Below are 53,815 nucleotides of genomic sequence, written 5' to 3' on the forward strand. Positions count from 1 at the left end.
CAGTCCCTCACCACGATCGCCGAACGTGCCGGTCCACACATGAGGACCAGCACGCACCCTGGCGCGGGGTGGAGCAGCCCGGTAGCTCGTCAGGCTCATAACCTGAAGGTCACAGGTTCAAATCCTGTCCCCGCAACCAAATCAGCACGAAGCCCGCGCCGTCCGACACGACGGCGCGGGCTTCGTCGTGCGCGGTCAACGAGCTTCGTCAAGCCTCATGCGAACCCTGCGCGTCATCGGCATCGGGACCGGCGATCCGGAGCACCTCACCCTCCAGGCGGTGCGGGCCCTGGCCTACGTCGACGCGGTGTTCGTCCTCGACAAGGGCGCCGACACGGACGACCTCGTCGCCCTGCGCCGAACGATCTGCGCCCGGCACATCCGCAAGGCGTATCGCCTGGTCGTGGCGCAGGATCCCCCGCGGGAGCGCCGGCCGGCGGACTACGCCGCCACGGTCGAGGCCTGGCACGCCGCCCGGGCCGACCTCCTCGGCGGCCTGATCGCGACGAATCTCGGGGCAGGGGAGGTCGGCGCCTTCCTGGTCTGGGGCGATCCGGCGCTCTACGACAGCACCCTGCGCATCCTCGAGCGCATCCTCGCCCGCGATGCTCGAGCCTTCGCCTATACGGTGATCCCCGGCATCTCCAGCGTGCAGATGCTGGCGGCCGCCCACCGCATCCCGCTGAACCGGATCGGCGGGGCCGTCCACATCACCACGGGCCGCGCGATCGCCGATGGCCTGCCGCCGGGCGTCGGCAGCGTCGTGGTGATGCTCGACGCCGACCCGCGCTTCGACCATCTCGATCCCGAGCTGACGATCCACTGGGGTGCCTATCTCGGCTCGCCGGACGAACTCCTGATCGTCGGGCGGCTCGGCACCGTCGGGCCGGAGATCCGCCGGCAGCGCGCCGCGGCACGCGCCCGCCACGGCTGGATCATGGACGTCTACCTGCTGCAACCGCCCGAGACGCCCTGATCCCAGCCGGGCGCGGCGAACGGGCCACGGACGCGTGCGCCCGGCTGCGGTAGAGCGTGCGCCATGCTGACCTTGCGACCCTACCAGCGTGCCAGCCTCGACGCGCTTGCCGCCGCCTGGAGCGGGGCAGGGGGCCAGCCCCTGCGCGACGGCCTGATCGTGCTGCCGACCGGCGCGGGCAAGGCGCTGGTGATCGCGGCGCTCGCGCGGGAGACGCTGCAGGCGGATCTCCTCGCCCGCATCGTCGTCGTCACCCACAGCCGGGAGCTGATCGCCCAGAACTTCTCCGAGCTCACCGGCTACTGGCCGGAGGCGCCGGCCGGGATCTTCTCCGCCGGGCTCGGGCGGCGGGAGGCGGGGGCGCAGGTGCTGGTCTGCGGCATCCAATCCGTCGCCGACCGGCTCGACGCGATCGGCCCGCGCGACCTGGTCATCGTCGACGAGGCGCACCTGATCCCGCGCTCGGCCGAGACCCGCTACGGCCGCTTCCTCGCCGGCCTGCGGGCGCTGCGGCCGGAGCTTCGCGTCGTCGGCTTCACCGCGACGCCCTATCGGCTCGACAGCGGACGCCTCGACGAAGGCGCGGGCCGGATCTTCGAGGGCATCGTCTACGAGGTCGATGCCGGCGACCTGATCGGGCAGGGCTATCTGTGCCCGCTCCTGTCGAAGGCGACGCTGACCGCCCTCGACGTCGCCGGCGTGGGCAAGCGCGGCGGCGACTACATCCCGAGCCAGCTCGAAGCGGCGGTCAACCGCGACTGGATCACCCGCGCCGCGGTCGAGGAGATGGTCGGCTACGGCCGCGAGCGCCGGGCCTGGCTCGCCTTCTGTGCCGGGCTCAGCCACGCGGACGCGGTGCGCGACGCGATCCGCGCGGAGGGCCATTCCTGCGAGACGATCTCCGGCGAGACCCCGCGGCGCGAGCGCGACCGGATCGTGGCGGCCTTCCGCGCCGGGCGGATCCGCTGCCTGACCTCCGTCGGCGTGCTCGCCACCGGCTTCAACGTGCCGGAGGTCGACCTCATCGCCCTGCTCCGGCCGACCCAGAGCACCGGGCTCTACGTGCAGCAGGTCGGGCGCGCGCTGCGCAACGCGCCCGGCAAGCGCGACGCGCTGATCCTCGACTATGCCGGCCTGGTGCGGATGCACGGCCCGGTGGACGTGGTCACCGCCCGCACCGCCGCCGCGGTGAAGGGCAGGGAAGGGCTGGCGCGGGCCAAGCCCTGCCCCGGCTGCGGCGCGCTGATCGCGCTCAACGCCTCGACCTGCGAGCCTTGCTGGATCGAACCGGAGGACGACGCGGCGTCCGCCAAGCACGAGGCCGCGGCCGACGACGAATTGCCGATCCTGTCCGAGCGCGCGGACGGCTGGCGGCCGGTCTCGGATTGGCGCTTCGAGCGCGGGGCGGACGGCCTCGACATCGTGCTGCGCTGCTCCGACGGCGCCCATCGCATCCGGCTCGCGCTGGAGCGGACGGGCTTTGCCCGCGACAAGGCGGTGCAGTGGTGGCGCGGGCTCGGCGGCGGCCGCGCGGCGCCGATGGATGCCGCCGAAGCCCTGGACCGCCGCGACGAGCTGGTGTGTCCGGCGGCGATCCGCATCCGCCCGATCGGCCGGGCCTCGGAGGAGGTGGCCTGCCGCTTCCCCGACGGACGCATCGTCTCCGATGTCCGCCGCCTGGCCGATGCGCTGGCCGCCTGATGCCGAGGGCGTTCGTGACTCGGGGCAAGCGTAGAGGGCAGGGGGCTCGGAGCGCCCTCGCCTGGGACGACGCGAGCCTGGATCCGCCGGGCCCGGATCGCCGAGGCCGTGAAGGCGATCCTGCCGGATGCTGGCATGCCAGCTGGTTCGGGACCGGCCGAAGCCCCCTCGCCCCGGGACATCGGTCTATTAAGTTCCATAATATATCTTATGCGAATGACGGATGTGCCCTTTAGGGGCGTGTTTCCGCAGGCGATCCCGGGCGGTCGGCGGCCGGAATCGAGTGCGGTCAGCGCACCGTGACGCGCACGTCGGACTCGTAGCCGGTGCCGTCGGCGTTGATGACGAAGATGCGGAAGGTGTCGAGCCCCTCGAACCCCTCCTCCGAGGTGTAGTGACGCATGACCGGCCGCCCCGATGCAAATCTTCGTGCGGTCGCGCAGCGCCCTCCGGCGCCCACCGTGCCGGAACCGGTCTCACGCCTCCAGCGGGATCTCGATGTGGAAGCGGGCGCCCTGCCCGCGCGGCGTCGCGATCCGGGCGTCGAGCTGGCGGGCGAGGTTCGCGATCACGCGCATGCCCAGGCTGCCCGAGGCCCGGCCGATGTCGAAATCCGCCGGCAGGCCGACGCCGTCGTCCGACACGTCGAGGACGAGCGCCGCGCCGGTGCAGGCGGCGCCCACGCGCACCTCCCCGGTCCTGTCGGGATAGGCGTACTTGATCGCGTTGGTGACGAGCTCGTTGACCATCAATCCCATCGGGATCGCCCGGTCGGCCGAGACCCGCAGCGGCTCGGCGCTGCAGCGGATGCGGTGGTTCGGCGCGCTGCTCTGCAGGTTGGCCGTCAACGTCTCCAGGAACTGCGCGAGGTCGATCTCGCCCGGCGTGGTGTCGCCCTGGCGCCAGAGCTGGTCGTGGACCCCGGCGATGGCCTCGACCCGGGTGCGGGCGTCGATCAGGGCGTCGCGCACGGCCGGGTCGTCGGCGTTGCGCGCCTGCAGCGCGAGCAGGCTCGCGACGATGGCCAGGCTGTTCTTCACCCGGTGGCTCATCTCGCGGACGAGCAGGTCCTGCCGCGCCAGCGCCTGCTTGAGCAGCCCCTCCGTGCGCTGCCGCTCGATCGCGCCGCCGAGCAGGTTGGCGAAGCCCTGCATAAAGGCGATGTCGGCCTCGGTGAACATGCCCTCGCGGGTATCGTCGACCTCGAGCACCCCGAAGGCGCCTTCGCGGTTCTCGATCAGCACGTTGATCGCCCGGCGGATGCCGTGCTCGGCCATGATCTGCGGCGTGCGGAAGCGGTTCTCGTTCTCGAGGTGGTTGGAGATCACCGGCCGGCCGGTCTTGAGGGCGAAGCCCGCGGGCGAGGCGAGGTCGGCGCCGACGCGGGCGTGGCCGACGACGTTCGGTCCCCAGCCGACGCCGGCGCGCACCAGCAGCATGTCCTCGTCGTGCAGGTGCTCCAGCGCCTTGCAGAACTCGGCGCCCATGCCCTCGGCGCAGAGTTCGGTCGCCCGCTGCAGCAGCGCGTCGACGTCCTCGCCGCGCAGGGCCTCGACGCCGAACTCGGACAGGATCGCCTGCTGGCGGAGGCGGTAGCTCAGGTCCGGATGGTGATCGCTCATGACGCGGGGAGGGTAGCAGGGATGGGTGCGGGAGGCGACGCGCGTTGCGGACCGCCCTGCCCGCGCCGTCCCCGTTCGCGCCCCCTTCCCTGCCCCCGCCCTGCGCGCTGCCGCGCCCCCTGCCCTCGCCGCGCGAAGGTCCGTCCCCTGGCCTTCGCACCGCACGATCCTATCTGGTTTCATTCCAAGCTGCGCCATCCCAGCTGCGCCATGCCCGGAGATCGCATGATACCTCTCAGGCTCACCGTGAACGGCACGGTGCGCGAGGTCCTCTTGGAGGATCCCCGCGTGACCCTGCTCGACCTGCTGCGCGAGCGCCTCCATCTCACCGGATCGAAGAAGGGCTGCGACCGCGGCCAGTGCGGCGCCTGCACGGTGCTGGTCGACGGCCGGCGGATCAACGCCTGCCTCGCGCTCGCCGTCAGCCTCGACGGCGCCTCCGTCACCACCATCGAGGGGCTGGCGGACGGCGACGCTCTGCACCCGGTGCAGGCGGCGTTCATCGCGCATGACGGCTTCCAGTGCGGCTTCTGCACGCCGGGCCAGATCATGAGCGCGGTCGGGCTGATCACGGAGGGGCAGGCGGGGACCGATCCCGAGCGGATCCGTGAGGGCATGAGCGGCAACCTCTGCCGCTGCGGCGCCTATGCCGGCATCAGTGAGGCGGTGCTGGCCGCGCAGGGCGCCGGCGACGGCGCGGCGATGCGGGAGGACGCGGCGTGAACCTGTTCGACTACACCCGTCCCGCCAGCGTCGCCGAGGCGATCGCGGCGGCGCAGGCGCCCGGAGCGGCCTATCTTGGCGCCGGCACCAACCTGCTCGACCTGATGAAGGGCGGCGTCGTGACGCCGGCCCGCCTCGTCGACGTCACCCGCCTCCCCGGCCTCGACCGGATCGAGTTCCTGGACGACGGCGGCGTGCGCATCGGCGCGCTGGTGCGCAACAGCGACCTCGCCCACGATCCGCGCTTCGCCAGGACCTATCCCGCGGTGGCCGAGGCGCTTCTCGCGGGCGCCTCGGCGCAGCTGCGCAACGCCGCGACCGCCGCCGGCAACCTGATGCAGCGTACCCGCTGCCCGTACTTCGCGGATGCCACCTCCCCCTGCAACAAGCGCGCGCCGGGCTCGGGATGCGCCGCGATCGGCGGGGCGACGCGGCTGCACGCGGTGCTCGGCTGGAGCGAGCACTGCATCGCCACCAACCCATCGGATTTCTGCGTGCCGCTGGCGGCCTTCGACGCCGTCGTCGAGATCGAGGGCGCGGGCGGCCGGCGTGCGGTGGCGCTGGTCGACTTCCATCGCCTGCCCGGCGATGCGCCGGAGCGCGAGACCGACCTGGCGCCGGGCGAGCTGATCGTCGCGGTGCGCCTGCCGCCGGAGGCGGCCGGGTTTTCGGCCCATGCCCGCTACCTCAAGGTCCGCGACCGCACCTCCTACGCCTTCGCGGTGGTCTCCGCCGCGGCCGGCCTGCGCCTCGACGGCGACCGGATCGGCGAGGCCCGCCTCGCGCTCGGCGGGGTGGCGCTGAAGCCGTGGCGGGCGCGGGAGGCGGAACGCCTGCTCGCCGGCCAGGCGCCGGACCCGGATGTGTTCCGAAAGGCTGCCGACGCGGCGCTCGCCGAGGCCAAGCCGTCGGGCGAAGCCAACGCCTTCAAGATCGAGCTCGCCCGCCGCATCCTCGTGCGGGCCCTGACGCTGGCGGCCGCCGGCACGCCGGAGCGCCTGCCGGCGCTGCCGGCCTCGCCGTTCGCCGCCCCTTTCGCCGTCCCCTCCCCTTCGCCGGCAGGAGCCGCCCATGGCTGAGATCGCATTGACGTCCGCGCCGCAGCGGGCCCGCCACGGATCGAGCATGGGCCAGCCCCTGACCCGGCGCGACGGGCCGCTGAAGGTCACCGGCCGGGCGACCTTCGCGGCCGACAACGTCGCGGACGGCACCCTCCATGCGACGCTCTGCGTTGCCCGGATCGCCCGCGGGCGCGTCACCCATCTCGACGTGGCGGCGGCCGAGGCCCATCCGGGCGTCGTCGCGGTGATGACGCCGGACAACGCCCCGGCGCTCGCCCAGCACCCGGACGACAAGCCCCACGGCTTCATCTTCCGCCTCGACCTGCTGCAGGATTCGGCCGTCCGCTACGCCAACCAGCCGATCGCGGTGGTGATCGCCGAGACGCTGGAGGCGGCCACCGAGGGCGCGCGCCTGCTGAGCCCGCGCTACGAGGCCGAGACGCCGCGCATCGGCCTCGACGCCGAGCCGCCGTTCACGCCCCCCGGCATCGGCGTCGGCCAGCCCCCGGAGGAGACCCACGGCGACGTCGAGGCCGGCCTCGCCGCCGCGAGCCGGCGGATCGCGGCGACCTACGAGACCCCGGCCCAGTACCACAACGCCATGGAGCCGCACGCGGCGGTGGCCTCCTGGGACGGCGACCGGCTCACGCTGCACACGCCGAGCCAGGGCATGTCGATGGCCCAGGGGCGCCTCGCCGGGCTGTTCGGGATCGCGCCGGAGAACATCCGGATCGAGAGCCCGTTCCTCGGCGGCGGCTTCGGCTCGAAGGGCCTGATCTCGGGCCCGCAGATCCTGGCCTGCATGGCCGCGCGCCTCGTCGGCCGGCCGGTCAAGCTGGTGCTCGCGCGCGCGCAGATGTACGGCCCGGTCGGCCACCGCGCCGAGACCCGGCAGAGCTTCCGCCTCGGCGCCGACGACGCCGGCAAGCTGACGGCGCTGGAGCACGAGACGCTGACGGCCTCGAGCCGGTTCGACGACTTCTTCGAGCCGGCCGGCGGCGTCTCGCACACCCTCTACGCCAGCCCGGCCATCGCGGTCCGGCACCAGGCGGTGCGGGTCGACACCGGCACGCCGCTGTTCATGCGCGCGCCCGGCGAGGCCTCGGGCAGCGTCGCGCTGGAGAGCGCGATCGACGAGATGGCGCTGGCCTGCGGCATGGACCCGTTGGAATTCCGCCTGGCGAACTATGCCGAGGTCGAGCCGATCTCCGGGAAGCCGTTCTCCTCCAAGGCCCTGCGCGAGTGCTACACCCGCGGCGCCGAGCGCTTCGGCTGGTCGGCGCGGCCGAGAGCGCCGCGGCAGACCCGCGACGCGAACGGTCTCCTCGTCGGCTGGGGCATGGGCACCGCGACCTTCCCGGCGCTGATGTTCGAGGCGCAGGCGAAGGCCGAGCTGCGGGCCGACGGCACCGGCCTGATCGAGACCGGCGCGCACGACATGGGGCAGGGCGCCTGGACCGCGCTCGGCCAGATCGCCGCCGACGGGCTCGGGATCGGCCTCGACAGGCTGACCTTCCGGATGGGCTCCTCCGACCTGCCGAACGCCGGCATCGCCGGCGGCTCGGCCCACACCGCCACCGCGGGCGGGGCGATCCACGCGGCGGGCCAGGCGGTGATCGCGCAGCTCGCCGACCTCGCCACCAACGATTCCGCCTCCCCGCTCTACGGCGCGGGCAATGCCGGATTCGTCGCCCGCGACGGACGACTCTTCCGGCGCGACGACGAGAGCCGCAGCGAGGCGTATTCCGACATCCTGGCACGCGCCGGACGGGCGAGCCTCACCGCGACCGGGAAGGCCTCGACCGATCCGGCGGCGGCCAAGACTTACGCCATGCACGCCCACGGCGCGGTCTTCGCCGAGGTGAAGGTCGACCCCGATCTCGGCCAGATCCGCGTCACCCGCCTCGTCGGCGCGTTCGCAGCCGGCCGCATCGTCAACCCGCGCCTGGTCACAAGCCAGTATTACGGCGGGATGATCTGGGGGATGTCGTTCGCGCTGCACGAGCACGCAGCGATGGACGCCCGCACCGGCCGCTTCCTCAACGACAACCTCGGCGAATACCACGTGCCGGTGAACGCGGACACGCCGGCCATGGAGGCGATCCTGGTGCACGAGGACGACGCTCACGTGAACGCGCTCGGCATCAAGGGCGTCGGCGAGATCGGCATCACCGGCTCGGCCGGCGCCATCGCCAACGCGGTCTGGCACGCCACCGGCATCCGGGTGCGCGAGATCCCGATCACGCTGGACAAGCTGCTCGGGTAGCGCCCGCCGTCGCGATCCGGCAGCCCACGCCGGCGCGAACCCGGTCCCGACCGCCCTGCCCTCCCGGAGGCCCGTCGCTCAGCGGCGCGGCCTCCGTCGTCGTTCGGCCCGACCCGCGATCCGCAGGTCGCCTGCGCTCCCGAAGGGCTGCGGCGGTGCCGGCCAGCGTCTAATCCCGCTCCGTTCGTCGCAGCGGACGGTCCGCGTGCGCCGCCGCACCCAAGTCGAAAGAGAAACGGATTAAATATAGTTTTCTATACTTGTGCATTCGCACACATATTCGTCGAACGACATTGGTTATGTTCTTCTCGTTGGCGCAGGGCGGCATGTCCTGCAGAAGAAAACTTCGAGAGGAAGGATTATCTCATGACGCGCATCGTTGCCTCGGCGCTCTTCGCCGCCGTTCTCGCCCTCCCCGTCGCGGCTCGGGCCGGCGAGGGCGGTGGCGGCGACCGCCAGCCGGCCGGCGGCGGCCACATGAGCTCCTACGTGAACGACCCCTACCACGACCCCCGCTCCGCCCATTCGCAGCGCAACCGCACCGGGCAGCTTCTGGGCGCACCGATGTATTCCGACATGCCCGGCGCCACCGTCGCGCGCCGTGACGTGGTCTCGCCGCACTGGGCGTCCGGAAGCGCGGCCCCCCGCGGCCGCCGCTGATCCGATCCGCCGACCGGCGCCGGCATCCGGCGCCGCCCCGCCCGACATCCGAGCCCGCACGGCCGCCACCGCGCGGGCTCGCTCGCGTCCGCGCCGCGCAGGGCCGACGGGATCGCCGTCGCCGCGCCGCTCGACGGGACGCGCCCCCGCCGTGCCGGCATCGCAGCGATCGCCGCGAGCCGGCGCCCACATCGTTTCAGCGCAAGAGGATCCTTCGTGGACAACATCATCCAAGGCATCTCGGAGTTTCAGGACAAGGTCTTCCCGGGGCAGCAGGCGATGTACCAGCGGCTGGTCAGGGACGGGCAGCAGCCCAAGGCCCTGATCATCGCCTGCGCCGATTCCCGAGTCTCGCCCGAGCACATCACCCAGGCCGGCCCGGGCGAGCTGTTCGTCTGCCGCAACGCCGGCAACATCGTGCCGCCGTTCTCGACCGCCACCGGCGGCGTCTCCTCGGCGATCGAGTACGCCGTCGTGGCGCTCGGCGTCCGCGACGTGGTGGTCTGCGGCCATTCCGATTGCGGCGCGATGAAGGGGCTGATGAGCCCCGAGGCCCTGGCGAGGATGCCCAACGTCGCCGCCTGGCTCCGGCACAGCCATGCGGCCGAGCGGATCGTCTGCGAGGCCTATCCCGCCGACATGGACCCGAAGGAGCGCCACCGGGCGCTCGCCCTGGAGAACGTGATCGTCCAGCTCGCGAACCTGCGCACCCACCCGAGCGTGGCCGCGGGCCTCGCCAAGGGCCAGCTGCGGCTGCACGGCTGGTTCTTCGAGATCGAGACCGGCATTCTGCTGGCCTATGACGGCGAGGCCGGCCGCTTCCTGCCGCTCGACGCCCTCGATTCCGCCGGCGACTTCCCCGTCGCCCAGGGCTCGGCCGTGCGCATGGCGGCGCCGGAATACGCGCCGCCGCAGGCGGCCGCGTAGGGGCCGGGCCGATGCGACCCACCCAAACGCCCCCCGCGCGCATCCTCCCGGCCTCCCTCGCGCGGGACCTGCCGGCCTCCTTCGTCGTGTTCCTCGTGGCGCTGCCGCTGTGCATGGGCATCGCCCTGGCCTCGGGTGTGCCGCCCGAGCGCGGGCTGATCACCGGGATCGTCGGCGTCATCGTCGTCGGACTGCTCGCGGGCTCGCCGCTGCAGGTCAGCGGGCCGGCGGCGGGGCTTGCCGTCATCGTGTTCGAGTTCGTGCGCCAGCACGGGCTCGGGATGCTCGGCCCGGTGCTCGTGCTCGCCGGCGCGGTCCAGGTCGCCTCCGGCGCGCTCCGGGTCGGAGGCTGGTTCCGCGCGATCTCGCCGGCGGTGGTGCACGGGATGCTCGCCGGCATCGGCCTGCTGATCGTGCTCGGCCAGGTCCACGTGCTCACCGACGCCCTGCCGCTGGCCTCGGGCCTCGACAACCTCGTGGCGATCCCGGCCGCGTTCTTCGACTTCGTCACGGGCGAGGGCAACCGCGTCGGCGCCGTCACGGTGGGCCTCGCCACCCTCGCGGCGATGATCGCCTGGGAACGCCTGCGGCCGGCGCGGATGAGGATGGTGCCCGGCGCGCTGATCGGAGTCCTCGCCGGCACCGCGGTCGCCGGGCTCGGCGGCCTCGCGGTCAAGCGGATCGAGGTCCCGGACGCGATCCTGTCCACCCTGTCGATGCCGGGGGCGGCGGAGTGGGGCCGGCTGCTCGAGCCGACGATGATCGTGATGGCGTTGACCATCGCCGCCGTCGCCAGCGCCGAGAGCCTGCTGTCGGCGGCCGCCGTCGACCGGATGCACGACGGGCCGCGCACGCAGTACAACCGCGAGCTCGGCGCGCAGGGCGTCGGCAACCTGATCTGCGGCCTGATCGGCGGCCTGCCGATGACCGGGGTGATCGTGCGCTCCTCGGCCAACGTCCAGGCCGGCGCGGCGACGCGGGCCTCGACGGTGATGCACGGGACGTGGATCCTCGCCTTCCTGCTCGCCCTCCCCTGGGTGCTGAAGCTGGTGCCGACGGCCGCGCTCGCCGGCATCCTGGTGGTCACCGGCTGGCGCCTGATCGGGCCCCACCACGCCGTCCACCTGCACGCGCGCTACGGCTGGCTCACTGCCGCGATCTGGCTCGCGACGATGGTGATGGTGGTGGCCACCGACCTGCTCACCGGCGTGCTGGTCGGGCTCGGGCTCAGCCTGCTCCAGGTTATTCCTACGCTGCGCAAGGGCCGCCTGCGGATCGAGCACGCGGCGGCGACGGAGGTGGCGGGGGTGCCGGAACTGCGCCTCTCGGGCTCGGCCACCTTCCTGCAGCTCCCGCACCTCACCGAGGCGCTGGAGCGGACCCCCGAGGGCGGCGAGGTCCGCCTCGGGACGAAGGACCTCGCCCACATCGACCACACCTGCCTGGAGATGATCGGGGACTGGGCGGGACGGCGCGCCGCCTCGGGCACGCGGGTGTCGGTCGTCGGCGGGTTCGGCCGGCCGCACGAGAAGCTCGTCGCGGCCGTGGCGGCACCGTCCAAGGACTGAGCGGCGGACACGCGGGAACGAGGGGACGGAACGACGGGGCCGGCATCGCGCGAGCGGTGCCGGCTCATCGCGTGCCCGAGCCCGCGCGTTCCGGCCTTACGCGTCCGCCGGGACGGCGGCATCCGCGATCGCGAAGAGGGGTGGCTGCAGGGCCCCCGCCTCCGCCACCGGCACCGCCCGCGCGCCGTCCGGGAGGGCGGGCCCCAGAAGGCGCAGGAAATCCTCGGAGGCGGCGATGTCGAGATCGGCCGCCTTGGCGCGGGTCTCGAGGCGGGCGAGGGTGTTCATCGCCGGGCCGAGCACGGTGTACTCGGCGCGCAGCCCATCGTCGAAGACGCCGACGAGGAGGTCGCCGGCATGGAGCGCGACGACGACGCGGAGCGGGAAGTCGCCGGCCTCGGCGCGGGTGCGGTTCAGGGCGGACAGCCGGGTGCGGATCGCGCGGGCGCAGGCCAGCGCGCCGCGGGCCTGCGCCACCGGGCCGCCGACCACGAACTGCGCCAGCACGGCGTCGCCGACATACTTGTCGACGATGCCGTCGTGCTCGGTCACGGCCGCATGCGCCAGGGCGCGGATGGCGAGCAGCGCGCGCACCATCGCCTCGGGCGGGTGCTCGCGGCTCAGGCGCGAGAACCCGCGGACGTCGAGGGCCAGCAGGCAGGCATGGCGCCGGCGTGCCGTTCCGAGGTCGCCGTCGCGGGCGAGCTCGGTCGCGACGCCGTCGGGAACGAAGCGGGCGAGCTGCGTGCGCTCGTGCTCGAGGCGCACGGCCTCGCCGGCGGCGTGGCGCAGGCGCGCGACCCCGTCGACCACCACGACGCTCGCGGCCAGGAAGGTCAGCAGCCCCGGCACCTGATCGCCGAGATCGACATGCGGGCCGAGGAAGCCGGCCGGGTTGACGAGGCCGACGAGGATCGCGGCGCCCCAGGCGAAGACGACCGTGCCGGAGAACAGGGCCGCGTGCCACACGCGCATGCTGAGCGCGGTCTGCAGCAGCAGCAGGAAGGCCGGCAGCCGGCTCACCGCGTCGGCGGCCCCGCCATCGTCGGCGGCGCCCGCCAGCATGTGCTCGACGAGGACGTAGATCGCCAGCCCGGCGTTCAGCCCGGTGCCGGCCCAGGCGAAGCCTTCCGCGTGGCGCCCCTCCCCGCGCTCGGCCCGGCCGAACCAGACCGAGCCCGCCGCATAGAGGCCGAGGATGAACCAGTGGCTCAGCGCGTGCAGCGAGCCGTCGTAGACCTGCGCCGCCATCAGCAGCACGAGCACGATCACCACGCGCAGGACCAGCAGGCGACCGCCGGTGGCGCGCTGCATCAGCCGCAGGACGGTGTTCTCGTCCTGCGCGCGCTGTGCGGCCCTGTCGTCGAGCATGAGGCGGGTGCCCGCGCGGGTCGGGACTACCCGGCCCGGCTGAGCCGGCGGGCGCCGCCGAAGCGGTTGAGGAAGCGCGGCTCCTTCTCCGGCGCGATCCGGATGGCGAGGTGCAGCGTGCCGCCCTCCTCCATGCGCCGGTCGAGCACCTCGGCGTTCTCGTAGAGCCAGTGCAGGGCCGCGCCCTCCTCGGGGCCGAGGATGACCGCGAAGGTCGAGCGCGCGCGGGCGATGCGCGCCTCGATCCGCGCGGTCAGCGCCGACAGCCCCTCCCCCGTCAGCGACGAGACCAGCACCGGTGCGGCGCCGTCGCGGTCGTTGCGGTCGTGGGCCGAGAGGTTGGCGAGGCGCGTGCGCTCGCCCTCGTCGAGCAGGTCCGCCTTGTTCCAGACCTCGATGATCCGGTCGGCCGACATCTCGATTCCGAGCTCGCCCAGCACCGTGCCGACATCCTCGGCCTGCGCCTCGGAATCGACGTGGGCGACGTCGCGCACGTGGAGCAGGATGTCGGCCTCGATCACGTCTTCCAGCGTGGCGCGGAAGGCGGCGATCAGGGCGGTCGGCAGGTCGGAGATGAAGCCGACGGTGTCGGACAGGATCACGGTCTCGCCGTGCGGCAGCTTGGTGGCGCGGGCGGTGGGGTCGAGGGTGGCGAACAGCATGTCCTGCGCCACCACCTGCGCCTTGGTCAGGGCGTTGAACAGCGTCGACTTGCCGGCATTGGTGTAGCCGACCAGCGCCACGATCGGGTAGGGCACGCGCGCCCGGCTTTGCCGGTGCAGGCCGCGGGTGCGGGTGACGGCGTCGAGGTCGCGCTCGATCCGCGTCATGCGCTCTTGGATCATGCGCCGGTCGGCCTCGATCTGGGTCTCGCCCGGGCCGCCGAGGAAGCCGAAGCCGCCGCGCTGGCGCTCCAGGTGGGTCCAGGACCGCACCAGCCGCGACTTCTGGTAGGCCAGGTGGGCGTGCTCGACCTGGAGCGTGCCCTCGCGCGTCGAGGCGCGGCGGCCGAAGATCTCGAGGATCAGGCCGGTACGGTCGATGACCTTGGCGCCGAATTCCTTCTCGAGGTTGCGCTGCTGCACCGGCGACAGGGCGCAATCCATCACCACGAGGCCGATCTCGCTCGCCTTGATCAGGCCGGCGATCTCCTCGACGCGGCCCTTGCCGAGATAGGTCGAGGGCCGGATGCGGGCGAGGCTGAGCGGGATCGCCTCGACCACGTCGAGCTCGATCGCGGCGGCCAGCCCCACCGCCTCCTCCAGCCGCGCCTGCGTCGAGCGCGAGACCGGCGCCGGCCCGTGCGGCGACGCGGCCGCGGTGCGGCTGAGGTAGGGACCGATGACGAGGGTGTGGGTCGCGGCGGCGATCTCGCCTTCCGGCGCGGCCATCGCCTGCAGTCGGGCCTCGCCGGAGGTCAGCGTCTCGGTCATGGAATCCTTGAGCCGCCGCCCGTCGGGGCGGCGGCGTGATGCGTTTCGGAACCCCTCAGATGGGGCTGAGCAGCCGGCGAACCAAGATGGCGCGGAGCACGCTCGTGCGGACCGGGGGCCGGCCGCGCGTCAGGAGCGCCCGGTCACGCCTTCTCGGGGGCGGTCTCGTCCGGCTCGAACAGCTGCACGGGATGGCCCGGCATGATCGTCGAGATCGCGTGCTTGTAGACGAGCTGGGAATGGCCGTCGCGGCGAAGCAGCACGCAGAAGTTGTCGAACCAGGTCACCACGCCCTGCAGCTTGACGCCGTTGACGAGGAAGATCGTCAACGGAATCTTGTTCTTGCGGACATGGTTGAGGAAGGTGTCTTGCAGGTTCTGTGCGCGTTCGGCCGCCATCTTCTTGTCCTTTGTTGTCTTGGCGCCCGCCTTCGGGAGCGGGTTTTCGTTCTATCCGCGGCATCGATCCTGCCGCCGCAGCGCTGGTCTTGAGGAGCCCGCCGCGGAGCGGAATCGTGCATTACAGGTTCAATTCCGGCGCCGATGCAAGACCCGAACCGGCTCCGCACGCGACGAACGGGGGTTGCTTCTCACCGCTTCCGTCATCCGCCCGCAAGGCGCTCAGGGGCCGATCCCCAGGGACTTCAGCTTGCGGTGCAGGGCCGAGCGCTCCATGCCGATGAATTCGGCGGTCCGGGAAATGTTTCCCGAGAAGCGGGCGATCTGCGCCACGAGGTATTCGCGCTCGAAGATCTCGCGCGCCTCGCGCAGCGCCAGGCTCATCAGCTTCTCGCCGCCGGCGCCGTTCGGGGTCGTCGGCACCAGGGCGCCGATCTCGGAGGGCAGCATCTCCGAGGTGATCTCCTGGTCCGGGTCGGCCTGCGTCAGGATCATCAGCCGCTCGACGTTGTTCTTGAGCTGGCGCACGTTGCCCGGCCAGTTGTGCGACTGCAGCACCGCCATCGCGTCCTGCCCGATGACCCGGCGCGGCAGCCCGGTCTGGGCCGAGATGTTGTCCATGAAGAACTGGATCAGCTCCGGCACGTCCTCGCGGCGCTCCGAGAGCGAGGGCACGCGGATCGGCACCACCGAGAGCCGGTGGAACAGGTCCTCGCGGAAGCGCCCGGCGGCGATCTCCTCGGCGAGGTCGCGGGAGGAGGATGAGATGATGCGGACGTCGACGTGGACGCGGGTGGTGCCGCCGACGCGCTGGAAGTTCTGGTCGACGAGGACGCGCAGGATCCGGCCTTGCGTCTCCCGCGGCATGTCGGCGACCTCGTCGAGGTAGAGGGTGCCGCCATGCGCCTCCTCCAGCGCGCCGACCCGCCTCCCCTGCTCGCCGCCGGCCTCGACCCCGAACAGCTCCGATTCCATCGTCTCCGGCAGGATCGCGGCCGCGTTGAGCAGCACGAACGGCCCGCTCGCCCGGGCCGAGGCCTTGTGCAGGCCGCGCGCGGCGAGCTCCTTGCCGGAGCCCAGCGCCCCGGTGATCATCACCCGGGCGTTGGTCGGGGCGACGCGGTCCAGCGTTTGGCGCAGCTGGTTGATCGCCACCGAGCCGCCGACGATGCGGTTGGCGGTGCCGGAGCGCGCGGTGAGGTCGCGGACCTCGCGCCGCAGGCGCGAGGCCTCGAGCGCGCGCTCGGCCACCAGGATCAGCCGGTCGGCCTTGAACGGCTTCTCGATGAAGTCGTAGGCGCCCGCCTTGATCGCCGAGACCGCGGTCTCGATGTTGCCGTGGCCCGAGATCATCACCACCGGCAGGTCCGGGTGGGACGCCTTGATCAGGTCGAGCACCTGCAGGCCGTCGAGGCGCGAGCCCTGCAGCCAGATGTCGAGGAAGACGAGGTGGGGGCGGCGCGCCTCGATCGCGGCGAGCGCCTCGTCGGAGCTGCCCGCGGTGCGCGAGCGGTGGCCTTCGTCGTCGAGGATGCCGGCGACCAGGTCGCGGATGTCGGCCTCGTCGTCGACCACCAGGATATCGGCGCTCATGGCTGCATCTCCGCAATCTCTCGGGGGGCCGTCGTCGCGGCGCCCTTCTCGTCAGGGTTGGGGCGGGCCGGGCCCGCGACCGCGTCGTCCGCGGGCGACAGCGCGCGGGGCACGCGCATGCGCACCTGGCCGCCGCGGCCGGCGGGGTTGTCGTTCAGCTCGATCCCGCCGCCGTGCTCTTCCAGCACCTTGCTCACGATCGCCAGCCCGAGGCCGGTGCCGCCCTCGCGGGTCGTCATGTAGGGCTCCAGCAGGCGCTGGCGCCCCTCGACGGGAAATCCCTTGCCGTTGTCGGTCACCGCGATCGTGGCGAAGCCCTCCTCGACGGTGAGGCTCAAGCCGATCTTGCCCTTGCCGAGCTCGGCCTCCGGCACCTCGGCCACCGCCTCGACGGCGTTCTTGAGGATGTTGGTGATCACCTGGCTCAGCAGGCGGATGTCGAAGGCCGCGGTGATCTTCTCGGCCTCCGCCGTGCCGGTGCCGCCGAGGCCGTGCGCGGTGAAGGCGAAGTCGATGTCGGGGTGCGCCACCCGCATCATGAACAGGTTCTGCTTGGCGATCTCGGTGAGGTCGTTCTCGGCGATCGCGGGCTTGGGCATCCGGGCGAAGGAGGAGAACTCGTCGACCATGCGCTTGATCTCGTCGACCTGGCGGATGATCGTCGCGGTGCACTGGTCGAACACCTCCTTGTCGGCGGTGATGACCTTGCCGTACTTGCGCCGGATGCGCTCGGCCGAGAGCTGGATCGGGGTCAGCGGGTTCTTGATCTCGTGGGCGATGCGGCGCGCGACGTCCGCCCAGGCGGAGGTGCGCTGGGCCGAGACGAGGTCGGTGATGTCGTCGGCCGTCACCACGAAGCCGCGTGCGCCGCCCTGCGCCTGCTCGCTGGTGACCCGCACCGCGATGGTGCGCTCGCGCCCGCCCCGCGTGAGCTGGATCTGGTGCGCCTGCGCGCGCTGGCGCCCCTCGGCGCCGGGCAGGAGCGGGGCGAGCTCCGGCACCGCATTGGACAGGCGCTGGCCGACGAGCGCGCCGTCGGCGAGATCGAGCATCCGCTCGGCGGCCGGGTTCGCGATGGTGACGAAGCCAGCGGCATCGACGCCGACGACGCCGGGCGAGACCCCCGACAGCACGGCCTCGGTGAAGCGCCGGCGGCGGTCGATCAGGTCGCTCGCCGCGGTCAGCCCGGCATGCTGACGGCGCAACTCCTGCGTCATCTTGTTGAAGCTCTCGCCGAGATGGGCGAGGTCGCCGTCGGTCTTCCGCGCCGGAACTTGAGCGTAGAAGTTGCCCGAGGCGACCTGGTCGGCGGCGTTGATCAGGCGGCGGATCGGGGCGACGAAGCGGTTGGCGAAGTTCATCCCGAACCACACCGCCGAGAGCAGCGCGATCAGCGCGATCAGCACGAAGATCGAGGCGAAGGTCACCTGGATCGAGGTGCGCAGCGAATCGTAGGTGAGGTACTCGGCCGCCGCCGCGCGCGACACGCCGGGGAAGTCGATGGCGAGCTGGTTGACCTCGCGCTGCACCAGCAGCACCGCGTCGTCGTAGGCCGGCATCCGGAACATCGCCGCGAAGACGCGGCCCTCGGTCGGCAGCAGGCAGATCGGGTCGCTGGACTTGGCCGCGTCCTCGAAGGCGGCGGCCGAGGGCAGGCGCGTCGTCTTGAGCACGTCGATCTTGGCGCGCGCCACCACCTCGTTCGGCCCGCGCATGATCTGGGCGACCGGCAGGCCGAGATTGGTCGCGCGGGTGGTGAGGAAGCCCTCGAACCAATCGCGGTTGACGTCGAAGTTCGGCCGCGCCCGGGTCAGGTCGTCGTTGAGGATGCGGATCTCGCGCGCCAGCGACTGGCACTGGTTCTCCTGGTAGGCGTCGGCCACCTCGACGGATTTCAGCACCACGTCGCGGACCCGGTCGGTGAAGCCGAGGGAGAGGCCGCGGTCGATCGTCACCGAGGCGACGACGGCCAGCAGGCAGGTCGGCAGGATCGCGATCAGCGAGAACAGGCCGACGATGCGGGTGTGGAGCCGGGCCACCGCCGCGTTGGCGCGCCGCGCATGCAGGAAGACCCGCGCCTCCCAGGCGATGATCACCGCGAGCCCGAGCACCAGGGCGACGTTGATGGCGAGCAGGGTGACGCCGATCGTCGGCGTCGGCGTCACGCGGATGACGCCGGCCAGCACCAGGAAGGTGGCGATCGCCGAGATCAGGGCGGTGACGACCACCCCGGCGCCGATCCAGCCGGGCCCGCGCGGCCCCGCCCGCAGCGCGTCGGGGACGGAGGCACCGCCCTCGTCGGGCCTCGCCGACGGGGCCTCCGAAGTCCTGGATCGCAGAAACGGCATGGCTGATGCAGAGCCACCACAGTGTGGCGAAATTATTACGAATCGGGCATTCGCCCGGTCGCGCCGCGGGCCCGGCGCTCCGGCCGCGACGCTTCGGCCTCCGCGCGCGCTTGGACCCCGGGCCGGACGATGCTATCCCGGTCGGCGGAGGCGAACGGGGTCTGGTGGCCCTCCTGGTCTTCAAAACCAGTGGTACGCCCAAAGCGTACGGTGGGTTCGATTCCCATCCGCTTCCGCCAACGACCCATCCGTAGCCGTTCGCTAATGGCCGCTAAGCCCCTGAGAAGCTAGCATTTGCCCGTTAGGGCAGTTCGCAAGCAGCCGCTGGCGTTCTTCCAAATTCTCGCCTACGATGTGGATAGCGTCGTGGATGCGAATAGTATGCAAGGTAAGCTCACTGCCCTCGCTGTTGCCCGCCTGAAGACCCCCGGTCTCTATGGAGACGGCGGTGGGCTGTGGCTTCAGGTGTCTGGTAAGAGCGGGAAAAGCTGGGTCTTTCGATACACCCTGTGCGGCAAATCGCGCGAGATGGGTCTCGGATCGGCGAACACATTTTCTCTCGTCGAGGCGCGTCACAAAGCCCTCATTTGCCGGAAGCTCTGCTTCGACAACGTCGACCCAATCGAAGCCAGGCAGCAGCAGCGTCGCGACGCCGTTGTCGAGGCAGCCCGCGCTATGACTTTCCGGCAGTGCGGGGAGGCGTACATCGAGGCGCACAAGGCTGGGTGGCGCAACGCCAAGCACGGCGCGCAATGGGCTGCCACGCTCGAAGCCTACGTCTATCCGGTATTTGGCGACCGGTCAGTTCAGGCGATCGATACTGCGCTTGTGACGAAGGCGATCGAACCGATCTGGACCACGAAGCCGGAAACCGCCGTGCGGGTCCGCGGTCGAATCGAATCCATTCTCGATTGGGCGAAGGCTCGAGGATTTCGAGTAGGCGAAAACCCGGCCCGTTGGCGCGGGCACCTTCAAAACCTTCTCCCACGGCGTGCCAAGATCCAGCGTGTCTCGCACCACGCCGCCCTCCCCTTCGTCGAGGTCTCGGCATTTATGCGCCTGCTTGAAAGCCAGCCGGGCCTTGCTTCCAAACTAATGCTTTTCACTATCTTGACCGCAGCCCGCACGGGTGAGGCACTCGGCGCCCGCTGGTCCGAGATCGACATGGAGACTGGGATTTGGGTTGTGCCTCCGGAGCGGATGAAAAGCGGTGCGGAGCACAGGGTGCCGCTCTCCAAAGCCACTCTGACCCTTTTGGCTCAGATGCGCGGTCTCGACGAAATATTCGTGTTCCCTGGCGGACGGCGCGGCAAACCGCTGTCCAACATGGCGATGCTCGTGCTGCTTCGACGAATGGAGCGCACCGATCTCACGGTTCACGGCTTCCGGTCGTCGTTCCGCGATTGGGCTTCCGAGACGACCCACTTCCCGTCCGAGGTGGTTGAGATGGCTCTGGCTCACACCGTCGAGTCCAAGGTCGAACGTGCATATCGGCGCGGCGATCTTTTCGAGAAGCGGCGCGAGTTGATGGATGCTTGGGCAAAATACGCTATAGTAGATTGAAATGACCATGGCCGAAAATGCGCAATGGCTATCTTTGAAAGAAGCCGTCGAGTTTGGTGCTACTCAGGAGGTGCTGCCGAGTCATGCCTTGGTTAAACTTTTTGAGGCCTTGAAGGCCGAGAAAATAAGATCGCGTGCTGAGAAAATAACACGAACGAGAAATGACGTCGTCCGAGTAGCCAATACTTTTTTCTTGCAGGGTTCGGACTGGATTAACGCTCTGAAAAAGGAGTCCGGGTACTTCTTGGAATATGACCACAAAAATACTCACATTACAGCAACTATCGATTCATCAGTGCCAGGAACTAAAGAAACCTGGCGCGCAGAAGGTCTCCAAGTTTTTAGAAAGCATGTAGAACTTTTATGGCCTGTTGCCGGCGCAAGCAAGGTCATGGTCACCAATCCAAAAGCTCGGGCTGGTCGACCGATGAAATACGAATGGTCTAGATTAGCTGGGTTTATCGCGCATTATATAGTTCAAAATGATTATCCAAAAAAAAGATCTATTCTAAATCAGGTGGCGTGTCTCTGGTTTGAGGAAAACGGAGGGTATCCAGATAAGCGTGAGATAGAGCGGTTCGTAGAGGAATTGTACCGCTATAAGGCGAGCAGAGAATAAGAGCGCGGGACAAAACCGCGTTGAGCGGGTTAGGCGGGCATGGGCACTCTTGTACCTGACGACCTCTGGGCGGTGATCGAGCCGCTTCTTCCATGCGAGCCGGAGAAGCCGAAGGGTGGTCGGCCGCGCGCTTCGGATTGGGCGGCACTGGCGGGCATCATTCTGGTTCTGCGCACGGGCATGCAGTGGAAGCATGTGCCGCGCTCCGATGTCGGCTGCAGCGGCAAGACGAGTTGAGGGCGGCTGGGCGTGTGGCAGGCAGCTGGCGTCTGGGCCGCACTGCATCGCGTGATGCTGGAGCAGCTTCAAGATGCAGACGCGCTTGATTGGTCACGGGCCGCCCTCGACAGTGCGAGCCTGCCGGCGAAAAAAAGGCTCGCGACGGGGCCGAACCCGACGGATCGGGGCAAGCCGGGGACGAAGCGCCACCTCGTCGTGTACGCCAACGGCACGCCCCTCATGGTGAGCCTGTCGAACCATCGGCCTGACGCTCACCGGAGCCAACTGCCACGACAGCCGCATGCTGGCCGCCACCCTCGACGCGGTGCCGGGCGTGCGCACAGGGCGTCGGGGTCGCCCTCGGCGCAGACCGGACAAGTTGCACGCTGACAAGGGCTACGATCATCGCCGGTGTCGAGGTGAGTGCCGGGCGCGCAGCATCACACCGCGCATCGCCCGGCGCGGCATCGAGAGCAGCCAACACCTCGGCCGCTACCGCTGGATCGTCGAACGCACGCTGGCGTGGCTGGCTCGCTTCCGCCGGCTGACCATCCGCTACGAGCGACGCACTGACCTCCACCTCGCCTTCACGACCCTCGCCTGCGCCCTCATCTGCCGAACTCTGGCCAAACGGTTTTGTCCCTAGCTCTAATTGCGCCGTATTTCCCCGTATTTCCCCGGAGACATCGAGGTCGAATGAGGCGAAGTTCCTTGTCATCCGCTAGAGCACCGGCGGGCACACGAGGACAATCGCCATGAGTACACAAAGCATTCAGACGCTGCAGGAAGACCTGCGAGCGCCAGATGGGAAGCTTTTGCATCGGATCAACGACACTTGCGATATGCTCGGTGTCGGCCGGACCACACTTTACCGGCTGATCGCCGAGGGAAAGCTCGTCACGGTGAAAGTCTATGGATCGAGCCGCGTCACTGACGAAAGCATTCGCGCTTTCATGACATCGCTCATGATCGAGGCCGCATAGCACATGGCTAAAACAGTTGAGGGACGGAGCGCCAGCCAGCGCTCACGTCCCTCGGAAGTTGTCGCTCGCTCGATCGACGCTTTCGAAATAGCACTCGCTGCCAGCGAAATCCAGACCGCACGCATCGTTGCGTGCTTCGCCTTAAGCCCTGCGTTCGACGCGGCCATGGCAGACTTGGCCTTCGGGCAGGCTGACGGGAGGCGCGCATGAGTGCCCCCCACTCGCCTCGCGATCACATCGCGTACGGCTTGCTCGATGCCTACCGCGCGTTCATCGCGGAAACCTTGGCCGGCGCCGAGATCCATGCCCGGATCGGTCAGAGCTACGTCGAAGCCGGCGATGATGCCGGTCTCAAATATTCAGTTCGGTGCCTGATCGCGAACGTCCGCGTGGCGGCCAGCGTCCTTGCCGAACTGAAGAAGTTTAAGGCGGAGCAGGCAGAGCGACGGACGCCTGCCCCCGGCCAACATCCCGCAACCGACAATCTGGAGGTGCGGGCATGAAATTCGCCCCATCCGCCAACGAGTTGGAGTGTCTCGGACCGGCGGCCGCCGACGACTGGCACGATCGTCATCATGCACCTATTGGCGCTAGAAGCACTGCCGGCACAGAAGGGCATGGTTCCTGGGGTGAGCCGGATCTCAGCCTGCTCGGAACTGGCCGCCGCCCGGCTCCCGCCTTCCCGCTATACCTCCTCGGTCCGTGGGCCGACTGGTGCGAGCGCAAGGCTCGGAGTGCTTCGGCGCCGGTGGACTACGTTTCGGTGGCGCTGCTCGCGAGCGTCGGTGCGACGATCGCAAACGTGCGCTGGCCTCAGGCCGGTACGGCTTGGACTGAGCAACCGGTCTTGTGGTGCAGTTTAGTCGGACCCCCGTCCTCGTCGAAGTCACCGAGCATGGACGCGGCATTCTCGCTGGTGCGCTTTGCCGAAGATCGGATGGCCTACGGCTTCGAGCTGGTGCAGCAGGAGCACGCCACCATGAAGCAAGCATGCGACGCGCGGGTCGAGGCTTGGAAAATCGAAGTTAAGACAGCCGTAAAGAACGGTGACCCAGATGTGCCGCCGATGCCGGACAATGCCCACGAACCGCCGGCTCCGGTCTGCGCTCGTATTCGCGTCGCCGACGCTACCGTTGAGGCACTCGGCGCATTGGCGGCAGGCCTGCCACGCGGCCTGCTCCTCGTGCGCGACGAGTTGGCTGGATGGCTCGGCGCCTTCGACAAGTATGGCGGCGGCGGGTCCGATCGAGCCTTCGCGATCGAGATGTATGGCGGAAGATCGTACGTCGTCGACCGGATGAAGAACCCAGAGCCGCTACACATCCGACACCTCAGCATCGGCGTGCTGGGCGGCGTCCAGCCCGACAAGCTTGAGATGATCCTCAACGGCCCAGACGACGGCCTTGCCTCACGCCTGCTCTGGGCATGGGCGGACACCAAGCCCAAGTTCACGCTCGCGCGTGGTGTCGAGGACGGCCGCCCAGCTCGAAGCAGGCCGCGGTGCTCGACGACATCGCCGCGCAGATCAAGCGCCGGCCGTGATCCCGAGCATAGACGCATGGAGACCGTTCGCAGCGGGCCTCGATCAGAGCGAGCGCGTCGCACGGGTGCGGTGCCTACTCGCAATCGTGCATCTAATCACCGGCCCCGCGGTCGCGCTGCCGTGGCGGCCCTGCGCGCCGCTGAGACGGACGTGGACGCGCTGCCGACGGCGCTCGCGGAGATCGGGCGTCTCGACGCCCTCGACCGGCGGCGGGCGCTGGCGAGCTACGCGATCATCACCAAGCCCGACGTTTGACCCTTTCCGAGATCCGCGCGCCATGGGCGGGGTCGGTCGATCCCAGCTGACGGGAGTCGGTCGGCCAATGCGCGACGCCTGGGGCGCAACGATCACTCGCTCGGCTGCTGCACGTCTGAATCGTAGGATGCCGCCACGCACTCGACAACGATCCATTTCTCAATTGTTACACGATATCCGCGGTTTCTTGTTGCAGTCCAGACCTTCTTGAAAGCAGCAACCGCACTAGACAACGTATTAAATTCACCTCTTAGCGTTGTGTTTGGAAGCTTGTACCAAACGTTCCTTCCGCTAAGGGACCATGCGTGCCAGCCTAACCCTTCAGCTTCCGCGATGAACGTAGCATGCGGATCATGCGGCGCGTCTTGCAAGTCGTAGGTGACTAAAAACTTCGGCATCTTGGTGCTCCTCGTTGCCGAATCAATCTTCAGCTCCGCCAACTTGAGATTAGCAGGGTAATCCGATGCACGTCTCGTTCACCGGGGCCGGGCGCGATGCGCTCGACGCCGCCCTTTCGCGTGCGTCGCAGACCGCGCCGCACCGGCGTCCGTTGCTCTGGGCTGTTCGCTTCGAGGGATGCGGCTTGGTGATGGTAGCGCAGAGCCGGCGTCCGTTCACCGTGTCGGCCGACCCGCCGACGATACTCATCGTGGGTGACGACCTCGCGGCGGCGCTCGGCCCGAACGGGTTCGACCGGAAATCGATCATCGCCTTCCTCGCGCGCTGCGGAGCCGTGACCATCGTCGCGTCCGAGCCCGTGGTACCGCTGTACGCCGAGACCGCACAGTGGACGGTCAAGCACCGCCAGCCAGTCGCCACCATTGAGACCCGGCCGGAGCGCGAGGCGGAATGGCTCGACCTCGTGCACGCCGTCGCGCCGGCCGACGTCGCGATCGTGCTGGCGACCACGCGCCAAGACCATCGCCCGTGATGACGCTGCGCGAGATGGCGCACGCCCTCGGCGGCGAGGTGGCAGGGCATCAGGTGTTGTGCCCAGGTCCCGGTCACTCGGCGCGGGATCGCAGCGTCACCGTGCGCCCGGGCCCCGAATCGCCCGATGGGCTACGCGTGCATAGCCATGCTGGCGACGACTGGCGCGCGGTGAAGGACTACATCGCCGGGCGGCTTGGGTTGGGTCGGGAGCGTCGCGGCCAAGCGAAGCCTGCGCCAGCCCCGCTTTCTCGGGTGTCGCCACGGGCTGCGGGGGTGGACGCGGACCGGCGCCGACGCGCGCTTGGCGTGTGGTACTCGGTCGGCAATCCGACCGGCACGTTGGTCGAGCGCTACCTGGCCTCGCGCGGCCTCGACCTGCCCGCGACCGTCGCCGGTGAGGTGTTGCGCTTCCACGCGGCGTGCGCGTTCGGCGAAGAACGGTTGCCGGTCATGGTCGCGGCGCTGCGATGCGTCCGCACCGATCAACCGCAGGCTGTTCACCGGACCGCGCTCGCGCCCGACGGGACCAAGGTCGGCCGCAAGATGTTCGGGCCGGCCGGCGGCGCGGCTGTGAAGCTCGACCCGGACGACGCGGTGACGCGCGGGCTGGCGATCGGCGAAGGCGTCGAGACGTGCCTTGCGGCTCGGCAGCTCGGCATCCTGCCGGCATGGGCGCTCGGTTCGGTCGGTGCGATCCGCACGTTCCCGGTGCTGCCCGGCATCGAGGCGCTGACGATCCTTTGCGAGACGGACGACGGCGGCGCCAGCGCGGCGGCGGCACGAGAATGCGGGGCGCGGTGGCACGCGGCCGGCCGCGACGTCATCCTCGCGACCCCGCGGGTGCCCGGCGACATGAACGACGCAATCCGGGAGGCTCGGCGCTGATGGCGGACGCAGAGCACCTGTCGGCGGACGATCACGTCGAGTTCGCCCCGTTCGCACCCGACGCGCCGGATGTAGCGGCAGGCGCCGGCCCGGCGCCGGTGACGATCCAGGCGACGCCGTACCGGTGGCGCGACCCGGCGACGATCCCACCGCGGGAATGGCTGTACGGTCGGCACCTGATCCGACGGTTCCTGTCGACGACGGTGGCGCCCGGTGCGGTCGGCAAGTCGAGCCTCGTGCTCGTCGAGGCAATCGCCATGGTGACGGGCCGGCCGCTGCTCGGAGTGACGCCGCCGGCCTGCCTGCGGGTCTGGTACGTGGCGCTGGAAGATCCGCTGGAAGAGATTGAAAGGCGCGTGGCCGCGATCTGCATTCGTTACGGCATCGAGGCGCGGGAGCTTGAGGGTCGGCTGTTCCTCGACAGCGGTCGGACGTCGGAAATCGTCATCGCGATTACGACGAAGGATGGGGCCAAGGTCGCCGAACCGGTGGTCGAGGGACTGGTCGCGACGATCGTCGCCAACCGGATTGACGTGGCGATGGTCGACCCCTTCGTGTCCTCGCATCGGGTCAGCGAGAACGACAACGCGGCGATCGATCTGGTCGCGAAGGCCTGGAATCGGGTGGCCGAGACCGGCCGGGCTGCGATCGAGCTCGTGCACCACGTCCGGAAGGGCCAGGGCGGCGGCGCCGAGTTCACGGTCGAGGACGGGCGCGGGGCCGGTGCGCTGCTTGCCGCGGCTCGCTCGGCGCGGGTCCTCAATCCGATGTCGAAGGATCAAGCCAAGCGCGCCAACTTTGCCTCGCACCGCGGCTACTTCCGGGCCGACAACGGCAAGGCCAACCTCGCGCCGCCCTCGGACCGCAGCGATTGGTTCAAACTCGCATCGGTCGAGCTGGGCAACGGGCCCAGCGGCGGGGATCACGTCGCTGTGGTCGAGCCCTGGCAATGGCCGGACATGCTGGAAGGCGTGACAGTCGACGACCTTCGGAAGGCGCAGCGCGCGGTCGCCGCCGGCCGGTGGCGGGAGGACGCGCAGGCGAAGGATTGGGCCGGCATCGCCATCGCCGGTGCGCTCGGGATCGAACTCGACGTCGGCGGCAAGGGGCGGGTGAAGGCGATGCTGAAGGCTTGGCTTGCCTCCGGGATGTTCGTGGTGGTCGAGGGCCGTGACGAGAAGCGGAACAAGCGCTCGTTCATCGAAGTCGGAGAGACGGCCAGCGATTAGTAGATGTAGCTCTCCCACCGGTCGAAGACGACTTGAGCCCCGAGCAGGCCGACGTAGTTCCTTGTCTTGATCTCGTCTTTCGTCATTTCATCGACGACGATCGTGACGAAGTGAGCGCCTTTGCCAGCATCAAGGACCTGGGGTTTCCCTTGGAGTCCGGACGGCAGGTGCGTCGGGACTTTTGCTCGAATGGACAAGCATCCTGATCCGGTATTTGCGCCGCAACGCTGCCTCCATCCGCCCCACCTCGCCTCGGCCCGGAAACCCCGGTGCCCCGCCCCGCCACACCTGCCCCACCCTAAAGGGTGGTGGGGCAAGTGTGGCAGTGGGGCAAGGCATTTCAGGCGCCACACCGCCACACCTTGCCACGCCTCACTTTCTCAGGGTGGGGCAGCGCCATTGGGGCAGCCATGTCGAAACCCTGGCAGCCGATGGAGATTGCACCTCGCGATCGCCGCATCGCGATCTGGGCCGAGCGGTGGATCGCCTACCCATGCGCGCCTCCAGGAGGTGGCGCAGGTGCTGGAACGCTTCGGGCAGATCCCAGCCCTGGAGCGCGGCCGCCTGGTCGAGGGCGTTCGGTTTGATCTCGATCAGCGCGAGGTAATGCAGCGGATCGGACACGAACACGCTGGTGCCGTAGCTGCGCTCATGCCGGGCGATCTCGATGCCGCCACACAGGATTACGACCTCCTCGACGAAGCCCTTCACCAGCACGTCCCGGAAGCCGTAGGCGGTCGGCACCGAGTAGTCGTTGCAGCGGTAGCGAACCAGCGCGGTCGAGGAGACGCGCCCAGCCCGCTTCTCGCACGGCTCCAGCGGGACCGCCGGCAAGGAACGCAGAACGGCACGATCGGCGACCAGTCGCGTGCCGATGCTCTCGGCATGCTGTCCGGCCCGCTCATCCTGCCGGGTCCGGCAGCGTCGCTCCAGATCCGCGTTCAGCGCCTCGAACGAGGCCGCCTCCGGGGCCGGGGTCATGAAGTTGGACCGGGCGTACTTAACCAGGCCTTCGGCGTTGCCCTTGCCCGGACGCCCGAAGCGGTCCCGGAACAGGTAGTGGCTCACCAGCTCGGTAAAGGCACGGGTACGTTCGCGCTGGCCTCCGCCGCAGATCTTGGCGACCGCGATCTTGGTGTTGTCGTAGAGGATCGACAGCGGCACGCCGTCGAAGAACTCCATGGCAGCGACATGCCCGTCGAGGAACGCCTCGGTGGTCTCCTGCGGATACGCCTTCACGAAGCAGGCGTCGGAGTGCGGCAGGTCCATGCAGAAGAAGTGGATCTTCCGGCCCACGCCGCCGATGGTGGCGACCGCCTCGCCGAAGTCGACCTGGGCATGGCCCGGCGGGTGCGCCAACGGTACGAAGGTCTCCCGCCCACTCGCGCGTGCGATCCGGACGTGATCCTTCACCACCGTGTAGCCGCCAGCGTAGCCGTGCTCGTCGCGCAGACGCTCGAAGATCCGCTTGGCCGTGTGCCGCTGCTTGATGGGTGCGATCCGGTCCGCCTCCAAGATCGCATCGATCACCGGCAGTAGCGGCCCCAGCTTCGGCTTCTCGATCGGCTTGGTGCGAGTATAGCCCGGTGGCAATGAGAACCGGCACATCTTGGCAATCGTCTCGCGATTGAGCCCGAATACCCGGTCTGCCTCGCGACGAGAGTGGCCGTCGATGAAAACGAACTGCCGAACGGCCGCGTAGACTTCCACGGCAAACATCCTGGGCCCCTCTCGAAAGAGAAGCCTCTCCACTGGCCGGCTTTTACCCCGGCCGCATCAGCAACCCGCCGACGCTCCAGTGGATGGTTTTGTCACCGCCCTACACACCACGGTCAACCACACGGCCGAGACCAGGAAGTAGACGGCGCCGAACGCGGCGTAGGGGGCGATGTCCGTGATCCCCGGCGTCAAGGCACCGTTCGCCTTGAAGATGAAGTGGGTGCCTGCGAGGGCTGACTGGGCTCCGCTGAGCGCCATCGCCCACTGGGCACCCGCCTGCCACCGCCGCACACCGGTCGCAAGCTGCAACAAGCCGGACAGGATGGCCCAGACCCCAAATACCGTCAGTACCGCGTGCATGCCCCATCCGAGCGCGACGGCTATCGCGACGGCGACGACGGTGCTGGCGGCCACGTTGAGGGCCTGGCTGGGATTGGCGGCCAAGCCGCCACTGCGACGCGCGTCGATGACGTTGGCGACGGCATCCCAGGCGGGATAGGCGACCACGAGCGCTGCCGCGGCCGGCGTCACGGCGTTTCCGATGGTGAAGGCAGCAGCGACCCAGCCGACGGAAACCCCGGCACGGAGGAAGTAATAGGAGCTCAGCCAGCGCGAAGCGTCACGGCCGGGTCTTTGGACGGTCGTCATCGATGTTCCCTTCGGGTGAGCGGCGAGGCGGAGGATCGGGACAGGGGGCAATCACGCGGAGGACGCCGGCGACCGAAACGCCGGGCTTCGTGAAAGCGGTGTCTTTCCAGGGGGATATGCCTCGCTTCGGAAGGCGCTTTTACAAACGGACGCCGATGGCACCCATGACCGGATTGCTGGAAAACTTGACCACTCCTCCGGAGAGTGGACCGAGCGTTGCCACCGGCGACCTCCTCTCCCTCGTCCTGGCGCAGATCAGGCTCACCGGGGACCACGTCCGATCCCTTGAGGTCGAGCCGTCGGGGATCTTGGACCTGGAGGTCGGAGCCGCTCATGTCCTCGTGGTCGCCGAGGGTTCGCTCCACGTCGAGGGCGATGGCGAAGAACGCGTCGTCATCGACACGGGCGATCTCGTGCTTCTGCCTCGCGGGCTCGGAGGAGCCAGGCTGGTGGCATCCGCCTCGCATGCTTCGGTGATCCTTTGTCAGTTCTGGTTCGATCCCTACACCCTGCGCGGCATGGTCTCGGCCTTGCCCGGGCGCATCCACATTCGGCGCGACGAGGGGGCGGGGTGGCTGGAGGGCATCGTACCCTTCCTGATGGTCGAGGTGACCGACGACGAGCCAGGCGCGGCCCTGATGATCTCGCGGATCATCGACGTCATCGTCATCCGCACCCTTCGGACCTGGGTACGGCGCGGGCACACCACCGGATGGCTGGGAGGTCTCTTGGACGCCCGCATCGCCCGGGCGTTGAAGGTCATGCACGAGCGTCCATCACGTCCCTGGGGCGTCGAGGCCCTGGCGGACGCGGCCGGCATGTCGCGGTCGAGCTTCTGCGAGCGGTTCACGGCACTCGTCGGGCGCTCGCCCCTGCGCTACCAGAACGAGTGGCGGCTCACGCTTGCCCGGGACATGCTGGTCGCCCGCGAGGCGCGTGTTGGTGAGGTCGCATTGCGCGTCAGCTACGCGTCGGAGGCAGCCTTCAGCCGCGCCTACAAGGCCATGTTCGGACACCCGCCGCGGGACGAACCTGCGCTGTCGAGCGGTGCCGGATCACGCGAGCAGGACGGCGACTTGCGACAGGGGAACTGAGCGAGTCGAACCCACGCTGGGTCCGCGCATCGACGACCATCATAGCAGCCTGTAACGCTAGGTCGTGTGTAGCAGGCCGTCCGCTTTTGTGATCGCTCCACTCCAAAGCAGCCCTTCCGCTTTCGACCCAACCCGGTTGTACGGGCTACTGCCACCACCGCCCTAAACCGGACGTCCGCCCGGATTCTCACGCAGGCGAAAACGATTGACAGGCTTGTTCGCTTGCGGGGAGGGCGAACATTCGAGCTTACTCCGTTTCGCGCTGGCGTAGAAGGTGAATCAACCCGCGGCCTTCCTGTTGACCGAGGAACACGTCTCCCTGTTCAACCAGCACACACGTTATCCTCGGCCCTCGTACGAATATCAGAACCGCAGAGAGTATATATTCCTGTCTTATAAAAGATAGCTATTATATTTACAGGAAGGATTGTGCTTGGTATCCAGTCGTGTCGCGAGTGGTTCGGCCCGGCCCAACGCCTTGGGATCCGGGAGACCGACTGCTCGAATCAAAGGCGGCATCAGACCGCTTACAAAACGAGCATTGCCGCCATGCGCGTGGCTTAAGGGAGGATGTCATGAGCTTGGTAACAGGCTTGCCATCGGACTTCACTGTGCCGCTGCTGGAAGTCGGCGGCGTTACGCTGCAGTATAAGACCCCCCATCACCTTGTCACAGCGACCTACCGGGTCAGCTTTAATGTGTTCCCAAGCGATCGGTTCGTCCTGCTCGGACCCTCGGGCTGCGGGAAATCTACCTTGCTGAAGTCGGTCGGCGGCTACATGGCGCCGACCGAGGGCCAGATCCGCCTGAAAAACCAGGCCGTCACTGAGCCCGGACCGGACCGGATGATGGTGTTCCAGGAATTCGACCAGCTCCTGCCCTGGAAGACCGTGCGCCAGAACGTGGCTTTTGCCCTTGAAGCCTCGGGACGCCTCGCTGGCCGGGCCGCCGACGAGCGGGCCATGCACTATATCGACAAGGTCAACCTATCGGCCTTCGCCGACAGCTATCCGCACATGCTATCGGGCGGGATGAAGCAGCGTGTGGCCATCGCCCGCGGCATGGCGATGGAGCCCGACATCCTGCTGATGGACGAGCCCTTCGCGGCGCTCGACGCTTTGACCCGCCGGCGGATGCAGGACGAGCTCCTGGCTCTGTGGGAGGAGACCCGCTTCACGGTCCTGTTCGTCACGCACTCGATCCCCGAGGCGATCAAGATCGGCTCCCGCATCCTCCTGCTCTCGCCCCATCCCGGCGAGGTCAAGGCCGAGCTTAACACGGCCAGCTCACCGCAGGAGACACTGCTACTGGAGCAGCGCATCCACCAGATGCTCTTTTCCGAAGAGATCAAGGAGGCGGAGAATGTCTAAGACCGCGAAGACGCTCATGTCCCCGATCCTCATTCGAGCCGCCCGCCCCGAGATCGTCCGCGACACCGGCGGCGCCTATGGCGGCGCCATCGTCGAGAAGCCGCTATCCAAGGTCGAGCGCCTCTACAATCACGGCTGGCTACGAAAGCTCGTGATCCTGGCGGTGCTGGCCCTAATCTGGGAGGCCTATGGACGCTACCTCGACAACGACCTCCTGTTCCCGACCTTCACCGCCACTGTCACGGCCTTCGCTCACGGGGTCGCGGACGGGACGCTGGTGCTGCGGGCCTGGGGCTCGATCAAGGTGCTGCTGATAGGCTACGCCCTCGGGATCCTGTTGGCGACGGTGCTGACCGGCATCGCGATCAGCTCGCGCATCGGCACCGACTTCCTCGAAACGATGACGTCGATGTTCAATCCGTTGCCAGCGATCGCGTTGCTGCCGCTGGCGCTAATCTGGTTCGGCCTCGGCAACGGCAGCCTCATCTTCGTGTTGGTCCATTCCGTGACCTGGGCGATCGCGCTGAACACTCATTCGGGCTTTCTCTCGGTCAGCCGGACCCTGAAGATGGTCGGTCGCAACTACGGACTGCGCGGCACCCGGCTGATCACCAAGATCCTGATCCCGGCGGCCTTCCCCAGCATCCTCACGGGGCTCAAGGTTGGCTGGGCCTTCGCTTGGCGCACACTCATCGCGGCGGAGCTGGTTTTCGGGGTAAGTTCCGGCTCGGGCGGTCTCGGGTGGTTCATCTTTGAGAACAAGAACATGCTCGACATCCCCAACGTCTTCGCGGGGCTGCTGACGGTGATCCTCATCGGCCTTTGCGTCGAGAACCTCATCTTCCAGACCATCGAACGCCACACCCTGCAGCGCTGGGGTATGCACGCCTAGTCAGGCCAAGCGTCAATCGAGGTCGGATCTGTATTGGAGCGCCGCCGTCCAGCTCTGACGGTACTCGATCGGTTCGCCGGTGAGGGCGACGGCGACCCGGCGCACCAGCAGCAGGGGCGCCCCCGGTGGACAGCAGAGGGCGTCCGCAATGGCAGAACTCGCCCGGTCGGTGGCGATTGTGTCCCGCGCCCGCGCCACGGTCTGGCCGCAGCGCGCCTGGTAGAGCACGTAGATCTCCTCCAGCATCTCGGCGCCGGGCTCCGCCTTCAGCGCGGCGAAAAGATCCGCCGGCAGGGCAATCCGCTCGTAGATCAATGGCACGCCGTCCTCGCTCCGAGTCCGCAACAAGACCAGCACCTTCACCCCCGCTCCCAGTCCGAGGGCGGCGCGGTCCTGGGCATCGGCCTGTGCGGTCCCAGCCGCGAGGACGTGCGCCACGGGGCGGAACGGCCGCCCGTCGCCGTGGACGAAGCGCAGGAAGCGGAACCGCGACCGGTCGCTTGAATGGGGCACCACCTGCGTGCCGCGTCCGTGCTGGCGCTCCAGCAGGCCTTGCCCGACGAGGTCCTCCATGGCCTTGCGGATCGTCCCGATGGAGACGCCGAGGTCGAAGGCCAGCTGCGGCTCGCTCGGCAGGTAGCCGCCCGGCTTCCAGGTCCCATCTACGATCCGGCGCAGCAGCAGGTCGCGTGCCTGCAAGTAGAGCGGACGGCTCGCCAAGGGGGCAGCCACCGGGGCAGTCAGAGGAGCGGCCAAGCGCGCGGCCAGCGGCTCGCCCGGTGACGGCGCTGCGGAATGCGCCTGCGGTGCAACGGCGCGCATACGATTTGACATCGGCAACTCATGTATATGACATATGACCGTTGACAGCGGTTGATACGAGGCTATCGTGGCCCTCGGCACCGGACCAGAGAATTCGGGCCTGCGCAGGAGGAACACATGGCACTCGGCCGTCTCATCCGGCTCTGCGGAGCCGCGGCCCTGCTCTCGGCGAGCCTTCTGGCCGGCTCGGGATCCGCCCAGGCAGAGGCCCCCGTGGTGCGCCTCGCCAAGCAGTTCGGCATCTCCTACCTGCCCCTCACTGTGATGGAGGAGGAGCACCTCCTCGAGAAGCAGGCCCGCCAGCAGGGCTTGGAACTCAAGACCGAGTGGCTGCGCTTCACCGGCGGTTCCGGCATGAACGAGGCCCTGCTCTCGGGGAACCTCGACTTCGCCGCCGGCGGCGTCGGGCCGATGCTGACGATCTGGGGGCGGACTCGGGCCAACCTGCAGGTCAAGGGCGTGGCGGCGCTCAACGCGATGCCGCTCTGGTTGGTCTCGGTGAACCCGGCCGTCAAGTCGATCAAGGACTTCACCGACAAGGACAAGATCGCGCTGCCGACGGTGAAGAGTTCGATCCAGGCGATCACCTTACAGATGGCTGCCGAGAAAGCCTTTGGCCCTGGCCAGCAAGGCAAGCTCGATCCGCTGACGGTCTCGATGGGGCATCCTGATGCGCAGACGGCGATGCTCGGCGGTCGCTCCGAGATCACCGGGCATTTCGGCTCGCCGCCGTTCCAGGAGATGGAGCTGAAGGACCCGCGCGCGCACAAGGTGCTCGACAGCTATGACGTGCTGGGGGGGCCGCATACCTTCAACCTCGTCTGGGCGAGCAACCGCTTCGTAAGCGCCAACCCGAAGATCGTGGCGGCCTTCCGGGCCGCCTTGGAGGAGAGCCTGGCGCTGATCAAGGCGGGGCCCGCCAAGGTGGCGGCTCTGTGGATCAAAGCGGAGAACGGCCGGCTGACCGAGGCGGAAGCCGTGGAGATCATCCGCGCGCCACAGACCCAGTGGATTAGCGCGCCGCTGAACATGCTGGCCTACCTCGACTACATGAACCGCGCCGGCCTCGTGGCCGCAAAGGCCACGGATCAGGGCGAGCTGTTCTTCCCCGGCGCCGTCGCTAAGGCGGAGCGCTAAGGCATGAACGCTCCTTTCCCCAACGCGTCCCTGGCCGATCCAACGATCGAATCCGTGCCCGGTGCGATGCTGACGGTGCGCATCCGGCGTGAAGAGGGCTTCCAGGCCTTCACCGTGGCGCGGCGCCCGGCCCAGACCATCCTCGACGTGGTCACCGAGATCCAGCGCGAGCAGGATCCGACGCTGGCCTACCGCTTCGCCTGCCGAGTCGGCATGTGTGGCTCCTGCGCCATGATGGTGAACGGCCGTCCGCGTTGGACCTGCCGAACCCGGGTCGCGGCGGTGGCGGAGAACGACGGCCTGACCCTCGAACCCCTGCGCAACCTGCCGGTGATCAAGGACCTGGCGGTCGACATGGAGCCGTTCTTCCAGAAATGGACGGCCGCCCACGGCGCCTTCGAGCCGGGCAACGAACCGCCTGAGGACTTCGCCGTGGTATCCCCGGATTCGCCCGAGCGTCGGGCGGTGGATGCCGGCATCGAGTGCATCAATTGCGGCGTCTGCTACGCCGCCTGCGACGTGGTCACCTGGAACCCGGACTATCTCGGCCCGGCCGCGCTTAACCGGGCCTGGACCCTGGTGAACGACGTCCGCGATCGAGGCCAGGACGCTCGGCTCGAGGCCGTGTCTGGGGATGCGGGCTGCCAGTCCTGCCACACCCACATGAGCTGCACGGAGCATTGTCCGAAGGCGCTAGCGCCGACCTTCGCGATCGCGGGGCTGAAGCGTGCTACCGCCCGGTCCGCCCTGAAGCGCTTCGGCACCCGGCACTTCCGGAGGTCGGCATGAGCCCCCTCCTCTACGTGGCGCAGCGCGGCACCGCCATGATCCTGGCCGTTGCCGTGACGGTCCATCTTGGCACGATCCTGTACGCCGTGCGCGGCGGCCTCACCGCCGGGGAGATCCTCGGACGGACGCAGGGCAACCTTGCCTTCCTGCTGTTCTACGGCCTCTTCGTCGTGGCCGCCGCCATCCACGCACCGATCGGCCTGCGCAGCATCCTGCGCGAGTGGACGCGCTGGCGCGGACGCTCCCTCGACGGGGCGATGCTCGCCGTCTCGGCGCTCCTCCTCGTCCTCGGCCTGCGCGCGGCGTTGGCGGTCTACGTCGCATGAGCGCCGGGACACAGACCGACCTCCCCAGGCGCGGCACCCGCCGCGCGGCACCGCTGCGCGCGGGCTTCGCCGCCGCCCTGCTGCATCGCCTCTCCGGGATCGCCCTTGCCCTGTTCCTGCCGATGCACTTCATCGCCCTCGGCACCGCGCTGCAGGGGGCTGACCGCCTCGAGAGCTTTCTCGGGCTGACCCATAACAGCTTCGTGCGGACGGCCGAGTGGGGGCTCGTCAGTGCGCTCGCCCTGCACATGATCCTGGGTCTTCGCGTGCTCGCCATCGAGTGGTTCGCGACCCAGGAGCGGACGGCGCTCATCGTCTCGGCCTGCGTGGCGGCGGGGCTCGCGGTCGGGCTCCTGTTCCTGCTCGGCGGCGCCTGAACCCAATCCCTGAAAGGAGACCGGCATGGATCTCGACCTCACCGAAGTCGAAGAGGTGTGCAAGGACCTCTACGTCCGCGCCCTGAAGTTACTGCCCCCCGATATCAAGGCGGGCTTCGCGGTGCTGGCACGGGAGGAGACCAGCGCCACCGGCCGAGCGATCCTCGGCACCATGGTCGAGAACATCGCGGTGGCCGAGCGCACCAAGAACATCCTGTGCCAGGATACCGGCATCCCGATCTACAACGTGACGGTCGGGCGCGACGTGCGCTTCGACGGCGCCGACCTCAAGGCTGCCATCCGGCGCGGCTGCGCTCGTGCCACTACCGAGCACTCGTTGCGCTCCTCGGTGGTCCACCCGATCACCCGCGTGAACGAGCAGACCTCCTGCGGCATCCGCGTGCCGATCATCCACGTGGATTTCGACGATCGGCCCGAGACCGTGTCGGTCGAGATGATCCCGAAGGGCTCGGGCTCGGAGAACGGCTCGTTCCTGCAGATGCTCCTGCCCTCTGACGGCATCAACGCGGTCAAGCGGTTCGTCATCGACCGGGTGATCGAGCTCGGCGGCCGCGTCTGTCCGCCGACCATCGTGGGCGTCGGCATCGGTGGCACCTCGGACCTGTGCATGCACCTCGCCAAGGTGGCGGCCACGCGCAAGCTGCGCACCGCCTGTTCCGACCCGGAGGGCGCACGCATCGAGGCGGAGCTGTCGCACGCCGTCAACGAGCTCGGCATCGGCCCGCAGGGGCTTGGCGGCCGCTCCACCAGCTTTGCAGTCCATGTGGAAATCGCCGCGACCCACATCACTCAGAACCCGGTGGCGGTGAACATCCAGTGCCACTCAGCCCGCCGGGCCAAGGCGACCTTCACACCCGGCGGCATCGCCTTCGACTGACCGGAACGCCTTATCGACACCGCCGGGAGGGCAGCGCCATGCACCACGTTCTCGACATGCCGATCGACGAGGCGCAGGTCCGCCTCCTAAAAGTCGGCGACACCGTCACCCTGCGGAAGACCCTGTTCGGCATCCGCGATGCCACCCTGATCCACATGTTCGACCGGGAGCGGCGGACACATCTCGATCTCGCCGGCCACGCGGTCATCCACACCGCGCCCAACGTCCACCGAGTGCCGGTCTCGGCCGAGGCCCCCGTTGGCTACGCGCCGTTCTGCATCGGCACCACCACCTCCATGCGGATGGAGCGCTTCACCGACGCGCTGATGCGGCGGGAGAGCGTGCGTCTCATCGTCGGCAAGGGCGGCATGGGTCCGAAGACCCTAGAGGCCTTCGCCGAGCAGGGCGGCGCCTACCTCGCCATCGTCGGGGGCGCCGCCGCCCTGGAAACGACCTGGATCGAGCGGATCGAGGACATCGACCTCGACGACCTGCATCCCGAGAGCCTGTGGAAGTTCGCGATTCATGATTTCGGACCGCTTCTGGTCGGTATGGATTCCCACGGCGGCTCGCTCTTCGCCGATGTTCAGCGCGACGTCGCCAGCCGGCGGGATGCCGTCATCGCGAGCCTGGGAGCCGCCCGATGAACGCCGTGCCGACGACCATCGAGACCGACATCCTCATCCTGGGCTCGGGGGGAGCCGGCCTGTTCGCCGCCCTCCACGCCAAGAAGGCCGCCCCGGAGCTCGAGGTCACCGTCGCGGTCAAGGGGTTGCTCGGCAAGTGCGGCTGCACCCGCATGGTCCAGGGCGGCTACAACGTCGCCCTCGCCCCGGGCGATTCGGTTGAGCGCCACTTCATGGACACGATCGAGGGCGGCAAGTGGCTCAACAACCAGGAGCTAGCCTGGACCCTGGTGACCGAGGCGCAGGTCCGCATCCGCGAGCTCGAGACGGAGCTCGGCTGTTTCTTCGACCGCAATCCCGACGGCAGCGTCCACCAGAAGGCCTTCGCCGGTCAGACCTTCGACCGCACCGTGCACAAGGGCGACCTTACCGGCATCGAGATCATCAATCGCCTCTCCGAGCAGGTCTGGCGCCGCGACGTCCGGCGCCTGGAGGATCACCGCGCCCTCGAGCTGATCCCAGCCGCCGACGGCTCCGGCCTCGCCGGGGTGCTGATGCTCGACATGCGGACCGGCATCCCGGTCCTGGTGCGGGCCAAAGCGACCCTGCTCGCCACGGGCGGCGGCCCGACCATGTACAAGTTCCACACGCCGTCGGGCGACAAGACCTGCGACGGCCTTGCCATGTCGCTCCGCGCGGGCCTGCCCCTGCGCGACATGGAGATGGTCCAGTTCCATCCCACCGGCCTGCTGGCGGGGGCCGGCACCCGGATGACCGGCACGGTGCTGGAGGAAGGCCTGCGCGGGGCCGGAGGCTACCTGCTCGACGCCTCGACTGAGCGCTTCATGCATCACTACGATCCGCGCGCGGAGCGGGCGACGCGCGACGTCGTCAGCCGCTCGATCATGCGGCGCATCCGCGACGGCCATGCCACCCCGAACGGGGGCGTCTACATCCAGATGAGCCATCTCGGGCCCGAGGACGTGCGGCGCAAGTTCAAGGGCATGGTCGAGCGCTGCGCCGATTGTGGCTTCGACCTCGCCGGGGGCCTAGTCGAGGTCATCCCCACCGCCCATTACATGATGGGCGGGGTCGCCTTCCGTCCCGGCTGCAGCACCGAGCTGCCGCGCCTCTACGCGGCCGGGGAGGATACCGGCGGGGTTCACGGGGCCAACCGCCTCGGCGGCAACGGCGTCGCCAACTCGACGGTTTTCGGGGGGCTGGCCGGCTCCGCCATGGCCCGCGACATCCGGAGCATGCGGTTCCGCGCCGAGCCCGATCCCCGCGCGGTCGAGGTGGGGCTCGCCCGCGCCTACGGCCCCCTCGGGCGCCCGGCTGGGGACCTCGAGGCGATCCGGGAGGCCCTCTACGCGACCATGTGGGACGATGTCGGCATCCTGCGCGATGCGGCCGGGCTGGAGCAGGCCGGCGAGCGCCTCGACGCCCTCGCCGCCGCGGTCGCGGAGGCCGGCATCCCCGACGGCGACCGCCGCTACAACCTGACCTGGATGGACCGGCTCAACCTCGAGAACCTCGTCCTCGTCAGCCGCTCGATCCGCGCCGCGGCGCTGGCCCGCACCGACAGCCGCGGGGCGCATTTCCGTGAGGACTTCCCTGACGCCTCGGATCTCGCCACCTCGCACTACACCGTGGTGCGCCAGGGCGCGGCCGGTCTCGACGTCACCATGGAGCCCGTCGCCTTCACCCATGTGCGCCCCGGCGCCTCCCTGCTCGACGCGGCGGCCTGAGGCCGCCCCCCGCACGCGGGATCTTGGAGAGAGACGCCATGGACTATTCCCGGGACCGGCCGCGCGGAGCCGACATCGTCGTCGAGGCGCTGGAGCGCCTCGGCGTCCGCCGCATCTTCACCCTGTCGGGCAACCACATCATGCCGATCTTCGACGCCCTGCTGGGCACGAACATCGCGGTGGTGCATGTCCGTCAGGAGGCCGCCTGCGTGCACATGGCCGATGCCTGGGGCCGCCTGACCGGTGAGGTCGGGGTCGCCCTGGTCACCGGCGGCCAGGGGCAGACCAACGGCGCCGCCGCCCTGTTCACGGCTCTTGCGGCGGAGAGCCCCGTTCTGCTGCTCTCGGGCCATGCCGGCCTGTCGGAGATCGGGCGCGGCGCGTTCCAGGAACTCGCCCAGGCGGATATCGCCCGCCCGATGACCAAAGCCTCGTGGACGGCCGCCTCCGTCGATACCCTGGCCGACGACATCGCTCGGTCTATGCGGATCGCCCGCGAAGGGCGACCGGGCCCCGTGCATCTCAGCCTCCCGGTCGATCTCCTGGAGGCGCCCGCTGCGGCCGCACCGTCGATCCCTCTCGACGCCTCAATCCGAGTCGGCGAGCCCGGCGCCGACCTCATCGCGGCCGTAGCGGCGGAGCTCGGCCGAGCGCGGCGCCCCCTGATCCTGTGCGGCCCGGCCGCCTGCGGCGCCGAGGGACGCGGGCGGATGGCGGCGTTGGAGAGCGCCTCCGGCATCCCCGTCCTCGGCATGGAGAGTCCGCGCGGCCTCAACGATCCGAGTCTAGGCGCCTTCGCCGAGGTGCTAACGCAGGCCGATTGCCTCGTGCTCCTCGGCAAGCCCCTCGACTTCACCCTGAAGTTCGGCGATGCGTCCGCGGTGGCGCCAGCCTGCCGCTTCGTCGTTATCGACCCCGACCCGGCCCTCGTCGCGCGGGTCGACCCTGCCCGCCTAGCGGTCTCGGGCGCGGCAGACGCTCTTTCCACCCTCGAAGCCCTGGCGCGCCGTCTTGGCGACGAGCCGCGGCCAGACTGGCACGCCACTGTGCGGGCGGCGGTCGATTACCGGCCGCCGGACTGGGACGATAGGCGCGGCTCCGAGGGCCGCCTCCATCCGGTGGAGCTGTGCCGGGGCGTCGCCGCCTTCCTCGACCGGCATCCCGGCGGCACGCTGATCTGCGACGGCGGCGAGATCGGGCAATGGCCCCAAGCCCTGGTGAACGCTCCCCGGCGCCTCATCAACGGGGTTTCGGGCACCATCGGCGCGTCGCTGCCCTTCGCTCTCGCGGCCCGACTCCACAATCCGGCCGGTCCCGTGGTGGCGGTCCTGGGGGACGGCACCTTCGGCTTCCACATGGCCGAGTTCGACACCGCCGTGCGCTACGGCCTGCCCTTCATCGCCGTGGTGGGCAACGATGCCCGCTGGAACGCCGAGTACCAGATCCAGCTACGCCAGTACGGCGCGGCGCGGGCGCGGCACTGCGACCTCCTGAGCTCGCGCTACGATCGCGTTGCGACGGCGCTGGGCGGCTACGGGGCCCTCGTCACCCGGGCCGAGGACCTGCCCCAGGCCCTAGAGGACGCCCATGCCAGCGGCCTGCCGGCCTGCCTCAACGTGCTGATCGAGAGCGTGCCCGCCCCGGTAATCCGGCGGCCGAAGGCGGGCTGACCGCACATCTCCGACAAGGCTCCGACCCAGGGAGGTTCACATGCGCCGACGCGACGTACTGGCCCGGGGACTGCTCGGCGCGGGACTGCCCCTCCTAGCGGGGCTGCAGTCGGCGCAGGCCGAGATGCAGGCGGTCAGCATCGCGCGCCAGCCGAGCCTGGGGCACCTGCCGCTGATGCTCATGGAGGACCAAGGCCTGCTCCAGAAGCACGCCGCGGCGCGGGGCCTGTCCGGGCTCGGCGCCCGCTACATCACGCTGGCGGGCGGGGCCGCGATGAACGACGCGCTCCTGTCCGGCTCGGTCCAGTTCGTGGCCGGCGGTGTGCCGCCCCTCGTCCTGCTCTGGTCCAAGACCGAGGGAACCGGCATGGCCGTGAAGGGGGTGGCGGCGATGAACGCCATGCCGCTCCTCATGAACACCAATGCGGAGCGCGTCCGGTCGCTCGCCGACTTTACCGACCGGGACAAGATCGCCCTGCCGGCGGTGAAGGTTTCGGTCCAGGCCATGTTCCTGCAGATGGCGGCCGAGAAGGCGCTCGGGGAGGCGCGGCGGAACGATCTCGACCGCCTGACCGTGACCCTGTCGCACCCGGACGGTATGGCGGCCCTGTTGTCAGGTCAGGAGGTCAGCGCGCATTTCACCGCCGCGCCGATCCAGGAGCTGGAGCTGCGCAAGCCCGGCATCCGCACGATCCTCAACACCTTCGACGTGCTCGGCGGTCCCTCGACCTTCAACGTGGTCTGGGCCTCCGCCGCCTTCGTTGAGGCCAATCCCACCGTCCACGCCGCCTTCACGGCAGCCCTCGAGGAGGCGGTCGCGTCCATCGCGGGCGACCCCCAAGCAGCGGCCGAGGCCTATGCGCGCCTCGCCCGCGACGGCTCCGACATCGGCCTCATCGCGTCGATCCTGGCCTCGCCCCAGGTCACCTTCACGACGACGCCTCAAGCGATCCTGCACTACGTCGACTTCATGGCCCGCACCAAGGCGATCCGCCGCGGGGCCCGGGACTGGCGGGAGCTGTTCTTCGCCAACGTTCACGGCAAGCCCGGTAGTTGAAGCCTCGCCCAGGGGCTCAGTGAAACAGACCCGGGAGCGCCAGGGCGGTGGTGGTGAAGCCGATGGCCGCGAGCAGCGCCAGGACGATGGACCGGAACCGGCGCTGGTCGATACGGGAAAACAGCGATAGCCCGGCCAGCACGCTGACGAGGACGATCGGGAGGCCCAGAGCGAGATCGGCCATCAGCTCGAGCGGGAACGGATTGAACGCGGCCAGGATCGTCAGGGACCAGACCTGCAGGACAAGGGTGAAGCTCTGGTAGACCGCGCGCTGCATACGCGGCTCCCAACCGCGCACCAGACTCCAGGCGGTGGGAAGCGCGCCCGACAGCCCGGCGATGCCGCCGAGGATGCCGCCAAGAAAGCCCACGGCGCCGTCGCTCCAGGCATTGCCGTACGACACCCGGTAGTCGGTGCGCAGCAATGCCACCACGGCGCTGTAGAGGATCAGGAAGACCCCGATCATCACCTTCACCACTTCGGGATTGAGGTCCTTGAGGAGGTAGATCCCGATCGGCGCCCCGAGGAGGCCGGGACCGATCATCGCCAGTGCCGTCGCGCGCGGCGGCAGGGTCCGCAGCCGTATCACCGACAGTGCCTGCGAGAGGATGCTGCAGGTCAGCACGAGGGCCGTCGCCTCGATGGGAGCCCGGATCGAGAGCAGGGTGCCAGAGGCCACCAGGGCGAAGGCGAAGCCCGTCAGACCGGAGATGAGGCCGGCGCAGCTCAGGCACAGGACGATCTGGAGGGTTTCGCTCACGGTGCGTCTCGGTCTCCGAACGGCGCGTCGGGCCGCGCAAGATGCAGCCGACAATATGTCTTATATAAGATTAATGACTGATCAAGCAGGTTCGTCGCGGCGCGCGAGAGAGCGTTTGGTACCCGAAGCGGCGTAAGCCACGAAGCGCGTTTTCCGATCGCCGGAGCTTTCATTGAGATCCATGATTGACGACACAAATTCTGATGTCTTATACAAGACTCAGTCGCCGCAAAGAGCCGACGGCTTCACTAAGGAGGATCCTGGAATGAGCAGCCACGCCGGATCGGGCGAGGGGCGGACGAAGCCGCACCTTCTCGCCCACAGCCCGCTGGACAACGTTGCCGTCGCTGTCATTGAGGGCCTGAGCGCCGACACCGATGCGTTCGGCGTCATCACCGAGGACGATTCGACCTTCGCGGTGAACGTCCGCCACGACATCCCGATCGGCCACAAGGTGGCGCTCACCGACCTGAAGGCCGGCGACACCGCTATTAAGTACGGCCAGGATATTGGCAAGATCATCAAGGACGTCGCCAAGGGCGAGCATGTCCACGTCCAGAACCTCAAGACGAAGCGCTGGTGAGGTCGCGATGCCCGGAGAGACGATCATGAACGCCCCAGAGACCACCTCCCCCTTCGTTGGCGGAGCCCCCGACCAGTTCGCGACGGGGGCCCTCGGCTCCGCTCGGCCCTCAACGGACGTCAAGGCCGCCAGCTTCCTGGGCTGGCGCCGCGAGAACGGCCGCGTCGGCGTACGCAACCACGTCGTCCTCCTGCCCCTGGACGACCTCTCGAACGCCGCCTGCGAGGCGGTCGCCAACAACGTCAAGGGCACGATGGCCCTGCCCCACGCCTACGGCCGGCTGCAGTTCGGCGAAGATCTCGATCTCCACTTCCGCACCCTGATCGGCATCGGCTCGAACCCAAACGTCGCGGCCGTGGTGGTCATCGGGATCGAGGACCAGTGGACCAACCGGATCGTCGAAGGCATCGCCAAGACGGGCAAGCCCGTGGTCGGATTCGGCATTGAGGGGCACGGCGACATCGCCACCATCGCCAAGGCGAGCTACCAGGCCAAGCGTTTCGTGCAGTGGGCGACCGAGCTGCCCCGCGAGGAATGCCCGATCGCAGACCTCTGGATTTCGACCAAGTGCGGCGAGTCCGACACCACCACCGGCCTGTCCTCTTGCCCCACCGTGGGCAACCTCTACGACAAGCTAATCCCGCAGGGGATCTACGGCGTGTTCGGCGAGACTTCGGAGATCACCGGCGCCGAGCACCTCTGTCGCGAACGCGCGGCCTCGCCCGAGATCGGCGACAAGTGGTTCACCATGTGGAAGTCCTACCAGGACGACGTGATCGAGGCGCACAAGACCGACGACCTCTCGGACTCACAGCCGACCAAGGGCAACATCCTCGGCGGCCTGAGCACCATCGAGGAGAAGGCGCTCGGCAACCTTGAGAAGATCGGCCACGACTGCCGCTACATCGACGCGCTGCAGCCGGCCGAGTCCCCCGCCAAGGGGCCGGGCCTGTACTACATGGATACCTCGTCGGCGGCGGCCGAGTGCGTGACCTTGATGGCGGCGGCGGGCTACGTGGTCCACACCTTCCCCACCGGGCAAGGCAACGTCATCGGCAATCCGATCGTCCCGGTGATCAAGATCACCGGCAACCCGCGCACGGTCCGGACCATGGGCGAGCACATCGACGTCGACGTCTCGGGCGTCCTGACCCGTGAGATGACCATCCCGCAGGCGGGCGACGCGCTCATCGACATGGTCGTGCGCACCGCGAACGGACGGCTCACGGCCGCCGAATCCCTCGGCCACCGCGAGTTCGTGATGACGAAGCTGTACCGGAGCGCCTAACCGGCGAGCCCTCCCGCCGCGTTCCGGTAAGGAACGCGGCGCCCCATCCCGACGCCATCGGGGTTTCGCGAAGGCGAATTTCGCCAAGGGATGAAGACCGCACAGTAGCGATGCGGCGCATCCCGTTCGAAGGTTCTACGGGAGGAACGCGAGTGAAAAGTTCAGGATCGAAATTCCTGCAGTCGATCTACGGTCAGGTCCTGATCGGCATCGCGCTCGGCATCGTCGTGGGCGTCCTATTTCCGAATTTCGCCGTTGGTCTGAAGGTCCTCGGCGACATGTTCATCAACTTGATCAAGATGGTCGTCGGGCCGGTGATCTTCTGCACGGTGGTGGTCGGCATCGCCCATGTCGGCGACATGAAGAGCGTCGGCCGCATGGGTCTGAAGACCCTCGTGTACTTCGAGGTCTCGACCACCGTGGCGCTCGGCGCCGGCTTGCTGTTCGTCAACCTCCTGCGGCCGGGCGACGGCATCAACGCCACGGTCGAGAGCCTGGATGCCAAGAGCGTCGCCACCATCGCCGGCAAGGCGCATGCCCAGAGCGTGATGGAGATCATTGCCAACATCATCCCGCACAGTGCGGTCGACGCCTTCGCCAAGGGCGACCTTCTGCAGGTGATGTTCTTCTCCGTGCTGGTCGGGATGGGGCTCGCCGCCATGGGGCCGAAGGGACAGTTCCCCCTCAAGGTCATCCACGCCTTCGGCGATATCCTGATGAAGGTCGTGGGCATCATCATGCGCTTCGCGCCCATCGGGGCGTTCGGTGCCATGGCTTTCACCATCGGCAAATTCGGCCTCGGCATCCTCGCTCAGTACGGACTGCTGATCGTATCCCTCTACCTGACGTTCTTCGTCTTCATCGTGCTGTTCCTCGGCAGCGTGATGCGATTCTACGTCGGTCTCAGCCTATGGAAGCTGTTCCTCTACGTCCGCGAAGAGATGTTCATTCTCCTCGGCACCACCAGCACCGAGTCCGTCCTTCCCCGCCTGATGGCCAAGCTCGGGGGCCTCTCCGTGGAGAAGGGCGTCACCGGTCTGGTGATGCCGGCCGGCCTGTCCTTCAACATGGACGGGTCGTGCATCTACCTGACCATGGCGATCGGCTTCATCGCCCAGGCCCTGAACATCCCACTGACTTGGGAGCAGGAGCTCGGCCTCCTCGCGATCGCCCTCGTGACCTCCAAGGGCGTAGCGGGTGTAGCCGGCGCCATCCTATTCGTGCTGGCCGCGACGCTTCAGGCGTCCCAGCTCCTGCCCGTCGCCGGCATCGCGCTGATCATCGGCGTCGACCGCATCCTCAACGAGCTGCGCGCCATCACCAACGCCATCGGCAACATGGTGGCCACGCTGGTGATCGCCCGGTGGGAGGGCAAGATCGACCTCGCCCATGCCCGCGACGTCCTGGACGGGCGCATCCAGCCCGACTTCGACAGCCTCGACGAGCCGGACGAGGTGATCGACGAACCGGCACCGCCGAGAGCTGCCTCGAAACCCGTCCGTCACGGGGCGATGCCCGCCGGGGTTGCTGCCACCTGAACCTCAGTGCGCAATCAGAGTCCCAGTGCCATGCCGACATCAGACACCCCGACGGGCCGCGTACCGAAGGTCGTGATCAGCGAATTCATGGACGAGGCTGCCATCGCAGCTGAGCTCGGTGCGTTCGCGACGCTCTACGACCCGGGCCTGGTCGACCGGCCGAGCGACCTACGGGAGGTGCTGGCCGATGCGGACGCCCTCGTGGTCCGCAACCGCACCCAGGTGAACGCGGCACTGCTGTCCGCCGCACCCGATCTCAAGGCGGTCGGTCGTCTCGGCGTCGGCCTCGATAATATCGACCTCGACGCCTGCCGGAACCGCGGCATCGCGGTCTACCCCGCCACTGGCGCCAACGACGTCGCGGTGGCCGAGTACGTGATCGGCACTGCGATGCTGCTTCTGCGCGGCGCCTACGGCTCCACCATCGCGGTGGCATCCGGGACCTGGCCGCGCAACGCGCTGATGGGCCGGGAGATCGCGGGCAAGCGCCTCGGCCTCGTCGGGTTCGGCGCCATCGCCCGCGAAACCGCCCGCCGCGCCCTCGCCCTAGGGATGCAGGTCACGGCCCACGACCCCTTTCTGCCGGCCGACGACCTGGCCTGGCGGCCGGATGGCGGTGCGGTGGCGCGAGTCGATCTCGAGGCGCTCGTCGCCAGCGCGGACGTCCTGTCCCTGCATGTGCCGCTGACACCCGAGACTCGCGGGATGATCGATGCGGGCGCCATCGCCCGAATGCCGGCCGGGGCGGTGCTGATCAATGCCGCGCGGGGCGAGGTGGTGGACGGCGTGGCCGTAGCGGACGCGTTGCGGTCCGGGCATCTCGGCGGTGCTGCCCTTGACGTCTTCGAGCAGGAGCCCCTCGACACCGCCGCAGGCGCGGCCTTCCGGGATCTGCCCAACCTCATCCTGACGCCGCACATCGCGGGCGTGACGCAGGAATCGAACGTGCGTGTCTCGCGCGTGACCGCTCAGGCCGTGCGCCGCCACCTCTCCGAGGGTCGACCATGACCACCTTAAGCCTCGCCGCCGCCCACACGCTCGTCGCAGAAGCCCTGTGCCGCTGCGGAACGCGGGCTTCTGCCGCGCAGAGCGTCGCCCGCGCCCTCGTCGGCGCCGAGGCCGACGGGTTGAAGGGCCACGGGCTCTCGCGGGTGGCCTCCTACGCGGCCCAGGTCCAGGCCGGCAAAGTGGTGGGCGACGCCACAGTCGCAGTGACGCGACCCCGGCCCGGGTTGCTGGCCATCGACGCCGCCCATGGCTTCGCCTATCCGGCCCTCGACGCGGTAATGGAGCAACTTCCGGCGATCGTCCGGGAACAGGGCGTTGCGGCGGCCGGCATTCGCCGCTCGCACCATTGCGGCGCGGCCGGCCGGCCTGTCGAGGCCCTGGCTGAGGCCGGGCTCGTGGCGATCCTGCTGGCCAACACCCCCGCCGCCATGGCCCCCTGGGGAGGGTCGCGGGCGGTTTTCGGGACGAACCCCCTCGCCTTCGCCTGCCCCCTGCCGAGCCGCGCCCCCATCGTCGTCGACCTGTCCCTTTCGAAAGTGGCGCGTGGCGCGATCATGGCCGCCCGCCAGCGCGGCGAGGCGATTCCCGAGGGCTGGGCCCTCGATGCCGCTGGGCAACCGACCACCGACCCAGCTGCGGCCCTCAAAGGCACCATGGTGCCGCTCGGCGACGCCAAGGGCACGGCGCTCGCCCTGATGGTGGAACTCCTCGCCGCCGGCCTGACCGGGGGGCGGTTCGCCGGAGAGGCGAGCTCGTTCCTCGACGCCGATGGCGATCCTCCGGGCACCGGTCAACTCTTCATCGCGTTCGCGGCGGATGCCTTCGGGCCAGGGGCGCTGGCGCGGTTCGCGGACCTCGCCGGTTCCATAGAGGCCCAGGACGGAGCCCGCCTGCCCGGTGCGCGCCGCCTCGCCCTCCGGGTCCGGGCCGAGGCCGAGGGCCTCGCCGTCCCGGCCGCCCTTGTGGCCGAGATCGAGGCGCTCGGTCGATGAAGGCCATCATCCCGGACGGGTCCCGCCCCCGGCCGCCGGCCCTCCGGATCGAGCGATTGCCCGGAGCGAGGCTCGGCCTTAACGAAGAACGTGACACCGTGCTGGGAAAGCTCTCCCTCCTTCCTCCCACGCCCGGGGATCGAGGGCGCGCCGACATGGAACGTACGGGTGGTCAGGCGGTGGGCTTCCGGCCGCTCTACAGGCAAGTCTACGACACGCTCCTGCGCCGCCTCGCCGACGCGGTCTGGCAGCCGGGCCAGATCCTCCCGAGCGAGGGGGTGCTCGCGACGGAACTCGGCGTCAGCCAAGGGACGGTCCGGAAGGCCCTCGACGCGCTGACCGCCGACAGCCTGCTGGTGCGCCGCCAGGGGCGCGGGACCTTCGTGGCCGAGCACGACGACGTGCAGAGCGTCTTCCGCTTCTTCAAGCTGCGCCCCGACGGGGCGGTGGCCGGCACGCCGACGAGCCGGGTCGTCTCGATCGCAGAGACCGCTGCCACCGTCGACGAGCGCGACCGTCTTGCCCTCTTACGCAACTCGCGCGTGGTGCGGCTGGATCGGGTGCGCGCTCTCGACGGACGCGTCTGCCTGTTCGAGACGATCGCGGTTCCGTCGAGCCTGTTTCCCGGACTAGCGGCGATGGAGCTCCCGAACACGCTCTACAGCCTCTACGCCACCCGGTTCGGGATCACCATCGCCACCGCGCACGAGCGCCTGAAGGCGATTCCGCTCGACCCAGACAAGGCGGAGCTGCTGGGCAAGCCGGCGGGGACACCGGTGCTTGAGGTCGACCGCATCGCCGTCGATCTGGAGGATCGCCCTGTGGAGTGGCGCCTGTCGACGTGTCTCACCGAAGACATTCACTACGCCTCCGTCCTGCGATGACCGCGCGGACGCTGCAGGCGCCTTCAGCCGGACGGGGACATGCCGGGATGACCAACATCGATCGCAGAACACTCCTAATGCAGGCCGGAGCCGGGCTGCTCGCGGCCTCCGGCGCATCCCTAGCGCCCTTCGCCGCCCGGGCCGGCCAGGCCGTCACACTCCCGTTCGGCAACGGGGAGCGGCCGCTCGTGGCCTATCCTGGTAAGCGCCCGCTCCTGCAGATGACCGCGCGGCCGCCGCAGCTCGAAACGCCGTTCTCAGTGTTCGACGAAGGCGCGATTACCCCGAACGACGCCTTCTTCGTGCGCTACCATCTCGCCGACATCCCCACCGAGATCGACCCTCAGGCCTTCCGCGTCGAGATCGGCGGCCATGTCGAGCGCCCGGTCTCCCTCTCGCTCGCCGACCTCAAGGAGATGGGCGGAACCGAGGTGGTCGCGGTCAACCAGTGTTCGGGCAACTCGCGCGGCTTCGTCGAGCCGCGGGTCGCGGGCGGCCAGCTCGCGAACGGGGCCATGGGCTGCGCCCGCTTCGTCGGCGTGCCCCTGAAGACCGTCCTTAACAAGGCAGGCGTGAAGGCCGGAGCCGTGCAGGTCTCCTTCGAAGGGCTCGACGGGCCGGTCCTTCCGGAAACGCCGGACTTTGCGAAGGCGCTCACCCTCGACCACGCCCGCGACGGGGCGGTGATGCTGGCCTGGAGCATGAACGGGGAGGACCTGCCCTGGCTCAACGGCTTCCCGCTGCGCCTCGTGGTGCCAGGCTATTACGGTACCTATTGGGTGAAGCACCTCAACGCCGTCACCGTCCTCGACAAGCCCTACGAAGGGTTTTGGATGAAGACGGCCTACCGCATCCCGGACAACGCCTGCGCCTGCACCGAGTCTGGCAAGGCGGCGGACAAGACCGTACCGATCGGCCGCCTTAACGTCCGCTCCTTCGTGACGAACCTAACGGACGGGGCGGACGTCAAGGCGGGCAAGGTGGCCCTGCGCGGCATCGCCTTCGACGGCGGCTCCGGCATCAAGACGGTGGAGATCTCCGCCGACGACGGGCGGAGCTGGTGTCCGGCCAAGCTTGAGCAAGACCTCGGCGGCTACGCCTTCCGGCGCTGGAACGCGGAAGTCGATCTGGCCACGGGGGCGCACGCGATCCGGGTCAAGGCCACGGCCAACGACGGCGCTACCCAGCCGATGGAGCCCCGGTGGAACCCGCCGGGCTATATGCGCAACTTCATCGAGTCCGTTCGGGTGCGGGCGGCATGAGGAGGATCACGATGACGAGGGTCATAAGGAGAACGGCCGGGAAGACGTTCCTTCCCCTCGCGGCCGCGCTTGCGGGAGCCGGCTTTCTGGCTGGTCTGCCCGCCGCTGCCGCGCCCCGGAGCTACGATCTGCCGGAGCCGACCGCACAGCTTCGGCCCGCGCCCAGCCACGACGCGGGCCGCGCGGCGACCGAGGCTAACTGCCAGAGCTGCCATTCGGTCGACTACATCGCGATGCAGCCGCCTGGAAAAGGATCGGTCTTTTGGACCAGCGAGGTGACGAAGATGCGCAAGGTTTATCATGCGGCGATCAGCGATGCGGACAGTCAAGTCATCGCCGATTACCTCGCGGGGGCGTACTAGGCGTTGGGACTGACGATGGGCCCCGATTTGAAAAGCGCCGGGATCTTAGAGGATGTCAGTGATGGGGGCTGACATCGCTCTCGCCGACGGCGGCCAAGGCAGGTGTTTCTTCCGAATCCATCACGGAAAGGCACCAGGAGCTTCGAAATCTTCGCATGAGCGCCAAGAATATGACGACGGCCGCCGCCGGAGCGAGCAGGCCGGAAGCAGCCAGCGGCTGGGTCGTCTCGCTCGTGCCCGGCATCCTGGTCTGTCTGGCGGTCACGGTGGTGGCGCTGGCCGTGCAGGCTCTGGAGGAGCGGGTAACGGGCCATCCCTATGTTGAGGCGCTGGTGATCGCGATTCTGCTCGGGATCGCCCTACGCACCCTGTGGAGCCCTGGCGAGCGCTTCCGGGGTGGGATTGCGTTCTCCGCGAAGCAAGTGCTCGAACTCGCCGTCACCCTGCTCGGCGCCTCGATCAGCCTCGGGGCCATCGTCGCGTCCGGTACGAGCCTCCTCGTCGGCATCGTCGGCACAGTGATGGTGGCGATCGTCGCCAGCTACGCCATCTGCCGGATGCTCGGTTTGCCACCCCGCATGGCGATCCTGGTCGCTTGCGGCAACGCCATCTGCGGCAACTCCGCGATCGCCGCGGTGGCGCCGGTGATCGGGGCCGACAGCAAGGACGTGGTCGCGGCCATCGCCTTCACGGCGGTTCTCGGCGTGTTGATGGTACTGGGCCTCCCCCTGTTCATCCCCCTCGTCGGCCTGTCTGAGCATCAATACGGGACGCTGGCGGGCCTCACGGTCTACGCGGTGCCGCAGGTGCTTGCCGCGACGGTCCCGGTCGGCCTCCTGGCGACCCAGGTTGGCACCCTGGTCAAGCTCGTGCGCGTCCTGATGCTCGGGCCGGTCGTCGTTGCGTTCTCGTTTATCGCACCGCATCTGCCGGCGGAGGGCGCCTCGGCCAAGGTCCGGCCCGGCCGCCTCGGATTTTTCAAGATCGTGCCCTGGTTCATTCTTGGCTTCCTGGCGCTGGCGAGCCTGCGCTCGCTGGGGCTCGTTCCGGACGCGGCCTCCCAGCCGGTGACGCGTCTCGCGGGCCTCCTCACCGTGGTGTCGATGGCGGCCCTCGGCCTCGGCGTCGACGTGCGGGTTTTGGCGCGAGTCGGCGGACGGGTCACTCTGGCGGTGACCGGCTCTCTCGTCGTCCTACTGGTCGTCAGCCTGTTCCTGATCTGGGCCCTTGAGATCGCCTGACCGCCATCGTTCGGGAATACGCGCGCCGCCTCGCCTCAGGGCACGTCGGGCCGCGGATCGGGAACGAAGCCGTCGCGATTGGGCATCCGCACTGCCGGAAGCGTCCGGGCATCCAGGACGGCATCGTCCGACAGCAGGCCGTTCAAGTTCAGCAGATAGCCGACCACAGCGTAGACCTCGTCGTCGTCGAGCGATTGCGGTGCGTTCACCGGCATCGCACGGCGGACGTAGTCGAACAGCGTCGGTGCATAGGGCTAGAAGCTCCCGACCGTCTTCTTTGGTTTGGCAGAGGCCAGCGTGCCCTGTCCCCCGACGAGGCTGTCGCCGATGCCGCCCTCCCCCTTCTCGCCATGACAGGACTCGCAGTGTTCCGCGAAGACCGAACGGCCACGCGCGACGCTGCCGTTTCCCGCGGGGAGCTTCCTGCCGTCACGATCGATGTCGATGTTCCAGCCGGCAATCTCCGCCTCGGTGGCGGCGCGTCCGATGCCGTATCGACCTTCAGCCGAGGCTGGGGCGGCCAGGGCGTTCGCGGCGCCGACGAGTATCAGGACGGCCGCAGCGCCGCTAAGCCTTGGCATAGCCATTCGACACCTCTCCGCTTCCTGCGATGCGCCACGGGATGACAGCGTTGTTGTGGTAGAACGAGTTCAGCCCACGGGCATCGGCCAGTTCGGCGAAGAGCGGCTGCACGTACCCGGTCTCGTCAATGGCGCGACTCTGGATGATCGCAGGCGCGCCGGTCCAGGTCCAAGCCAGCCGGAACCGGGTCAGCGCCTTGCCGAGGACTGGTGTCTGAAGCTGCGCCTCCTGCCAGGTCCGGCCGTCGTCGACCGAGACCTCGACCCGGGCGATCCTCCCGCGCCCGCTCCAGGCGATCCCCGTGATCTCGTTGAAGCCGGGCTCGATCCGCTGCGTGCCCGACGGCCGCGTGATCACTGACTTCGCCTCCATCATGAACGTGAACTGCCGCGCGGTCCCATCCGGCATTAGGTCGGTGTACTTCGCGGTCTCCTCGCGGGAATAGGCCGGCTCGTCCGTAACGTTGAGGCGGCGCAGCCACTTCACGTTCATGTTGCCCTCGAAGCCGGGCAGCAGCACACGCAGCGGGTAGCCTTGTTGTGGGCGGAGGCGCTCGCCGTTCTGGCTGTAGACGAGCAGCGCATCGTCGAGGCATTTCTCGATCGGGATGCTGCGGGTCAGCGCGGCCGCATCGGCGCCCTCGGCGATGACCCACTTGGCACCGGGCTTGAGCCCGGCCTCCTCGAGCACCGTCCTGAGCCGAACGCCGGTCCATTCGGCACAGCTCAGCAGCCCGACGAGGTCCGATGCCGTCTGGCCCGCATGCACCGCCTTGAAGTCGGGGTTTCCCGAGCACTCGATGAAATGGATCTGCGACAAGCTCGGGAAGCGCCGGATGTCGTCCATGGTGAGCACCAGCGGCCGCTCGACCAGGCCGTGGATCATCAGGCGATGCTGAGCCGGGTCGATCTCGGGGACGCCGCCATGGTTGCGCTCGTAGAACAGGCCGTTGGGCGTAATGATCCCGTCGAGCTCCTGCAGCGGCGTGCGGACCGAGGCCGATATCGACTGCTTCAGGGTCTTCGGGATGTTCTTAACGACGTGCGCCTCGAACGGCGACGGCGTCCCGTAAGGCTGCGCCCCTGTATCTGCGCCCGGTACCTTCATCCAAGGCGGTACGCTTAGCTGTCGAAGCTATGAAGGTTGTTCACCCGGGGCGGGGGTGAGAGGCTGGGGTTGCGAAGCCAACCAACCCTGACCGAGCGCCCCGGATGAACACCCATCAGCATGCCCGCATGACGGTCCATGGTCGAGCCCTTCTGGTGA

At 68.9% G+C, this 53,815-nt stretch carries 47 protein-coding genes, 2 tRNA genes and 4 pseudogenes; 40 read left to right on the forward strand and 13 right to left on the reverse strand.

The features are described from left to right. Positions 1 to 62: 62 nt before the first annotated feature. The 3 genes from MKK70_RS08080 (at position 63) to MKK70_RS08090 (ending at position 2,677) form a co-directional block, all read left to right on the forward strand. Positions 63 to 139 (forward strand) — tRNA-Met (locus MKK70_RS08080). A gap of 78 nt (positions 140 to 217) precedes the next feature. After that, positions 218 to 976, forward strand: coding sequence for a precorrin-6A synthase (deacetylating) (gene cobF, locus MKK70_RS08085; RefSeq protein ID WP_243946758.1), 759 nt, complete (start codon positions 218 to 220; stop codon positions 974 to 976). Between the two features lie 63 nt (positions 977 to 1,039). Then, on the forward strand, positions 1,040 to 2,677 hold the full coding sequence (locus MKK70_RS08090) for a DEAD/DEAH box helicase (RefSeq protein ID WP_243946760.1): 1,638 nt from the start codon (positions 1,040 to 1,042) through the stop codon (positions 2,675 to 2,677). 476 nt (positions 2,678 to 3,153) lie between these two features. Here the strand turns inward: MKK70_RS08090 and MKK70_RS08095 are convergent, their stop codons facing one another. After that, on the reverse strand, positions 3,154 to 4,299 hold the full coding sequence (locus MKK70_RS08095) for a sensor histidine kinase (RefSeq protein WP_243946762.1): 1,146 nt from the start codon (positions 4,297 to 4,299) through the stop codon (positions 3,154 to 3,156). Between the two features lie 225 nt (positions 4,300 to 4,524). Here MKK70_RS08095 and MKK70_RS08100 point away from each other — a divergent pair, with 225 nt between their 5' ends. The 6 genes from MKK70_RS08100 to MKK70_RS08125 all read left to right on the forward strand — a co-directional run bounded on the left by MKK70_RS08100 (position 4,525) and on the right by MKK70_RS08125 (position 11,504). Beyond that, the gene (locus MKK70_RS08100; RefSeq protein WP_147844299.1) at positions 4,525 to 5,022 is read left to right on the forward strand and encodes a (2Fe-2S)-binding protein; all 498 of its coding nucleotides are present in this window, start codon (positions 4,525 to 4,527) and stop codon (positions 5,020 to 5,022) included. Then, positions 5,019 to 6,101, forward strand: a complete 1,083-nt coding sequence (locus MKK70_RS08105; protein ID WP_243946764.1) for an FAD binding domain-containing protein — start codon at positions 5,019 to 5,021, stop codon at positions 6,099 to 6,101. Before MKK70_RS08100 ends, MKK70_RS08105 begins: the two co-directional genes overlap by 4 nt. Then, positions 6,094 to 8,349 carry a xanthine dehydrogenase family protein molybdopterin-binding subunit gene (locus MKK70_RS08110; protein ID WP_243946765.1) on the forward strand — a complete coding sequence of 752 codons (2,256 nt, stop codon included), beginning with the start codon at positions 6,094 to 6,096 and terminating at the stop codon, positions 8,347 to 8,349. Before MKK70_RS08105 ends, MKK70_RS08110 begins: the two co-directional genes overlap by 8 nt. Positions 8,350 to 8,715: 366 nt before the next feature. Next, positions 8,716 to 9,009 carry a hypothetical protein gene (locus MKK70_RS08115; protein ID WP_147729318.1) on the forward strand — a complete coding sequence of 98 codons (294 nt, stop codon included), beginning with the start codon at positions 8,716 to 8,718 and terminating at the stop codon, positions 9,007 to 9,009. A 216-nt stretch (positions 9,010 to 9,225) separates the two neighbouring features. Next, complete coding sequence (locus MKK70_RS08120; RefSeq protein WP_147730031.1) at positions 9,226 to 9,936, forward strand: carbonic anhydrase; 711 nt, start codon at positions 9,226 to 9,228, stop codon at positions 9,934 to 9,936. Between the two features lie 11 nt (positions 9,937 to 9,947). Beyond that, positions 9,948 to 11,504 carry a SulP family inorganic anion transporter gene (locus tag MKK70_RS08125; protein WP_243946768.1) on the forward strand — a complete coding sequence of 519 codons (1,557 nt, stop codon included), beginning with the start codon at positions 9,948 to 9,950 and terminating at the stop codon, positions 11,502 to 11,504. A gap of 96 nt (positions 11,505 to 11,600) precedes the next feature. On the opposite strand, the gene MKK70_RS08130 is transcribed toward MKK70_RS08125, so the two are convergent. The 5 genes from MKK70_RS08130 to MKK70_RS08150 form a co-directional block, all read right to left on the reverse strand. Beyond that, a complete protein-coding gene (locus MKK70_RS08130; RefSeq protein ID WP_243946770.1) occupies positions 11,601 to 12,875 on the reverse strand; it encodes an adenylate/guanylate cyclase domain-containing protein in 1,275 nt (424 codons plus the stop codon). Positions 12,876 to 12,901: 26 nt separating this feature from the next. Beyond that, positions 12,902 to 14,308, reverse strand: coding sequence for a GTPase HflX (gene hflX / locus MKK70_RS08135; protein WP_147843072.1), 1,407 nt, complete (start codon positions 14,306 to 14,308; stop codon positions 12,902 to 12,904). Positions 14,309 to 14,451: 143 nt separating this feature from the next. Further along, a complete protein-coding gene (gene hfq, locus MKK70_RS08140) occupies positions 14,452 to 14,706 on the reverse strand; it encodes an RNA chaperone Hfq (RefSeq protein WP_066925253.1) in 255 nt (84 codons plus the stop codon). A 222-nt stretch (positions 14,707 to 14,928) separates the two neighbouring features. Then, a complete protein-coding gene (locus tag MKK70_RS08145) occupies positions 14,929 to 16,299 on the reverse strand; it encodes a sigma-54-dependent transcriptional regulator (RefSeq protein ID WP_147726345.1) in 1,371 nt (456 codons plus the stop codon). Continuing rightward, complete coding sequence (locus MKK70_RS08150; RefSeq protein WP_243946772.1) at positions 16,296 to 18,647, reverse strand: sensor histidine kinase; 2,352 nt, start codon at positions 18,645 to 18,647, stop codon at positions 16,296 to 16,298. The genes MKK70_RS08145 and MKK70_RS08150 overlap by 4 nt, the downstream gene beginning before the upstream one ends. 146 nt (positions 18,648 to 18,793) lie before the next feature. On the opposite strand from MKK70_RS08150, the gene MKK70_RS08155 reads away from it, so the two are divergent. The 7 genes and pseudogenes from MKK70_RS08155 (at position 18,794) to MKK70_RS08185 (ending at position 23,829) form a co-directional block, all read left to right on the forward strand. Continuing rightward, positions 18,794 to 18,886: transfer RNA gene (locus MKK70_RS08155), tRNA-Sec, on the forward strand. Positions 18,887 to 19,028: 142 nt separating this feature from the next. Beyond that, the gene (locus tag MKK70_RS08160) at positions 19,029 to 20,210 is read left to right on the forward strand and encodes a tyrosine-type recombinase/integrase (RefSeq protein ID WP_243946774.1); all 1,182 of its coding nucleotides are present in this window, start codon (positions 19,029 to 19,031) and stop codon (positions 20,208 to 20,210) included. A 1-nt stretch (position 20,211) separates the two neighbouring features. Beyond that, the gene (locus MKK70_RS08165; protein ID WP_243946776.1) at positions 20,212 to 20,829 is read left to right on the forward strand and encodes a hypothetical protein; all 618 of its coding nucleotides are present in this window, start codon (positions 20,212 to 20,214) and stop codon (positions 20,827 to 20,829) included. Positions 20,830 to 20,868: 39 nt separating this feature from the next. Continuing rightward, positions 20,869 to 21,694, forward strand: a pseudogene (locus tag MKK70_RS08170) (IS5 family transposase). A 109-nt stretch (positions 21,695 to 21,803) separates the two neighbouring features. Then, positions 21,804 to 22,031, forward strand: a complete 228-nt coding sequence (locus tag MKK70_RS08175) for a helix-turn-helix domain-containing protein (protein ID WP_243932912.1) — start codon at positions 21,804 to 21,806, stop codon at positions 22,029 to 22,031. A gap of 206 nt (positions 22,032 to 22,237) precedes the next feature. Next, positions 22,238 to 22,534 carry a hypothetical protein gene (locus tag MKK70_RS08180; RefSeq protein WP_243932913.1) on the forward strand — a complete coding sequence of 99 codons (297 nt, stop codon included), beginning with the start codon at positions 22,238 to 22,240 and terminating at the stop codon, positions 22,532 to 22,534. After that, complete coding sequence (locus tag MKK70_RS08185; RefSeq protein ID WP_243932914.1) at positions 22,531 to 23,829, forward strand: DUF3987 domain-containing protein; 1,299 nt, start codon at positions 22,531 to 22,533, stop codon at positions 23,827 to 23,829. The genes MKK70_RS08180 and MKK70_RS08185 overlap by 4 nt, the downstream gene beginning before the upstream one ends. Positions 23,830 to 23,921: 92 nt before the next feature. Here the strand turns inward: MKK70_RS08185 and MKK70_RS08190 are convergent, their stop codons facing one another. After that, positions 23,922 to 24,227: a hypothetical protein gene (locus MKK70_RS08190; RefSeq protein WP_243946779.1), complete on the reverse strand. Its 306-nt coding sequence runs from the start codon at positions 24,225 to 24,227 to the stop codon at positions 23,922 to 23,924. Between the two features lie 65 nt (positions 24,228 to 24,292). Here MKK70_RS08190 and MKK70_RS08195 point away from each other — a divergent pair, with 65 nt between their 5' ends. Genes MKK70_RS08195 through MKK70_RS08205 form a run of 3 tightly spaced genes read left to right on the forward strand, consistent with a single transcriptional unit; the run spans position 24,293 to position 26,876 of the window. Beyond that, positions 24,293 to 24,760: a hypothetical protein gene (locus tag MKK70_RS08195; protein WP_243946781.1), complete on the forward strand. Its 468-nt coding sequence runs from the start codon at positions 24,293 to 24,295 to the stop codon at positions 24,758 to 24,760. Continuing rightward, a complete protein-coding gene (locus MKK70_RS08200) occupies positions 24,760 to 25,647 on the forward strand; it encodes a toprim domain-containing protein (RefSeq protein ID WP_243932917.1) in 888 nt (295 codons plus the stop codon). Before MKK70_RS08195 ends, MKK70_RS08200 begins: the two co-directional genes overlap by 1 nt. After that, positions 25,548 to 26,876, forward strand: a complete 1,329-nt coding sequence (locus MKK70_RS08205) for an ATP-binding protein (protein ID WP_243932918.1) — start codon at positions 25,548 to 25,550, stop codon at positions 26,874 to 26,876. Before MKK70_RS08200 ends, MKK70_RS08205 begins: the two co-directional genes overlap by 100 nt. A 483-nt stretch (positions 26,877 to 27,359) precedes the next feature. On the opposite strand, the pseudogene istA reads toward MKK70_RS08205, so the two are convergent. Next, positions 27,360 to 28,595, reverse strand: a pseudogene (istA, locus tag MKK70_RS08210) (IS21 family transposase); the annotation flags it as partial. A 57-nt stretch (positions 28,596 to 28,652) separates the two neighbouring features. Continuing rightward, on the reverse strand, positions 28,653 to 29,243 hold the full coding sequence (locus MKK70_RS08215; protein ID WP_243932919.1) for a DUF308 domain-containing protein: 591 nt from the start codon (positions 29,241 to 29,243) through the stop codon (positions 28,653 to 28,655). Positions 29,244 to 29,407: 164 nt separating this feature from the next. Here MKK70_RS08215 and MKK70_RS08220 point away from each other — a divergent pair, with 164 nt between their 5' ends. The 3 genes from MKK70_RS08220 (at position 29,408) to MKK70_RS08230 (ending at position 32,599) form a co-directional block, all read left to right on the forward strand. After that, positions 29,408 to 30,337: an AraC family transcriptional regulator gene (locus MKK70_RS08220; protein WP_243932920.1), complete on the forward strand. Its 930-nt coding sequence runs from the start codon at positions 29,408 to 29,410 to the stop codon at positions 30,335 to 30,337. Between the two features lie 575 nt (positions 30,338 to 30,912). Then, the gene (locus tag MKK70_RS08225) at positions 30,913 to 31,707 is read left to right on the forward strand and encodes an ABC transporter ATP-binding protein (RefSeq protein ID WP_243932922.1); all 795 of its coding nucleotides are present in this window, start codon (positions 30,913 to 30,915) and stop codon (positions 31,705 to 31,707) included. Positions 31,708 to 31,723: 16 nt separating this feature from the next. Continuing rightward, positions 31,724 to 32,599: an ABC transporter permease gene (locus MKK70_RS08230; protein WP_409568256.1), complete on the forward strand. Its 876-nt coding sequence runs from the start codon at positions 31,724 to 31,726 to the stop codon at positions 32,597 to 32,599. A 12-nt stretch (positions 32,600 to 32,611) separates the two neighbouring features. On the opposite strand, the gene MKK70_RS08235 is transcribed toward MKK70_RS08230, so the two are convergent. After that, positions 32,612 to 33,319 (reverse strand): GntR family transcriptional regulator, encoded by a 708-nt coding sequence (locus MKK70_RS08235; protein ID WP_243946786.1) that lies wholly within the window; start codon positions 33,317 to 33,319, stop codon positions 32,612 to 32,614. A 219-nt stretch (positions 33,320 to 33,538) separates the two neighbouring features. On the opposite strand from MKK70_RS08235, the gene MKK70_RS08240 reads away from it, so the two are divergent. The 9 genes from MKK70_RS08240 (at position 33,539) to MKK70_RS08280 (ending at position 42,049) form a co-directional block, all read left to right on the forward strand. Continuing rightward, the gene (locus tag MKK70_RS08240) at positions 33,539 to 34,558 is read left to right on the forward strand and encodes an ABC transporter substrate-binding protein (protein ID WP_243932925.1); all 1,020 of its coding nucleotides are present in this window, start codon (positions 33,539 to 33,541) and stop codon (positions 34,556 to 34,558) included. Positions 34,559 to 34,624: 66 nt separating this feature from the next. Further along, complete coding sequence (locus MKK70_RS08245; RefSeq protein ID WP_313898949.1) at positions 34,625 to 35,347, forward strand: succinate dehydrogenase/fumarate reductase iron-sulfur subunit; 723 nt, start codon at positions 34,625 to 34,627, stop codon at positions 35,345 to 35,347. Beyond that, positions 35,344 to 35,673, forward strand: a complete 330-nt coding sequence (locus MKK70_RS08250; RefSeq protein ID WP_243932927.1) for a succinate dehydrogenase — start codon at positions 35,344 to 35,346, stop codon at positions 35,671 to 35,673. Before MKK70_RS08245 ends, MKK70_RS08250 begins: the two co-directional genes overlap by 4 nt. Beyond that, positions 35,670 to 36,050: a succinate dehydrogenase gene (locus MKK70_RS08255; RefSeq protein ID WP_243932928.1), complete on the forward strand. Its 381-nt coding sequence runs from the start codon at positions 35,670 to 35,672 to the stop codon at positions 36,048 to 36,050. The genes MKK70_RS08250 and MKK70_RS08255 overlap by 4 nt, the downstream gene beginning before the upstream one ends. A gap of 25 nt (positions 36,051 to 36,075) precedes the next feature. Further along, the gene (locus MKK70_RS08260; protein ID WP_243932929.1) at positions 36,076 to 36,948 is read left to right on the forward strand and encodes a fumarate hydratase; all 873 of its coding nucleotides are present in this window, start codon (positions 36,076 to 36,078) and stop codon (positions 36,946 to 36,948) included. Between the two features lie 38 nt (positions 36,949 to 36,986). Beyond that, positions 36,987 to 37,595: a fumarate hydratase C-terminal domain-containing protein gene (locus tag MKK70_RS08265; RefSeq protein ID WP_243932930.1), complete on the forward strand. Its 609-nt coding sequence runs from the start codon at positions 36,987 to 36,989 to the stop codon at positions 37,593 to 37,595. After that, the gene (locus MKK70_RS08270; RefSeq protein ID WP_243932932.1) at positions 37,592 to 39,322 is read left to right on the forward strand and encodes an L-aspartate oxidase; all 1,731 of its coding nucleotides are present in this window, start codon (positions 37,592 to 37,594) and stop codon (positions 39,320 to 39,322) included. The genes MKK70_RS08265 and MKK70_RS08270 overlap by 4 nt, the downstream gene beginning before the upstream one ends. Before the next feature lie 38 nt (positions 39,323 to 39,360). Further along, entirely contained in the window at positions 39,361 to 40,992 is a 1,632-nt protein-coding gene (locus MKK70_RS08275) for a thiamine pyrophosphate-binding protein (protein ID WP_243932933.1), read from the forward strand. 40 nt (positions 40,993 to 41,032) lie between these two features. Continuing rightward, positions 41,033 to 42,049 carry an ABC transporter substrate-binding protein gene (locus tag MKK70_RS08280; RefSeq protein WP_243932934.1) on the forward strand — a complete coding sequence of 339 codons (1,017 nt, stop codon included), beginning with the start codon at positions 41,033 to 41,035 and terminating at the stop codon, positions 42,047 to 42,049. A 16-nt stretch (positions 42,050 to 42,065) separates the two neighbouring features. On the opposite strand, the gene MKK70_RS08285 is transcribed toward MKK70_RS08280, so the two are convergent. Continuing rightward, positions 42,066 to 42,809 carry a sulfite exporter TauE/SafE family protein gene (locus tag MKK70_RS08285; protein WP_243932935.1) on the reverse strand — a complete coding sequence of 248 codons (744 nt, stop codon included), beginning with the start codon at positions 42,807 to 42,809 and terminating at the stop codon, positions 42,066 to 42,068. Between the two features lie 265 nt (positions 42,810 to 43,074). On the opposite strand from MKK70_RS08285, the gene MKK70_RS08290 reads away from it, so the two are divergent. From MKK70_RS08290 to MKK70_RS08330, 9 genes are all read left to right on the forward strand, one after another. Then, complete coding sequence (locus MKK70_RS08290) at positions 43,075 to 43,392, forward strand: UxaA family hydrolase (protein ID WP_147763436.1); 318 nt, start codon at positions 43,075 to 43,077, stop codon at positions 43,390 to 43,392. Between the two features lie 25 nt (positions 43,393 to 43,417). Next, complete coding sequence (locus tag MKK70_RS08295; RefSeq protein WP_243932936.1) at positions 43,418 to 44,680, forward strand: UxaA family hydrolase; 1,263 nt, start codon at positions 43,418 to 43,420, stop codon at positions 44,678 to 44,680. A gap of 152 nt (positions 44,681 to 44,832) precedes the next feature. Then, entirely contained in the window at positions 44,833 to 46,218 is a 1,386-nt protein-coding gene (locus MKK70_RS08300) for a cation:dicarboxylate symporter family transporter (protein WP_243932938.1), read from the forward strand. Between the two features lie 30 nt (positions 46,219 to 46,248). After that, positions 46,249 to 47,226, forward strand: a complete 978-nt coding sequence (locus MKK70_RS08305) for a hydroxyacid dehydrogenase (protein ID WP_243932940.1) — start codon at positions 46,249 to 46,251, stop codon at positions 47,224 to 47,226. After that, positions 47,223 to 48,218 (forward strand): Ldh family oxidoreductase, encoded by a 996-nt coding sequence (locus MKK70_RS08310; RefSeq protein ID WP_243932942.1) that lies wholly within the window; start codon positions 47,223 to 47,225, stop codon positions 48,216 to 48,218. Before MKK70_RS08305 ends, MKK70_RS08310 begins: the two co-directional genes overlap by 4 nt. A gap of 155 nt (positions 48,219 to 48,373) precedes the next feature. Continuing rightward, a complete protein-coding gene (locus MKK70_RS08315) occupies positions 48,374 to 49,102 on the forward strand; it encodes a GntR family transcriptional regulator (RefSeq protein ID WP_243946804.1) in 729 nt (242 codons plus the stop codon). Between the two features lie 47 nt (positions 49,103 to 49,149). Beyond that, positions 49,150 to 50,364, forward strand: coding sequence for a molybdopterin-dependent oxidoreductase (locus MKK70_RS08320; protein WP_243932946.1), 1,215 nt, complete (start codon positions 49,150 to 49,152; stop codon positions 50,362 to 50,364). Between the two features lie 11 nt (positions 50,365 to 50,375). Then, the gene (locus tag MKK70_RS08325; protein WP_243932947.1) at positions 50,376 to 50,726 is read left to right on the forward strand and encodes a cytochrome c; all 351 of its coding nucleotides are present in this window, start codon (positions 50,376 to 50,378) and stop codon (positions 50,724 to 50,726) included. 155 nt (positions 50,727 to 50,881) lie between these two features. Then, positions 50,882 to 51,967, forward strand: coding sequence for a YeiH family protein (locus tag MKK70_RS08330; protein WP_409565999.1), 1,086 nt, complete (start codon positions 50,882 to 50,884; stop codon positions 51,965 to 51,967). Positions 51,968 to 52,002: 35 nt separating this feature from the next. On the opposite strand, the pseudogene MKK70_RS08335 reads toward MKK70_RS08330, so the two are convergent. Beyond that, positions 52,003 to 52,554, reverse strand: a pseudogene (locus MKK70_RS08335) (c-type cytochrome). Continuing rightward, positions 52,535 to 53,671 (reverse strand): annotated as a pseudogene (soxC, locus tag MKK70_RS08340) (sulfite dehydrogenase); the annotation flags it as partial. The pseudogenes MKK70_RS08335 and soxC, both read right to left, overlap by 20 nt. Positions 53,672 to 53,815 lie beyond the last annotated feature (144 nt).

Origin of the sequence: Methylobacterium sp. E-041 (genome assembly GCF_022829665.1) — a bacterium.
Classification (GTDB): domain Bacteria; phylum Pseudomonadota; class Alphaproteobacteria; order Rhizobiales; family Beijerinckiaceae; genus Methylobacterium.

What these genes read in the sequence shown, in the direction of transcription:
- MKK70_RS08230 (WP_409568256.1), top strand. Translation starts at nt 31,724, where the DNA reads ATGTCCCCGATCCTCATTCGAGCCGCCCGCCCCGAGATCGTCCGCGAC.
- MKK70_RS08205 (WP_243932918.1), top strand. Translation starts at nt 25,548, where the DNA reads ATGCGGGGCGCGGTGGCACGCGGCCGGCCGCGACGTCATCCTCGCGAC.
- MKK70_RS08110 (WP_243946765.1), top strand. Translation starts at nt 6,094, where the DNA reads ATGGCTGAGATCGCATTGACGTCCGCGCCGCAGCGGGCCCGCCACGGA.
- MKK70_RS08145 (WP_147726345.1), bottom strand. Translation starts at nt 16,299, where the DNA reads ATGAGCGCCGATATCCTGGTGGTCGACGACGAGGCCGACATCCGCGAC.
- MKK70_RS08315 (WP_243946804.1), top strand. Translation starts at nt 48,374, where the DNA reads ATGGAACGTACGGGTGGTCAGGCGGTGGGCTTCCGGCCGCTCTACAGG.
- MKK70_RS08150 (WP_243946772.1), bottom strand. Translation starts at nt 18,647, where the DNA reads ATGCCGTTTCTGCGATCCAGGACTTCGGAGGCCCCGTCGGCGAGGCCC.
- MKK70_RS08330 (WP_409565999.1), top strand. Translation starts at nt 50,882, where the DNA reads ATGAGCGCCAAGAATATGACGACGGCCGCCGCCGGAGCGAGCAGGCCG.
- MKK70_RS08295 (WP_243932936.1), top strand. Translation starts at nt 43,418, where the DNA reads ATGAACGCCCCAGAGACCACCTCCCCCTTCGTTGGCGGAGCCCCCGAC.
- hflX (WP_147843072.1), bottom strand. Translation starts at nt 14,308, where the DNA reads ATGACCGAGACGCTGACCTCCGGCGAGGCCCGACTGCAGGCGATGGCC.
- MKK70_RS08220 (WP_243932920.1), top strand. Translation starts at nt 29,408, where the DNA reads ATGACCGGATTGCTGGAAAACTTGACCACTCCTCCGGAGAGTGGACCG.
- hfq (WP_066925253.1), bottom strand. Translation starts at nt 14,706, where the DNA reads ATGGCGGCCGAACGCGCACAGAACCTGCAAGACACCTTCCTCAACCAT.
- MKK70_RS08180 (WP_243932913.1), top strand. Translation starts at nt 22,238, where the DNA reads ATGAGTGCCCCCCACTCGCCTCGCGATCACATCGCGTACGGCTTGCTC.
- MKK70_RS08225 (WP_243932922.1), top strand. Translation starts at nt 30,913, where the DNA reads ATGAGCTTGGTAACAGGCTTGCCATCGGACTTCACTGTGCCGCTGCTG.
- MKK70_RS08305 (WP_243932940.1), top strand. Translation starts at nt 46,249, where the DNA reads ATGCCGACATCAGACACCCCGACGGGCCGCGTACCGAAGGTCGTGATC.
- MKK70_RS08185 (WP_243932914.1), top strand. Translation starts at nt 22,531, where the DNA reads ATGAAATTCGCCCCATCCGCCAACGAGTTGGAGTGTCTCGGACCGGCG.
- MKK70_RS08195 (WP_243946781.1), top strand. Translation starts at nt 24,293, where the DNA reads ATGCACGTCTCGTTCACCGGGGCCGGGCGCGATGCGCTCGACGCCGCC.
- MKK70_RS08190 (WP_243946779.1), bottom strand. Translation starts at nt 24,227, where the DNA reads ATGCCGAAGTTTTTAGTCACCTACGACTTGCAAGACGCGCCGCATGAT.
- MKK70_RS08310 (WP_243932942.1), top strand. Translation starts at nt 47,223, where the DNA reads ATGACCACCTTAAGCCTCGCCGCCGCCCACACGCTCGTCGCAGAAGCC.
- MKK70_RS08280 (WP_243932934.1), top strand. Translation starts at nt 41,033, where the DNA reads ATGCGCCGACGCGACGTACTGGCCCGGGGACTGCTCGGCGCGGGACTG.
- MKK70_RS08095 (WP_243946762.1), bottom strand. Translation starts at nt 4,299, where the DNA reads ATGAGCGATCACCATCCGGACCTGAGCTACCGCCTCCGCCAGCAGGCG.
- MKK70_RS08100 (WP_147844299.1), top strand. Translation starts at nt 4,525, where the DNA reads ATGATACCTCTCAGGCTCACCGTGAACGGCACGGTGCGCGAGGTCCTC.
- MKK70_RS08255 (WP_243932928.1), top strand. Translation starts at nt 35,670, where the DNA reads ATGAGCGCCGGGACACAGACCGACCTCCCCAGGCGCGGCACCCGCCGC.
- MKK70_RS08165 (WP_243946776.1), top strand. Translation starts at nt 20,212, where the DNA reads ATGACCATGGCCGAAAATGCGCAATGGCTATCTTTGAAAGAAGCCGTC.
- MKK70_RS08200 (WP_243932917.1), top strand. Translation starts at nt 24,760, where the DNA reads ATGACGCTGCGCGAGATGGCGCACGCCCTCGGCGGCGAGGTGGCAGGG.
- MKK70_RS08265 (WP_243932930.1), top strand. Translation starts at nt 36,987, where the DNA reads ATGCACCACGTTCTCGACATGCCGATCGACGAGGCGCAGGTCCGCCTC.
- cobF (WP_243946758.1), top strand. Translation starts at nt 218, where the DNA reads ATGCGAACCCTGCGCGTCATCGGCATCGGGACCGGCGATCCGGAGCAC.
- MKK70_RS08325 (WP_243932947.1), top strand. Translation starts at nt 50,376, where the DNA reads ATGACGAGGGTCATAAGGAGAACGGCCGGGAAGACGTTCCTTCCCCTC.
- MKK70_RS08275 (WP_243932933.1), top strand. Translation starts at nt 39,361, where the DNA reads ATGGACTATTCCCGGGACCGGCCGCGCGGAGCCGACATCGTCGTCGAG.
- MKK70_RS08270 (WP_243932932.1), top strand. Translation starts at nt 37,592, where the DNA reads ATGAACGCCGTGCCGACGACCATCGAGACCGACATCCTCATCCTGGGC.
- MKK70_RS08090 (WP_243946760.1), top strand. Translation starts at nt 1,040, where the DNA reads ATGCTGACCTTGCGACCCTACCAGCGTGCCAGCCTCGACGCGCTTGCC.
- MKK70_RS08250 (WP_243932927.1), top strand. Translation starts at nt 35,344, where the DNA reads ATGAGCCCCCTCCTCTACGTGGCGCAGCGCGGCACCGCCATGATCCTG.
- MKK70_RS08115 (WP_147729318.1), top strand. Translation starts at nt 8,716, where the DNA reads ATGACGCGCATCGTTGCCTCGGCGCTCTTCGCCGCCGTTCTCGCCCTC.
- MKK70_RS08130 (WP_243946770.1), bottom strand. Translation starts at nt 12,875, where the DNA reads ATGCTCGACGACAGGGCCGCACAGCGCGCGCAGGACGAGAACACCGTC.
- MKK70_RS08125 (WP_243946768.1), top strand. Translation starts at nt 9,948, where the DNA reads ATGCGACCCACCCAAACGCCCCCCGCGCGCATCCTCCCGGCCTCCCTC.
- MKK70_RS08245 (WP_313898949.1), top strand. Translation starts at nt 34,625, where the DNA reads ATGCTGACGGTGCGCATCCGGCGTGAAGAGGGCTTCCAGGCCTTCACC.
- MKK70_RS08160 (WP_243946774.1), top strand. Translation starts at nt 19,029, where the DNA reads ATGCAAGGTAAGCTCACTGCCCTCGCTGTTGCCCGCCTGAAGACCCCC.
- MKK70_RS08260 (WP_243932929.1), top strand. Translation starts at nt 36,076, where the DNA reads ATGGATCTCGACCTCACCGAAGTCGAAGAGGTGTGCAAGGACCTCTAC.
- MKK70_RS08290 (WP_147763436.1), top strand. Translation starts at nt 43,075, where the DNA reads ATGAGCAGCCACGCCGGATCGGGCGAGGGGCGGACGAAGCCGCACCTT.
- MKK70_RS08320 (WP_243932946.1), top strand. Translation starts at nt 49,150, where the DNA reads ATGACCAACATCGATCGCAGAACACTCCTAATGCAGGCCGGAGCCGGG.
- MKK70_RS08240 (WP_243932925.1), top strand. Translation starts at nt 33,539, where the DNA reads ATGGCACTCGGCCGTCTCATCCGGCTCTGCGGAGCCGCGGCCCTGCTC.
- MKK70_RS08175 (WP_243932912.1), top strand. Translation starts at nt 21,804, where the DNA reads ATGAGTACACAAAGCATTCAGACGCTGCAGGAAGACCTGCGAGCGCCA.
- MKK70_RS08215 (WP_243932919.1), bottom strand. Translation starts at nt 29,243, where the DNA reads ATGACGACCGTCCAAAGACCCGGCCGTGACGCTTCGCGCTGGCTGAGC.